Source organism: Faecalibacterium sp. (assembly GCF_052358865.1).
Lineage (GTDB): Bacteria > Bacillota > Clostridia > Oscillospirales > Ruminococcaceae > Faecalibacterium > Faecalibacterium butyricigenerans.
This window is the reverse complement of record NZ_DAWCVJ010000011.1, coordinates 1-47009: the sequence shown is the minus strand read 5'-3', so window position 1 is coordinate 47009 and position 47009 is coordinate 1. Positions and strand designations below refer to the sequence as shown.

At 58.3% G+C, this 47009-nt stretch carries 43 protein-coding genes and 3 tRNA genes; 27 read left to right on the top strand and 19 right to left on the bottom strand.

All coding sequences use genetic code 11. The annotated features are described in order from the left end of the window. Positions 1-194 precede the first annotated feature (194 nt). From ACT8X9_RS03580 to ACT8X9_RS03570, 3 genes are all read left to right on the top strand, one after another. Entirely contained in the window at positions 195-968 is a 774-nt protein-coding gene (locus ACT8X9_RS03580) for a type III pantothenate kinase (protein WP_444268150.1), read from the top strand. 67 nt (positions 969-1035) lie between these two features. Then, a tRNA-Arg gene (locus ACT8X9_RS03575) sits at positions 1036-1112 on the top strand. A gap of 179 nt (positions 1113-1291) precedes the next feature. Next, entirely contained in the window at positions 1292-1543 is a 252-nt protein-coding gene (locus ACT8X9_RS03570; RefSeq protein WP_005922694.1) for a DUF6061 family protein, read from the top strand. 310 nt (positions 1544-1853) lie between these two features. Here the strand turns inward: ACT8X9_RS03570 and ACT8X9_RS03565 are convergent, their stop codons facing one another. The 5 genes from ACT8X9_RS03565 to ACT8X9_RS03545 form a co-directional block, all read right to left on the bottom strand. Beyond that, entirely contained in the window at positions 1854-2792 is a 939-nt protein-coding gene (locus tag ACT8X9_RS03565) for a hypothetical protein (protein WP_005922692.1), read from the bottom strand. A 12-nt stretch (positions 2793-2804) separates the two neighbouring features. Beyond that, a complete protein-coding gene (locus ACT8X9_RS03560) occupies positions 2805-4355 on the bottom strand; it encodes a relaxase/mobilization nuclease domain-containing protein (protein WP_112144086.1) in 1551 nt (516 codons plus the stop codon). After that, on the bottom strand, positions 4327-4761 hold the full coding sequence (locus ACT8X9_RS03555; protein WP_005934538.1) for a plasmid mobilization protein: 435 nt from the start codon (positions 4759-4761) through the stop codon (positions 4327-4329). The genes ACT8X9_RS03560 and ACT8X9_RS03555 overlap by 29 nt, the downstream gene beginning before the upstream one ends. Before the next feature lie 684 nt (positions 4762-5445). Next, positions 5446-6714, bottom strand: a complete 1269-nt coding sequence (locus ACT8X9_RS03550; protein ID WP_097791218.1) for a GHKL domain-containing protein — start codon at positions 6712-6714, stop codon at positions 5446-5448. After that, positions 6711-7409, bottom strand: coding sequence for a LytR/AlgR family response regulator transcription factor (locus tag ACT8X9_RS03545; RefSeq protein WP_005924492.1), 699 nt, complete (start codon positions 7407-7409; stop codon positions 6711-6713). The genes ACT8X9_RS03550 and ACT8X9_RS03545 overlap by 4 nt, the downstream gene beginning before the upstream one ends. 179 nt (positions 7410-7588) lie before the next feature. Between ACT8X9_RS03545 and ACT8X9_RS03540 the strand changes: the two genes are divergently transcribed. The 8 genes from ACT8X9_RS03540 (at position 7589) to ACT8X9_RS03505 (ending at position 13813) form a co-directional block, all read left to right on the top strand. Continuing rightward, positions 7589-8176, top strand: coding sequence for an accessory gene regulator B family protein (locus ACT8X9_RS03540; protein WP_005924490.1), 588 nt, complete (start codon positions 7589-7591; stop codon positions 8174-8176). Positions 8177-8188: 12 nt separating this feature from the next. Further along, positions 8189-8359, top strand: coding sequence for a hypothetical protein (locus ACT8X9_RS03535; protein WP_005924488.1), 171 nt, complete (start codon positions 8189-8191; stop codon positions 8357-8359). Between the two features lie 61 nt (positions 8360-8420). After that, positions 8421-9185: a hypothetical protein gene (locus ACT8X9_RS03530; protein ID WP_005934532.1), complete on the top strand. Its 765-nt coding sequence runs from the start codon at positions 8421-8423 to the stop codon at positions 9183-9185. Between the two features lie 2 nt (positions 9186-9187). Then, complete coding sequence (locus tag ACT8X9_RS03525) at positions 9188-9469, top strand: hypothetical protein (protein ID WP_005943373.1); 282 nt, start codon at positions 9188-9190, stop codon at positions 9467-9469. Between the two features lie 373 nt (positions 9470-9842). Next, positions 9843-10178, top strand: coding sequence for a DUF1835 domain-containing protein (locus tag ACT8X9_RS03520; RefSeq protein ID WP_444268149.1), 336 nt, complete (start codon positions 9843-9845; stop codon positions 10176-10178). A gap of 45 nt (positions 10179-10223) precedes the next feature. Then, positions 10224-10580 carry a DUF3658 domain-containing protein gene (locus ACT8X9_RS03515; protein WP_005934530.1) on the top strand — a complete coding sequence of 119 codons (357 nt, stop codon included), beginning with the start codon at positions 10224-10226 and terminating at the stop codon, positions 10578-10580. Between the two features lie 198 nt (positions 10581-10778). Then, the gene (locus ACT8X9_RS03510; protein WP_444268148.1) at positions 10779-12389 is read left to right on the top strand and encodes a recombinase family protein; all 1611 of its coding nucleotides are present in this window, start codon (positions 10779-10781) and stop codon (positions 12387-12389) included. 59 nt (positions 12390-12448) lie between these two features. Beyond that, positions 12449-13813 (top strand): MATE family efflux transporter, encoded by a 1365-nt coding sequence (locus tag ACT8X9_RS03505; protein WP_444268147.1) that lies wholly within the window; start codon positions 12449-12451, stop codon positions 13811-13813. Between the two features lie 54 nt (positions 13814-13867). On the opposite strand, the gene ACT8X9_RS03500 is transcribed toward ACT8X9_RS03505, so the two are convergent. Further along, entirely contained in the window at positions 13868-14884 is a 1017-nt protein-coding gene (locus ACT8X9_RS03500) for an ATPase P (protein WP_444268146.1), read from the bottom strand. Between the two features lie 65 nt (positions 14885-14949). Next, entirely contained in the window at positions 14950-16308 is a 1359-nt protein-coding gene (locus ACT8X9_RS03495) for an MATE family efflux transporter (protein WP_412590703.1), read from the bottom strand. Between the two features lie 285 nt (positions 16309-16593). On the opposite strand from ACT8X9_RS03495, the gene ACT8X9_RS03490 reads away from it, so the two are divergent. The 7 genes from ACT8X9_RS03490 to ACT8X9_RS03460 all read left to right on the top strand — a co-directional run bounded on the left by ACT8X9_RS03490 (position 16594) and on the right by ACT8X9_RS03460 (position 26242). Next, on the top strand, positions 16594-18249 hold the full coding sequence (locus ACT8X9_RS03490; protein WP_444268145.1) for a putative manganese-dependent inorganic diphosphatase: 1656 nt from the start codon (positions 16594-16596) through the stop codon (positions 18247-18249). A gap of 7 nt (positions 18250-18256) precedes the next feature. Then, positions 18257-18586 (top strand): acylphosphatase, encoded by a 330-nt coding sequence (locus tag ACT8X9_RS03485; RefSeq protein WP_444268144.1) that lies wholly within the window; start codon positions 18257-18259, stop codon positions 18584-18586. A gap of 526 nt (positions 18587-19112) precedes the next feature. After that, positions 19113-20546, top strand: coding sequence for a Wadjet anti-phage system protein JetA family protein (locus ACT8X9_RS03480; protein WP_227621697.1), 1434 nt, complete (start codon positions 19113-19115; stop codon positions 20544-20546). Beyond that, the gene (locus tag ACT8X9_RS03475; RefSeq protein ID WP_227621698.1) at positions 20530-21138 is read left to right on the top strand and encodes a DUF4194 domain-containing protein; all 609 of its coding nucleotides are present in this window, start codon (positions 20530-20532) and stop codon (positions 21136-21138) included. Before ACT8X9_RS03480 ends, ACT8X9_RS03475 begins: the two co-directional genes overlap by 17 nt. Next, positions 21135-24458 carry an ATP-binding protein gene (locus ACT8X9_RS03470; RefSeq protein ID WP_444268143.1) on the top strand — a complete coding sequence of 1108 codons (3324 nt, stop codon included), beginning with the start codon at positions 21135-21137 and terminating at the stop codon, positions 24456-24458. Before ACT8X9_RS03475 ends, ACT8X9_RS03470 begins: the two co-directional genes overlap by 4 nt. Beyond that, entirely contained in the window at positions 24455-24688 is a 234-nt protein-coding gene (locus ACT8X9_RS03465; RefSeq protein WP_158389154.1) for a hypothetical protein, read from the top strand. Before ACT8X9_RS03470 ends, ACT8X9_RS03465 begins: the two co-directional genes overlap by 4 nt. Positions 24689-24892: 204 nt before the next feature. After that, on the top strand, positions 24893-26242 hold the full coding sequence (locus ACT8X9_RS03460; RefSeq protein WP_444268142.1) for an MATE family efflux transporter: 1350 nt from the start codon (positions 24893-24895) through the stop codon (positions 26240-26242). 46 nt (positions 26243-26288) lie between these two features. On the opposite strand, the gene ACT8X9_RS03455 is transcribed toward ACT8X9_RS03460, so the two are convergent. Continuing rightward, positions 26289-26828, bottom strand: a complete 540-nt coding sequence (locus tag ACT8X9_RS03455) for a histidine phosphatase family protein (RefSeq protein ID WP_227621701.1) — start codon at positions 26826-26828, stop codon at positions 26289-26291. A 9-nt stretch (positions 26829-26837) separates the two neighbouring features. Further along, on the bottom strand, positions 26838-27959 hold the full coding sequence (locus ACT8X9_RS03450) for a ketopantoate reductase family protein (protein ID WP_227621702.1): 1122 nt from the start codon (positions 27957-27959) through the stop codon (positions 26838-26840). Positions 27960-28105: 146 nt separating this feature from the next. Between ACT8X9_RS03450 and ACT8X9_RS03445 the strand changes: the two genes are divergently transcribed. The 3 genes from ACT8X9_RS03445 to ACT8X9_RS03435 all read left to right on the top strand — a co-directional run bounded on the left by ACT8X9_RS03445 (position 28106) and on the right by ACT8X9_RS03435 (position 31802). Beyond that, positions 28106-29026, top strand: a complete 921-nt coding sequence (locus ACT8X9_RS03445) for a LysR family transcriptional regulator (RefSeq protein WP_444268141.1) — start codon at positions 28106-28108, stop codon at positions 29024-29026. Positions 29027-29365: 339 nt separating this feature from the next. After that, complete coding sequence (locus ACT8X9_RS03440; RefSeq protein ID WP_444268140.1) at positions 29366-30871, top strand: carbon starvation CstA family protein; 1506 nt, start codon at positions 29366-29368, stop codon at positions 30869-30871. A gap of 271 nt (positions 30872-31142) precedes the next feature. Then, on the top strand, positions 31143-31802 hold the full coding sequence (locus ACT8X9_RS03435; RefSeq protein ID WP_444268139.1) for a phosphatase PAP2 family protein: 660 nt from the start codon (positions 31143-31145) through the stop codon (positions 31800-31802). A gap of 161 nt (positions 31803-31963) precedes the next feature. Here ACT8X9_RS03435 and gluQRS read toward each other — a convergent pair whose 3' ends face one another. Next, positions 31964-32911 (bottom strand): tRNA glutamyl-Q(34) synthetase GluQRS, encoded by a 948-nt coding sequence (gluQRS, locus tag ACT8X9_RS03430; protein WP_227621834.1) that lies wholly within the window; start codon positions 32909-32911, stop codon positions 31964-31966. After that, on the bottom strand, positions 32908-34221 hold the full coding sequence (locus ACT8X9_RS03425; RefSeq protein ID WP_227621833.1) for a M18 family aminopeptidase: 1314 nt from the start codon (positions 34219-34221) through the stop codon (positions 32908-32910). The genes gluQRS and ACT8X9_RS03425 overlap by 4 nt, the downstream gene beginning before the upstream one ends. 209 nt (positions 34222-34430) lie before the next feature. Here ACT8X9_RS03425 and ACT8X9_RS03420 point away from each other — a divergent pair, with 209 nt between their 5' ends. Then, positions 34431-35039, top strand: a complete 609-nt coding sequence (locus tag ACT8X9_RS03420) for a hypothetical protein (RefSeq protein ID WP_444268138.1) — start codon at positions 34431-34433, stop codon at positions 35037-35039. 66 nt (positions 35040-35105) lie between these two features. Here ACT8X9_RS03420 and ACT8X9_RS03415 read toward each other — a convergent pair whose 3' ends face one another. From ACT8X9_RS03415 to ACT8X9_RS03405, 3 genes are all read right to left on the bottom strand, one after another. After that, positions 35106-36230, bottom strand: a complete 1125-nt coding sequence (locus ACT8X9_RS03415) for a DUF362 domain-containing protein (RefSeq protein WP_444268137.1) — start codon at positions 36228-36230, stop codon at positions 35106-35108. Positions 36231-36384: 154 nt separating this feature from the next. Beyond that, positions 36385-37077: a hypothetical protein gene (locus tag ACT8X9_RS03410; RefSeq protein ID WP_444268136.1), complete on the bottom strand. Its 693-nt coding sequence runs from the start codon at positions 37075-37077 to the stop codon at positions 36385-36387. 225 nt (positions 37078-37302) lie between these two features. Next, complete coding sequence (locus ACT8X9_RS03405) at positions 37303-38133, bottom strand: undecaprenyl-diphosphate phosphatase (RefSeq protein ID WP_444268135.1); 831 nt, start codon at positions 38131-38133, stop codon at positions 37303-37305. 855 nt (positions 38134-38988) lie between these two features. Between ACT8X9_RS03405 and ACT8X9_RS03400 the strand changes: the two genes are divergently transcribed. The 5 genes from ACT8X9_RS03400 to ACT8X9_RS03380 are packed head-to-tail and all read left to right on the top strand — an operon-like array spanning position 38989 to position 42586. Beyond that, a complete protein-coding gene (locus ACT8X9_RS03400) occupies positions 38989-39402 on the top strand; it encodes a potassium channel family protein (protein ID WP_444268134.1) in 414 nt (137 codons plus the stop codon). A 30-nt stretch (positions 39403-39432) separates the two neighbouring features. Then, the gene (locus ACT8X9_RS03395) at positions 39433-40098 is read left to right on the top strand and encodes a potassium channel family protein (protein ID WP_227621828.1); all 666 of its coding nucleotides are present in this window, start codon (positions 39433-39435) and stop codon (positions 40096-40098) included. Further along, positions 40095-40526 carry a hypothetical protein gene (locus ACT8X9_RS03390; protein WP_444268133.1) on the top strand — a complete coding sequence of 144 codons (432 nt, stop codon included), beginning with the start codon at positions 40095-40097 and terminating at the stop codon, positions 40524-40526. Before ACT8X9_RS03395 ends, ACT8X9_RS03390 begins: the two co-directional genes overlap by 4 nt. Next, a complete protein-coding gene (locus tag ACT8X9_RS03385; RefSeq protein ID WP_444268132.1) occupies positions 40523-41902 on the top strand; it encodes a PH domain-containing protein in 1380 nt (459 codons plus the stop codon). Before ACT8X9_RS03390 ends, ACT8X9_RS03385 begins: the two co-directional genes overlap by 4 nt. Before the next feature lie 21 nt (positions 41903-41923). Then, positions 41924-42586, top strand: coding sequence for an HAD family hydrolase (locus tag ACT8X9_RS03380; RefSeq protein ID WP_444268131.1), 663 nt, complete (start codon positions 41924-41926; stop codon positions 42584-42586). Positions 42587-42944: 358 nt separating this feature from the next. On the opposite strand, the gene ACT8X9_RS03375 is transcribed toward ACT8X9_RS03380, so the two are convergent. The 5 genes from ACT8X9_RS03375 to ACT8X9_RS03355 form a co-directional block, all read right to left on the bottom strand. Beyond that, a tRNA-Glu gene (locus ACT8X9_RS03375) sits at positions 42945-43016 on the bottom strand. Positions 43017-43107: 91 nt separating this feature from the next. Then, a tRNA-Met gene (locus ACT8X9_RS03370) sits at positions 43108-43184 on the bottom strand. 184 nt (positions 43185-43368) lie between these two features. Beyond that, a complete protein-coding gene (serS, locus tag ACT8X9_RS03365) occupies positions 43369-44697 on the bottom strand; it encodes a serine--tRNA ligase (RefSeq protein WP_227621824.1) in 1329 nt (442 codons plus the stop codon). Positions 44698-44853: 156 nt separating this feature from the next. Continuing rightward, positions 44854-45720 (bottom strand): ParB/RepB/Spo0J family partition protein, encoded by an 867-nt coding sequence (locus ACT8X9_RS03360; RefSeq protein ID WP_227621823.1) that lies wholly within the window; start codon positions 45718-45720, stop codon positions 44854-44856. 18 nt (positions 45721-45738) lie between these two features. Then, complete coding sequence (locus ACT8X9_RS03355; protein ID WP_227621822.1) at positions 45739-46584, bottom strand: ParA family protein; 846 nt, start codon at positions 46582-46584, stop codon at positions 45739-45741. Positions 46585-47009: the final 425 nt, after the last annotated feature.

Below are 47009 nucleotides of genomic sequence, written 5' to 3'. Positions count from 1 at the left end.
ACCACATCACCGCCCGGATGTCAACACTTTTTTGCTTCTTTTTTCAAGTTTTTTCTTTTCTCTTCAAAAATCATCTCCCGGCAGGCCCCCAACCCCTCCGCTGCGGCCACGGCCGCAGCGTCTCCCCTTGCCAAGGGGAGTCTATGGTGCTATATATTATATATACATTATATGCAAGCAGGGAGGCCCCAACCATGATCCTTACCGTCAATCTCGGCAACACCCACATCACCATTGGCGGCTACGAGCACGACGACCTGAAATTCTGCGGACGGCTCCACACAGACCCCGCCGCCACCGTCGATGAATACGCACTGCGGCTGGTCAATCTGCTTTCGCTCCACAGGGCCGCACCTGAGCAGATCGAGGGCGGCATTCTGGGCAGCGTAGTGCCTGCGCTGACCGGACGGGTGCTGGCAGCATTGCAGATGCTCTGCCCGGTGCGCATCCTGACCGTCGGGCCGGGACTCAAGAGCGGCATCCGCCTCCGGCTGGACAATCCCGCCCAGTTGGGAGCAGAGCTGCTCTGCGGCGCAGTGGCTGCGCTGGCGGAAGGCTCCGGCCCGCTGGTGGTCATCTCAGCCGACACGGCCATCTCCCTGATGGCCGTCAACGGGAGGCAGGAGCTTGTGGGCGGCGTCATCCTGCCCGGGCCGCAACTCTCGCTGGCCGCACTGGTGCAGAACACCGCTCAGCTTCCCCAGATCGACCTCTCTGCCCCCGCGCCCGCCTCTGTGCTGGGCAAAAACACCGCCGCCTGTCTGCAAAACGGCTTTGTACTGGGCACTGCCGGGATGCTGGACGGGCTGGCCAGCCGTTTCTGTGCCGAACTCGGCCCCGAAACAAAATTCTACGCCACCGGCAATCTGCCCCGGACCATCCGGGAGGCCTGCCGCACTCCCATCCTCTACCGGGAGACTCTTATCACCGACGGCTTGTACCGCATCTGGCTGCGGAACCGCCGCTGAAGTTTTATTTGCATTTTTTGCGAGGCTGTGCTATACTATATTGTACTGGTTCACCAGTGCATATCGTGCGATCGTAGCTCAGCTGGATAGAGCGTTCGGCTCCGACCCGGAAGGCCAGAGGTTCGAATCCTCCCGGTCGCACCAAACCATGAAAATCCGAACCTTTTCTCGATAGGAGAAGGGCTCGGATTTTTTGTTTTCTTCGGAAACGAGAACAATGGCTCTTCCCTTACGGCTGTGTGTCCAAAACCTTATCAGAAGAAAGACCGTATCACGAAGGTCACAACAGTAAGAGTGCCGTAAGGCAGAAGGGACGCAAGATTATGAAGTACGATGCAAGAGCCTGTCAGTTTAACATGGGCACCGGCTGTGTGGAGCTGCTGCTCCGGGATGGGCGCAAAATTTCCATCAACTGCACCGGTGTCGAGGATGCACTGGATGTTACCATGGCGCAGAGGTCTGAACTGGACTACCTCATCTACAATGACCCGCTGGCGTATGCAGAGCTAATTTTGAACGGTGAGCCAGAGGAGTATCTGAGAAATGCGGCTGGAAGTCACGGATTAGAGGACTGAACGCAAAAACAGGGTGCGCCCTGCCGGACGCACCCTGCAAAAATCCACACACGATAAGTAAGGCAGGGAGTTCCCCGACGGGAACTTCCTGTTTTTCTTTGGTTGCGATATGAGCCTGTTCCGCCTGCCATGCAGCAAATTCCCGTTGACCTTCCTCGCTGTTCCAGCAGGCAAGGATCGCCGGATAGAATGCCCGTGCCAGTCGTTCGATGGCTTCATCGGGGTAAGGGGAAATATTTGTGGACTTTTTCTTTTTGTTCAAACGCACACTCCTTTGGATTTCTGTTGACAGCATACAATGTGCCTGTTGTTATGCTGTCTGCTCATCCTCTGCGAGCGCAGATTCCAGCGAAGCAAGGTACTCCTTGTGCTTGTGGATGATTTCGAGAATGACTTCTCGCTGTGCTGTGTCTGGCATAGTTCTCAGAAGATAGTCAAACTCTGTGCGGAAACGTGTTGTAACGTGTTCCAGTGCGACATAATCATGCCGCACTTCTTCCGGGTAAGCATCGCTGTCGTAAACCGATTCGATTTTCTGAAACGGCAATACAGGTGCCTTTCCCGGTTCCCGGATGATGCCATCGGCATCCGGTTTCGGTTCAACTTTCAGTTCCGGGTGCAGGATTTCCTGCAAGGTCTGTGCGCGGGCATCATAGTTGGCTCGTGCAAGGCGGTGCATATCAGCCTTGCTGACTTTTACCTGTTTGTTCAGAATCTTCTCCCGCATACCGGGAATCAGGGATTCAGCAATTTCAACACCTTTCATGTACTTCGATGCGCGAAGTACAGTTGCCTTGCTTACACCATTTTCCTCTGCGATTCGTTCGCAGGTTTTCATGGCTTCACCGGAGTTATCAGTTTGAGAACTCCGGTGAAATCGGCCATTTTCATCATGCGATTCTTTGCGGGCTTCGCCATGAGAGGATTTTTCCGCTTCATATTGCTTCCCGATGAGGAACAGCTTCTGCTCCGGGGTGAGGTTGCGCCGCCCCAACTGATTCTTGCAGATCCATGCGAGGACTTCTTCTCTGCTTTCAAATCGGAGCGGCATGGTGGAAAAGCAAATCTCCGGGTGCTTCTGGAGAATTGCATAACGATTGTGGCCGTCAACGAGGGTGTTGTTCCAGACGATCAAAGGAGAGAGCAGCTTGCCTTCCTTGAGGATGTTTTCTTCAAGCTGCTTGTACTCATCGTCCGTCAGCGGCGGGATCTGATTCTGGAACTCCGGGTCGATTTTCAGATTGATCATACGCACAACTCCTTATCTCTCGTGATGTTGCGTCCGTTCGTCCTCCCGGAAGAACAGGGCAACATTCTGTTTTGCATCTTTCAGCTTGAGCAGTTCGATCTTGGCTTCCTTGTACTGCTCATAGAACTGGGCCTTTTCGGAAGCAAGAGCGCAGTATTCCGCTTCCAGCTTGTTCGGACTTGGCAGTTTAGTGATGTTGTTTGCCTTGAGATAGGCTGCTGCTGTCCGGTATGCTGTCAGCTCTGCACGATGCTGTTCTTCAAAGGTTGCGGGGGATTTGGCAGCGTTCCGTTTCTGCGCGAGCGGTCGGTACTGCTTGTAGGAAGCAGCATAACGGCGCAGTGTTTGGTTGTTTGCCATGCGGGTTTCGAGGTCTTTCACTACGGCCAGCGATTCATGGAACTTGGTGTCAAGCTCTGCAATTCTCTGGTCGAGTGCGTCCTCGTTGAGCAGACCTTTCTCCTGCAAAAGAATCAAGGTCTGCGCCATGGCTTTGAGGTTGTGCTTCTTCGCCCAACGCTCATAGCCGATGCCCTTGCCCTGCTTCAGTTTTGCCTGAATGTCCACCAGCTTCTTGATTCGGTCGGGTTTTTCCTCAAGATTGCTGTGGAGGATAATGGGCTGGCTCTTGGCATTTTCTTTCAAGGTGGCAAGCACGAGTTCTTTCTCAAACTTGTCACCGAGGCTGTGCGCCCGGATAAACTTCTTTCTTCCGGCTGGCAGGTAGCTGAGCCGCCCACGGCTTTTCTTGACCGTGATGCCGTACTGCTGCAAGAGCCTGTCCGAGAAATCTTCAAAGCTCGCTGCATTGTCCAGCACATCCGAGATCTGTTTCCGCAAAGTCTCCTTTGCGGTTTCAAACTCCGTTTGTGTAGGCTGCTGTCCGGCGGCAAGCAGGGCAGCGTTTTCACGGTCGAGTTTCATTTGACTGCGCCGTTTCATCCAGTATTCACGCTCGCTCACACGCTTTTTCGAGCTGAGCAGGTCGATCTGGTACAGCTTGGCATCCTGACACATTTCCATGACTGCGACACGCAGGTGCCGCATGGTCTGGGCTGTGCTGGAATGCTTCATGCCCTCACGCCAGTCACGGGGCTTTTGCATATAGGGCTTGCGCTCCACTTCTCGTGTCCGGACGCTGCCGATCACGATGTGGACATGGATATTTCCCGAATGGTTGTGTCCGTCCGGGTGGGTGCAGACGATAGCAGGATGACCGGGAAAGTTCTCTTTGCAGAAGTTCAGGCCGAGGGCCTGTGCCTTTTCCATCGTCAGCCCATTTTCGGCTGCATCCCGTGGGTCGAAGCTGATGATATACTGGTGACTCTTGATGTCATCCGGGTGGTTGTTCTTGTCGTACTTCCGGTTTGCCAGCAGGCAGGCCATTGCAAACGAGGCTTCGCCGCATTCAAGGGTGTCCAGAATGTACGATTCCCGCAGCTTGGGTCTGCTCTGTTCATCCAGAATTTTCTTGCCGGAAAATTCATCGTGCTGGTAAACCAGATAGGTCTCAGCGGCAGAGTAGTCCGAATTTTTAGAGGCGATATGCTTCAGCGTTGCCATACAGTTTACCCAGAACTTTCTCGGCGTTGAGCCGGAAGGCAGTCAGGTCTGCAAGTTCGTCCAGAAGTTTCGCCCGGAGCTGTTCGGTGTCTGCTCCGCCGGAGTTGAAGTGTCGTGCGAGTTGGTTCAGGTTGCCGCCCACCCTGCTGCACTGGGCAAGCAGAGTGGAAACGGCAGTCAGGGTTTCTTCTCCGCCGCCGGCAACGACAACGGTGCGCTCGATCTTCGCATTGTGCAGCGCACGGCGGATGAGGGTGGACAGGGAGAGATGAAGGAGTTTTGCTGTGCATTGGAGTTCCATCTTTTCAGTTTCCGTCACACGGAACTTGATGATGTGCGTTTTGTTGTTCGGCGTGTCGTGGCGGTGGGTCGTGCTGGGTTTCGTTTTGACATTCGTTTTGTTCATTGAACCTCCTGTCGTTTCGCTAGCTCCTCGGTGGAGCTATGTAAGCACGACACGCCGTTCTTTCGCACCGCAAGGTGCGAATATGAGCAGGGTTTGGGGCAGGTACGCCCCAACAAGATCACATCAAAACTCGCAAGAGTTGCAGATGTGAAGTCCCGGTGGAGCACAACATTTTCAAGAATTGAAAATTTGTGGCCACGGGACGGTTCTTGCTCTCCACCGCTGCGCTCAAAACGCATTTCCGAAAGTTGTTTCCGAATTGTTAAGACGCAAAAATAAGTAGAGAGTTCCGCTGCTCGTGTATGTTGATCGCCGTTTGCTCCGAACGAAGTTCCTGCCCCTGTTTTGCAGCGGCGTTGGCCGAAAAGCCGGTATCACGCTCGGACGGCTCATGAAATTCTCAAGGTACGGCTTCCCCAAAAAGAAAATACCGCCCACGCAGTACAGGCGAAGGATTTTGTCGGGTGAAACAGACGGCAAAATGATCGGGTGTGTTGCGGGGCGGTAAATCTTCGCAGGAAATAAAACCGCACAGAATCGTTTCTTTACAGAAATCGCTGTGGATTTGTTGGGAATGATAACATAAGTATTGATGTGTGTCAACACTTCAGGATAATGAATACATCAGATGAATGAAACACACAAAGTACAAGCAAAAGCAAAGCAATGTTTTAGGAGAATGTTTTAATTTTCGCAGTTCAGGCGGACTTGGACGGTAAACACACCGTCTTTCTTTTTCGTATAGAAGTCACCATGGTTCTCCTGAACGATACGATTTATATTTTTTAGTCCGTAACCGTGATACTCTCCGATGCGGATTCCGCGAGAAGTATCACTGTATGGGTTTTCCAGCCGATAGAAGAGGCTTCGATACTGCTTGCGCAGCTGTAGATGAATGATTCTCTGTTCCGCTGGCAGGTCGCAACAGGCTTCGATGGCATTGTCAAATGTGTTTCCGATAATGATGCTCAAAGACAACGATGAGATCGTCAGGACTTCAGGAATCGTCACATCCAGTTTGACGTTGATGTTATTCCTTTCCGCAATTCGTAAGTAATAATTCAAAAGAGCATCAACAACAGGATTTCCGACCGCAGAAATATTTGTGGAACGCTCGAAAACATCCGTGGCAGCCTGCGCAATCTTGTGAAGTTCTTCGGTATCACCGTGTTCTGCAACTGCCTGCATCGCCAGGATGTATTTCTTCACATCATGCCGCAGAGAACGGACTTCTTCCTGGCGTTCTTTGAGCTGCTGGTAGTATTCCATTTGAAGATTGTACTGCTGTTCGTTGAACTTAACTTTGAATTTTTCCAGTTCATTTTCCCGGAGAGCTTCCACATAGAACACGATCAGGATGTTTATAAGGAGAAGCACCGCCATAAGACCGACCATATAATCCGGGAAATACTCATCCGCAGCATGATACTGTGCCACATAACAGACAGCAATACTTGCGATTTGAATCGCAATGATCGGCAGCAGCCATAGGATACGCAGAGCATTTCCTTTTCGGCTGAAAAAATGTGAGATCAGGACTACGAGTGGAATTTGAATCAGGTTTGAAAAAACAACATAGACCAACCGTGCTGCCCCAGCCTGCATTAGAATGTCGGTATCCGGGATACGCAGCCCAATCAGAAGCATTGCAAGCACTTCCACCAAAGCAATCAGTGTGAAGAAAGCTCCGCTTGCAAAAACCGCCTGCCACGGTCGAACCTCATAGAACAGCAATGCAAGGAAAAATCCGCCAACTAAAAGATAGATCGTGCGCTGCGTCACCCAATCCGGGAATAAACTCAAAGCACACTGCCCAGCAATCAAGAGTGCAACATAGGCATAGAACCACCTTGAGACGGGCTCCTTTTTGGGAAACAGCCGACCGATAAAAAGCAGCAACAGGGCAATGTTGGCAAAGCTCCCTGCAAACTCAACGAAATAATAAAGCATCATCTTCCCAAATAAGCGTTGAAGATCTGATTGAACTCCTGACGCTTCCTCCTGCTGATCGGCAGCTGATGTCCGCTGGAAAGAAAAACAGCGGTTCCCGTAGCGTAAACAATGTGTTCCATGTTGACGAGATAACTTTTGTGTGGTGACACAAAGCACCGTTTGGGAAGCTGCTCCAAGGCTTCAGGAATGCTCATTCGCAATGTAAGGTCTTGCTCCTTGCAGTGAATCAGAACTTTATGTCCGTGGCTTTCCAGAAAGTAAATGTCCGATGTTTCCAAGGACATGGTAACACCATCGTATTCGATCGTGAAATGTTTGGAGTTCAGTTCCTGAAGGACGGCATCCATTGCCGCAGCGAACAGCGTCTGATCCAAAGGTTTGACAAGGTAGCGGAATGCAATGCCATATCCCTGCACAGCGTACTCATGCCGCTTCGTGACAAATACCACCAAAGGATGCTTCTCCATCTGAATCAAAGACTGCGCCAGCTGAAAACCGTTGGATGGCATCTCGATATCGAGAAGAAGCAGATCAAAGGATTTCTTCTGCATTTGCAATTCGCTCAGAAGTTCGTTTCCATCCATGTAAGTTTCAATGTCAAAGCAGCCTTGCACATCGTACTGCTGGACGCTTTGAACAATGCCATCAAGGTCTGATTTCTCATCATCGCAGACTGCAACGTGGTACTTCAGCATTTCGACAACCTCCACAAAATAATGTCCTGCTACTATTATAGACTGTGCAAAGGCTCCTTACAAGTAGCCTGACCTACCACTTTTGTCACCAGAACGACCAGTTTTGCCAAACCTCTTGATTTTGCTGAAATTTATGATACAGTGAAGCAAAAATCAGAAGATAAGGTGGCGCAACTGCAATGTGGGAACGCACGCTGTCTCAAAAATCAGTCCGTCTTTTCTGCGAGCAAAAAGTGATAGATGAAGCAAAGGCGGATGCGTATGTCTATGGGTACGAGTTGCTCATATCATCTGTTGTGAGCGTTCTGCTTGTTGTTTTAATCGCTGTTGTGTGTGGTGATGTGCGGTACGCACTTTCATTTTTGATTGGGTTTATCCCACAGCGAATCTACATTGGCGGATACCATGCAACATCGCACACCAGATGCTATTTGGCATTCTCCGGACTGGCACTTATCTGCATTTTGCTAAGTAAGGCAATCGCAGCAAATCACCTTTTCCGTATCCTGACAACAGTAGCTCTTTTGGGCATCTCTATCTTTCTCTCACCTATCGAAGCAAAGAATAAGCCTTTAAGTGAAAAGAAGCGGTCAAGTTACAAGATGGTCGCATCTGTTCTTTCGTCAATAGATTTCCTGCTTGCCATTTTTAATGTGCTTCCGTATACACGTCATGTAGTTTGCTACTATCTCTCCAAATGGGTATTGATTGTATTCTCAACAATTCCTTTGGTTCAACAAAAATTTAATGCCAACTTTTGTAGATAGGGAGGTGATAACATGAAAAAAAACAAATGGGTGCTGCTTCTTATCGCTTTTGTTGCATTTTTGGTATTGGTTTATTTTATTGGTGCTTGCCTTAATGCAACGGCAGAGGCATTGACAATTATTTCGCTCTGCATCGGCATACTGGTCATTTATTTAGTCGTAAAAGCAATCAAATCAAAATAAGGAAAGGAAAATGTGATCATGAGTACAAGAAAATTCATCAAAAAACTTACGGCGATAGAATATGAAAGATGTATCTCGAAGAGAATTCTTGAAAACTTTATGTTTAGGCATAACAGTAGCCGCTTTACAAAATTTGCCAATGACAACGGCTTTTGCAGACAGTGCAATCAGTAAAACAAAAATTATTTCTAAAAGCGACCGTGAAAATTTGGTGGCTACTGTTGCAAGAACTGTGCAAGTGTCCTACAAAATAGATAAAAATACGATCATTGAAGTAACTCGCTTTACTGATATTGATGGACAAAATGTTACCTTGAACCGGAGCGTTAAAGAAGATGGTACAGGTGAACTTGTCTATACGAAAGCCCAAAAAACGAAAAAAAGCAAATTGACCAATCAAAGCTATGATGTCTTTTTGAAATTAGCAACTTCAAAATCTATGCCTCAAACAAGGGGAGCCACTGTTGGAAGTGATGTTACAGGATCACAGTATAAGCATATATTTGTATCAAATCTCAGCTATACAATTGACAATACGGCGATTGCGCAAATTGAGATTGGTGGAGTTGAAACTGCAGCAAGCCTTTTAATTACTGGGTTGCACTTGCCGGGAAGCACTGCTGTTACGGTTGGATCCTTTTTGGTTAGTGTGGTTCTAGCTACTTCTCCATCGAAAGTTGTTATAAATCAATCGCTGTATGAAGTCCATTTCGCATATGATAATAGCTACTATACCCATTGCTATCATGATATTTTGTATTCGTATGATTCCGGTGGACACCTTATGGATACTACAAAATCGTACCATCAAGCTGTGGGAGGCTAAGAATGAAAAAAGGCAAAAGCAACTTTTTTCTTATTGCTCCTTTTGCCCTTTGGGGCTGCATTTCAGTATGGACTAGTAATCTTGTCCGATTGACAGATAAAAGCGCAGTACCTTATGCTTGGGCTTCTTTGTTTTTCTCATATGGAATCGTAGCAGTGCATTATATCCAAGTGGCAGTATCCTCCAAAGGCTGTAACAATGCCGAAAACGAAAAAATTGCATGGGTTCAGCTTGGGCTTTCAACTTTGTTCTTGATAGTAGCTGTTGTTCTAGCTATTCAATGAAGGAAAGCAAAGTAATCACCCAAAGCAGTGTAAGGTAACATGGAGAGTTCTTTATACAAAGGCCAATGGATTGGGCTTTTATATGAGTGGAACTACCGTCGGTATTGGCCCGGATTTAATAAAAAATGTTTCAGGAACGGATTACTACACGAGCTATTCCGATAACATCGAACGAAGCTGCCCATTTTCAACGACAGCACTAGTTCCAGAACAAAGTATATATAATACAACCTATACATATGACTTCTATGATGTTGGAACTTATCTTGATTGCAGCGTTGGGTGTTATTTTGGAGTGGTTGGCTCAAGCAAACCAATCTATTGGAGTGCAACTACACAAGTTACCATCCCGAAATTATGATTTTGACCAGCTATGGATGAAATTGTTTTTGAACCCAGTGATGTCAATATGTTAGCAGCTTTAGGCATCGTCGAAAGTGTAAAGTTGTTTCCGTTTATGTTATCAATGGGAGAACTTCAATATGCTTGCGATTCAGAATATCGTTGCAAACAATTCGTGAATTGCCTTTCAGAATATTATCCTGACAGCCAAATTGAAGCTAGACAACTGTGGTCGAAATATCATGGTACAGCGAATGCGGTTCAATGTGATATGATAAATCATAAGCCACTGCGTGTTTGGGTCAGGAGTTCTGCCGATTGTTGGTGCGGCATTTATTATATTTGTTACTATGCATCAAAATATTGAACAAATAGAATTTTGCTTGCATCCAGAGAAGGTCTGAAAGAATTTATGGAAGGGAAAACCGATAAGATCTCACAAAAGTATTTGACGGAAGAAACTATTACTGAGTATGCCAAAAGATGGGGAAAGCTATTAAACGAAAACACCTCCATGCGTATTTGGCATGCGAACGATGTTAAAAGCGTTAACATAGATTATTTCGACCAGAGAATTATTAGTTTAGTATCGAGAATTCCTATTTCGGTTGGTGAACTTACCGCAGACGTATTAAAAGCGATTTCTGCTCCGGTAAGTGACTGGTATGTCATGAAACGCATAGAAGCACTTTTGAAAAAAGGTGTTCTTCAAGTCGTTATTCCAAACAAAATCTTTTATAATACCATCGTCCAGCTAAACGAAGAATAAAGGAATCCGAGCAAGTCGGCCCAACAGTCACCTCATTTCAACGAGAGGGGTGGCTGTTGGGTCAATTGTTCAAAAAGAAAAACTGAAGATAATAAAAAGTCTTGATTTCTCCATCAAAACATGGTATATACATTATACGAAACAGTGCTTTGAAAGAACGCTCCACCGTTCAATGACGTGTAAAGAGAGGTGCTTGCCATGACCGCTGTGATCTACGCCCGCTATTCTAGTGATAACCAGCGCGAAGAATCCATCGAAGGCCAGATTCGTGAATGCACGGCCTATGCCGAAAAGAATGACATCACTATCGTCAAGCACTACATTGACCGCGCCATCTCTGCCAAGACGGATAATCGCCCTCAATTCCAACAGATGATAAAGGACAGCGACAAGAAGCTGTTTGATATTGTTCTGGTCTGGAAACTTGACCGCTTTGCCCGGAATCGCTACGACAGTGCCCGGTATAAGACCCAGCTGAAGAAGAACGGTGTCAAGCTCATGTCGGCTACGGAGATCATCTCCGAGGGGCCAGAGGGTATCATTCTGGAATCGGTTCTGGAGGGCTATGCAGAATACTACTCTGCCGACCTTGCCGAAAAGGTTGTCCGTGGACAGACAGAGAACATCCTGAAAGGCCGCTGCAACGGTGGTCGTGGAACGTTTGGATATACGCTGGATTCCGAGCGGAAATTTCACATCGACCCGCTTGCCTCCCCTTTCGTGCTGGAATCGTTCACGAAGTATCGGGATGGCCTCACGATGAAAGAGATTCGGGACTGGCTGAATGAAAACGGCATCAAGAACCCGGTCGGAGGCGAATTTACTTACAACAGCGTGGAGCACATGCTCAAAAACCGGCGTTATATCGGAGAACTGAAATTCCGGGATGTGGTCGTGCCGGATGCGATTCCGCCCATCGTGCCGCTGGAACTGTTCGATGATGTGCAGGAAAAGATTGCCAAAAACAAGAAAGCCCCTGCCCGAAGAAAGGCAGAGGACGATTACCTGCTGACAACCAAGCTGCACTGTGGTTGCTGCGGTGCGCTGATGTTTGGCGAAAGCGGCACAAGCCGGACGGGAGAAGTCCACCGCTACTATAAATGTGCCACGGCCAAAAAGAAGAAGGGCTGCAAGAAGAAAACTGTCCGCAAACAGTGGCTGGAAGATCTGGTGGTGAACCAGACCATGCAGCTTGTCCGGGACGATGCCGCCATGGAATCCATTATCGCCAAGGTCATGGAGCTGCAAGACCGAGAGAACACCAACCTTCCTCTCTATGAGAAACAGCTCCGGGATGCAGAATCGGGTATCCAGAATATGCTCAACGCAATTCAAGCCGGAATCCTCACCAGTTCCACCAAGGAACGGTTGGAACAGCTCGAAGAAACCAAGCGTGAGCTTGAAGCCCGCATTGCGGAAGAAAAGCTGGCAAAGCCAAAAATCAAAGAGGAATTTATCCGTTTCTGGCTGATGCGCTTCCGTAAACTGGACATGAGCCTGAAAGACCAGAGGCAAGCGTTGGTGGATACGTTCATCAATTCGATTTATCTGTACGATGATAAGGTTTTGATAACCTTTAACTATAAAGAAGGTACACAGACCATCACGTTTGAGGAAGCGGCCCAAGCCGCATCAAAGGAAAATGGTTCGGATTTGGATTGCTTTACTGCACCAAGAAAGGCCCGTACACATTGTGTACGGGTCTTTCTTTATTGCAGATACAATTTCCAGCCTGTCGGAGCGTCTGCCGGGAGAACTCATTTTCAGAAGTCAAGAATCATATTGCAAAAAAGTAAAACTCCTTTATAATAGAGCTTGTGCCCCGGTGTGCGCGGGCACCGCTTCGGGATAAGAAAAAGGAAAAAAACATGAGTTCATCCACAAAGTCACTGACCGAAGGCCCTCTGGCCAAGCAGATCCTTCTGGTCAGCCTGCCGCTGGTCCTGTCCAACCTGCTGCAGGTCCTCTTCAACATGTCGGACGTGGCCGTGGTGGGCCGCTTCGCAGGCTCTACCGCCCTCGGTTCGGTGGGTTCCACCAGCATCTTCGTCACCCTGTTCACTGGCTTTCTCATCGGCCTGAGCAACGGCATCAACGTGCTGGTGGCCCGGTTCTACGGCGCACGCCATGCCAGCGATGTGGAAAAGACCGTCCACTCGGCCCTGCTGGTCAGTCTTGCGGCGGGCATCCTGCTCCTGCTCGTCGGCCTGCTGGGTTCACCGGCCTTGCTCCACCTGCTCAACACCAAAGAGGACCTCTACCCCGGTGCAGTGCTCTACCTGCGGGTCTACTTCCTCGGTATGCCGGCGCTGGCCCTCTATAATTTCGGCAACGCCATCTTCAGCGCCATCGGTGAGACGAAGAAACCCCTCTATTACCTCTGCATCGCGGGCGTGCTGAACATCCTGCTCAATCTCTTCTTCGTCATCGTCTGCCGTCTGGACGTGGCAGGCGTGGCGCTGGCCAGCGCTATCTCCCAGTGCGTCTCGGCCTTCCTCGTCCTGCGGGCGCTGACCCGCGTGAAGGACTGCTACGCCCTCGACTTCCACAAAGCTGCTCTCGACCCTGCCACTACCCAGCGCATCCTTGCGCTGGGCATCCCGGCCGGGCTTCAGAACGCCATTTTTGCCATCGCCAACCTCTTCATTCAGGCCGGTGTCAACTCCTTCGACTCCCTTATGGTCAAGGGCAACTCTGCCGCCGCCAATGCCGACAACCTGATCTACGACGCCATGGCCGCCTTCTACATGGCCTGTGCCAGCTTCATGAGCCAGAACTACGGCGCAGGCAAGCCCGACCGGGTGAAGAAGAGCTACTTCATCAGCCTCGTCTACTCCTTCGGCGTCGGCCTCGTGCTGGGTGGTGCCCTCTTCCTCTTCGGGCAGGAATTCCTTGCCCTCTTCACCACCGAGAGCGCCGTTATTGACGCCGGTATGAAGCGTGTGGGCGTCATGGGCTTTGCCTATTGCATCTCGGCCTTTATGGACTGCACCATCGCCGCCTCCCGCGGCCTTGGCAAGACGGTGGTCCCTACCGTTATCGTCGTCCTCGGCTCCTGCGTGTTCCGGGTCATCTGGGTCTACACCATCTTCGCCCACTTCCACACCATCCCCTCGCTCTACCTGCTCTACCCCTGCTCCTGGGCGCTGACGGCCATCGCTGAGATCTTCTACTTCGCCCACTCCTACAAGGAGAGCATGAAGATCTTCTCCCAGCCCGCCGCTGAGCTTTAACAGACAACAAAAATGCCATCGCCTCAGGGCGATGGCATTTTTCATTTCCTGATCTTACTGATAATCGTGGTTGAGGAACATGGCCTTGATCTGGACGATCTCGTCGTACTCCTCCTGCTCCACCTGAACGTCAGCGTTGACCTCCTTGAGGCGGTTCTTTACCGCCGCGAGGGCCTCGGGCAGGGTCACGGCCCGGCCCTCCTGAATGGCGTCGGTCATCTGCTTGAGCACCACAGGGTGGGCGTAGATGTCCGGCACCGGGAAGCTGCCGCCGGGGTAAGCCCGGATGTACTCGGCCATGGCGGCTTCGGCCTTGTCGGCCCGGGCCATGATGGACTTGTGGTTGTTGTGGGCCGTGGGCATCATGTTGTAGCTGGAAAAGAGGAAGATGGCCGCAAAGCCGAACAGGGCAAAGTAGATGCCATAGTTCCCGGTGTGGTTGAGGATGCTCTGGATGCCATAGGCCGCAGACGCCACACCGAGAAGGCTGATGATGAGGGCTACATACTTATACACCGGCTTGCTCTGCAGCTGAGCACGCTTGCGGCGCTCGGCGGCGCTCAGTTCCTTGGCCAGCTCCGGCTTCTTGGCGAGGTAGTCCGCCGCACGCCTGAGCTGGCCCACGCTCTGCTCGGCCTCTTTCGAGAGCTGGGGCAGCCTGCGGGCAGCTTTCTCCGCCTTCTGACGGGCAAGCTCGGCCTCACCGGCAGCGCTCAGACGGGGGATGTTCGGCTGTTCCTTCGCCAGAACTTCCAGCAGGGCGTCCACGTCCCGCTCATCCTTGAAGTTGCACTGCTTCTGCTTGCCGCCGTCGTACTCCACCACGAGGTAAGCCATCGAGGCGAACATCCCCTTGCCGGAGAAACCGCCCTCACTCATGGCGACCCGCTTGAACACCCGGCTGATGCTGCCGTAGGGCAGATAATACCGGCGGTCGATGTAGAAGCTATTGAGATAGAGGGCTTTTTTGCCCACGCCGCAGGGGCCGATCTTTTTGCAGGCTTTCTTATCGGCTTCCAGCGTTGCCTTGTCCAGATGGGCAAGGCCCAGTTGTGCAGGATGAAACAGCATAGGAGATTCCCTTCTTTCTTTTTCCTCATTCTGCCACTCTGAGCAGAAAAAAGCAAGAGGCAGTTTCAGATGACCGTTTTTTCAAGCCATCTTCCCCGGACAAAGCGCACCGCAAAGCAGAGGGAGCGGAACACCCAGTCGAGATACATTCCCATCCAGATGCTGAGCAGCCCGCCGCCCATCCGCAGCACCCACAGGTAGCAGAAGCCCACCCGGAAGACCCACATGGACACGATGCTCACCGCCATGGTAAAGCTGGCGTCGCCGGCGGAGCGGAGGATGTTGGGCAGGGTGAAGCTGGAGGGCCAGAAGAAGAGGGAGACGATGTTGAACCACATCATGACCTCAAGGGCCATGGCCGAAGCCTCCGGCGAGAGGTTGAACCACGACAGCGCCCAGCGGTCAGCAAAGAAGAAGCCCGACAGGTTCATGACCCACGCGCCGCAGTAGGCCACCAGAAGCAGGCGGCGGGCATACCAGACCGCCTGCTCCTTCTCGCCCGCGCCGAGGCACTGGCCCACCACCGTGAGCACCGCCATGCTGACGGCGTTGGCCGGGATATTCAGGAAGGTGCTGGTGGTGTTGGCCACGGCGTTGGCGGCGATGGCGGCGGTGCCGAGGGTGCTGGTGAGGCTGGCCACCGACAGCTTGCCGATCTGGAACATCCCATTCTCGATGCCCGCCGGGATGCCCACCCGCAGGATGCGCCGGATCAGCCCGCCGTCCGGCCGGAGGGCCGACAGACCGGTGATGCGGAGCATACAATCCGGCTTCTGGAGCAGGAAGAGGACGGCGCAGCAGGCCACCGCGCGGGAAATGAGGCTGGCCAGTGCTGCGCCCATGACCCCCATCCCAAAGCCGAAGATGAGGATGGCGTTGCCGCCGATGTTGACCACATTCATCACGAGGCTGGACATCATGCTGATCTTGCTGTTGCCCTGCGCCCGGAAGAGGGCCGCGCCCGCATTGTACAGACCGATGAAGGGGTAGCTCAGGGCCGACAGCAGGAAATACGTCTCGGCGTACCGCATGACGTCGGCGTCGATGGCGCCGAAGATGCCCCGCAGGATGGCGTGGCGGCCCACCACGACCACCGCCGCCACCAGAACACTGAAGCTGGACATGATGAACAGGATCTGTGCGGCCGCGGCCCGGGCGTTCTTCTCCTCCCGGTGGCCGATGTACTGGCTGGCGACCACCGCGCCGCCGGTGGCCAGCGCCGTCATGATCTGGATCATCAGGGTGTTGAAGGTGTCCACAAGGCTCACGCCCGACACCGCCGCCTCGCCTACCGACGACACCATGAGGGTATCGGCCAGACCGATGGTGACGCTCAGGGCCTGCTCCGCGATAAGCGGCAGCAGCAGCGCCGTCAGCTGCTGGCGGGTAAACAAAGGCTTCGACTCGAATTTTGTGCTGGTCATTCGTTCCTCCGCGCTGCCCCCGAGGGGGCTTTTCTTAAAAGTAGACAGACATATTCCTATGATACAGCGTCCTCTCCGAAAAGGCAAGGAGATGTATACAAGAATCTCTCAAAATTTTAAGATTTCCGCTCTTCTGCACCACTTTACCCCCCTTCTATCTTGTGTTACAATGAAAGCTGCCAGAGTGCCGCCCTTTTCTGCGCCGTGCAGGGGCGCAGAGAAATCGGGCCGACGCTCCGGCACGACAGATAAGAAGGACAAGACCCATAAAGGGGGAAGGAATCCATGCCAAAGACAGCCCATAAGGTCGTGGTCATCGGGCATCGCAACCCGGACACCGACTCCATCTGCTCTGCCATCGCTTACGCAGAGCTGAAAAATAAGACAAGCTCCCTCGTCTGTGAGGCCCGCCGGGCCGGACGGATGAATCAGGAGACCGAATTTGTGCTCAAACGGTTCGGCGTCCAGCCGCCCCGGATGTGCACCGACGTCAACCCCAAGATCCGTGACGTAGACTACCGCGAGATGCCCGGCATCCCCGGCTCCACCAGCCTGCGCAAGGCGTGGCAGATCATGCGCGACCAGCAGATCGACACCCTGCCCATCACCAGCGCCGACAACGAGCTGGAGGGCGTCATCACCGTGAAAGACATCGCCACGGCCAACATGGACATCTTCGATACCGGTGTCCTCGCCAAGAGCAAGACCACCTATAAGAACATCCTCGACACCCTTGGCGGAACCATGGTGGTGGGCGACGAGAGCGCCGTCTGCACCACCGGACACATCAAGATCGGCACCGCCACCCCCGAGATGCTGGAAAACAGCGTCGAAAAGGGCGACATCGTCATCCTGACCAACCGCTACGAGAGCCAGCTCTGCGCCATCGAGAAGGAGGCCTCCCTTCTCATCATCTGCAACGGGGCCAAGGTGGGCCGCACCATCCAGCGCATCGCCGAGGAGACGGGCGTGGCCATCATGACCGCCCCCTGCGACACCTACGCCGCCGGCAAGCTCGTGAGCCAGTGCGCCCCCATCTCCTACTATATGACCCGCAACGACATCGTAAAGTTCACCCTCGTCACGCCGGTGGCCGACGTCACCCGCGTGATGGCCAAGGTGCGCCACCGCTACTTCCCCATCCTCGACGAGGAAGGCAAGTACTGCGGCATGGTCAGCCGCCGCAACATCATCGCGCTGCGCAAGCGCCGCATCATCCTCGTGGACCACAACGAGGCCACGCAGGCCGTCGAGGGCTTCGATCAGGCCGAGATCCTCGAAATCATCGACCATCACCGCATCGGCAGCCTCGAGACCAGCGGCCCGGTCTACTTCCGCAACCAGCCCGTGGGCTGCACCGCCACCATCATCACCCAGATGTACGACGAAAACGGCGTCGAGATCCGGCCCCAGATCGCCGGTCTGCTGCTGGCGGCCATCCTCTCCGATACGCTGGTCTTCCGCAGCCCCACCTGCACCCCCGTCGACGTCTCCGCCGCCAACCGCCTCGCCAAGATCGCAGGCGTCGAGATCGACGCCTTTGCCTCTGAGATGTTCGAGGCCGGCGAGAAACTGGACGGCAAGACCGCCGAGGAGGTCTTCCTGCAGGACTTCAAGGTGTTCATGTGCGGCGACGTCCGCTTCGGCGTGGCGCAGGGCAGCTATATGACCCGCAAGAACCTCAAAGCTGCCCAGCAGCTGCTCACCCCCTATCTGCCCGAGGCCTGCGGCAAGCAGAACGTGGAAGACCTCTATATGCTGCTGACCGACGTGCCCAAGGAGGAGAGCGTCGTCATCTGCACCGGCCGTCATGCCGACGAGATGCTGCGCAGCGGCTTCGAGAAGGAGCCGGAAGAGGACGGCAGCTGGACGCTGCCCGGCGTCGTCAGCCGCAAAAAGCAGTTCATCCCCGCTCTGATGAGCGCATATCAGGAGCTGTAAACCGCTTATGTTCGATTTTCTGAATGAAAAGGACCGCAAGCCCCCCGCCCTGCCCGAGAGCACCGTCCGGCGGCGGTACTCCATCGAAGGGCAGGTGCAGGGCGTGGGCTTCCGCTACCGCGCCCGGTACGCCGCCCAGAGCCTTGGCCTCACCGGCTGGGTGGAGAACGAGGACGACGGCTCGGTCACGCTGGAGGTGCAGGGCGACCCGGCCCTCTTCCTCAAGCTGTTCGCCCTCATCCAGCGCAGCGACTATATCCAGATCACCTCGCTCCGCCAGCGCGACCTCGCCCCCGACCCATGGGAGCGGGATTTCCGGGTGCGCGGCTGCTGGTAAACGCCTCTTATAAACACGAAGCCCCCCGGAGTCCTGCATTCCGGGGGGCTGTTGTGCATCTATCAGGAGTAGTTCCGCCTTGTATTACGAACGAGTACATTGTCGGGGAGTTCTTCTAAAAATAAGGCTATCACAAATTCGTGGAAAATGTGTGTAATTTCAGGAAAAGATTGGAGAAATCCTTCCGCACATCTTACTTTTTTTCACGTTCCGGTTGACAGAGCACCAAGGTTGTGCTATCATCGAGTCAATCATTGTCAAGCCTTTCCGCGGCTCTGCCGCTCGGCTTGGGAATAAGGGAGCGCCGCACGGGCCGGCAAAGGGGTTTTATACCGCTTTGCCGGCCTGTGTTTTTATTTGCCGCCGGGGTGCAAATCCCTGTCAACTGTGGTACAATATAGCAAACCAATTTTTTAATGCAACGGCAACAACATTGGTTTGCATATCGCAGATATGCTGTTACGGTTGCGCTAATTTCTAGCCTTGCGATAGAAGTCGAACTTTACAGAGCGAAAGGGGCATACGGATGCAGTTGTTTGAACTGGTCAGCCCGCGGCTGTTCCGCCCGCTGGCGGGGCCGAACCGGGCATTTTATGCGGAGCTGCTGCTCCTGCTGTGGGAGGAGTGCCGCCACACGGCAGATTACAGCATCCTGCGGGCCGAGGCCGTGTCCCGGGCCGAGGACTATTTCGCCGCGCTGGCAAAGCCTCTGGCGCTGGACGCGGATGACGCGGGCGATGAGGCCGAGCAGCCTACCCGCGACCCCCACACGCTGGCGCTGGGCTTTCTGCTCCGGCTGCGGCGCACCGGCTGGCTGACCGAACAGCCCGGCAGCTACGAGGAAGAGCCTGCGCTGGCCTTCGTGCCCGAGGTGACGCCCCTTCTCGAGGCGCTGGAAGAGATCCTCAACCCCCGGGTCGTCACCTATACCGGCAAGCTCTACAAGGCGTGGCAGCTGCTGCAGAATGTGGGCGAAGAGAAAAGCCCCTACGAAAACGTGCTGCGGGAGGTGGCAGGCGACCTTGAGGCGCTGAACCGCTCTCTCCGCGCCCTCAACGCCTCCATCGGCCACTACATCGACCGCCTCACCCGCAACCGCACCCCGCAGGAGGTGCTGGAGCTGTTCGACCAGTACGAGGAGAAGGTGGTGGCTGCGGCCTACCACCGCTTTAAGACCAGCGACAACCTCTTCAACTACCGCGCCTTCCTCGAAGAAGGGCTGGACAACTGCGAGGCCAACTACCTGCCCCAGCTGGCGCTGGACTACGCCCGGGTAGAGCGCTGCGCCCCCGGCGAGGCAGCCCCCGCCGTCCGCGCCCTCATCCAGAAGCAGCGGGATGCACTGGAAGAGATGAGCACCCTCATCCGGGAGATCGACGCCAGCCATGTCCGCTACCGCAAGCGGGCCGTCCAGCGGGCGCAGTTCCTGCTGCTGAGCGACCGTTCGGCGCAGGGCAGCGTCACCGCCCTGCTGCGTCGGTACGCCGAGGAGATCAAAACGCCGGACCAGCTCTTCGAGCCGGACGACGGCCCGCTGGCCGGGCGGCTCCATCTCTGGCCGGTGCAGGTCTTCGGCGAAAAGCCCCTCTACCCGCCCGCTGCGCCCCGCACCGACACGCCGCTGGCCCCGGTGCAGGCCGGGCAGCTGGACGAAGCGCAGCTGCGCCGGGAGCAGAAGCTTCTTCTCGACTACGCCCGGATGGCCGTCACCGAGGAGAATGTGGACATCCTCGCCCGACAGGCGCTGGCCGCGCGGCCCCGGGTCGCAGCCTCCACCCTCGCCGACGAGTACCCCGGCGACTTTGCACGCATCATCGGGCTGCACACCTACTCCCAGTCGCCCCGGCGCTGCTATGACATCCGGCTCACCGGCGAGTGGACCCAGCGGGGCGGCTTCCGGTTCGAAGAATTTATCCTGACACCCCGCAAGGAGGAGGCCGAAGATGACCGAAACGAATAAAATGCTGGAAGAATGCGCAAATTATCTGCTCAACCACTGCTTTGTGCTGGGCGGCGTGGAAGACCAGCGCGCAAAATATCTCTACGTCCAAGACCACCTCAGCGAGGTGCGGGCCGTGTTCGCGCCGCTGGGCTATGCCGTGGTGCTCTACCCCGCCCCGCTGCAGGCGGCCGCCCTCGTCAACGAGCACGAGGGCAGTCAGGCCCGGCTCCTGAAATACGAGAGCATCCTGCTGCTGGTGCTGCGCCTGCTCTATCTCCAGAAGCGGGAGAGCCTTTCCGCCAGCGCCGATCAGGTGCTTGTGACCGTCGAGGAGGTGCAGGCCGAGCTTCAGAAGATGAACCTCCCCCGCCGCCTCGACCAGCCCACCCTCGAGCGGCTGCTGCGCACCCTGCGCCGGTACAATCTGGCCCGGCCCGTGGGGCGGCTCTCCGGTCTGGACAGCCGCATCGAAGTATTTCCCACTGTATTGCTTGCTCTGCCGGACGCCGACCTCGCAGACGCTGCCGCTGAGGCAGGCCGCACCCGCAGCGAGCTTTCGCTTTATGAGCGGCCGGAGGACGGCGCAGCTGCCGTGGAGGTGGAAGAATGATCGAATTAAAGCGCCTGAAGCTCATCAACTGGCACAACTTCGAGAACGTGACCTTCGACTGCGCCCGCCTGACCTATATGATCGGCGTCAATGCCGTGGGCAAGACCACTATCCTCGACGCCATCCGCTACTGCCTGACCACCAACCGCAGCTTCAATGCGCTGGGCAATAAAAAGAGCGGACGCACCCTCCAAGGCTCGGTCCACGCCAAACAGCGCGGCGAGAACGCCTACCGCCGCCCGGGCCGCACCGTTGCCTACATCGGCGCGGAGTTCTGGGACAGTGCCAAGCGCACCCCCTTCGTCATCGCCGTCCGGGTGGAGTCGGAAGGCCCCATGCAGGAGCTGCACCCCGGCGACCAGACATGGTATCTCTCTGAGGACGGCTGCACCCTCGAGCAGCTCCCCTTCATCGACCCCCGCACCGGTGCGCCCAGCTCCAAGGAGAACTTCAAGCCTGCCGTAGGGCGGCTCTCCTACACCCGCAGCCCCGGCGAGGCCCGGGACCGCATCTGTCGGGCGCTGGGCATCGGCCGGGCCGCAAGCCCGCTGGGCAAGAAGTTCAACGAAGTGTTCCAGATGGGCACCAGCATGGACGAGATCCCGAACTTCCGGGAATTTCTGTATCAATACATCCTGCCCCAGCCCGAGCTGGACCTAGAGGCCCTGCAGGGCGACCGCGTGGAGCTGGAGAACCTCCACGCCGTGCTGGCCGAGGCCCAGACCCGCGCCGCCGCGCTGGAGCAGATCGTGACCTATGGCCGCGAGGCCGCCCAGAAGGAGACGGAGGCCCTCGTCAACCGGGGCACCGCCCTGCTGGCCCGGGCCGAAGAAGCTGCCGCCGGGACGAGCCGCTGGCAGGAGCATCTTGCCGCCGGAAAGCGCCAGCATGAGGAGCTGACGGCCCGCTATGCCGCCGCCAAGGACGCCGAAGCCGAAGCCCGCCGGGCCTATCTCACGGCCCACAGTGCCGCCGCCAGCGGCGAGGGCCGGGCGCTGGACGCCCTGAGCGAAGAGCTTTCCCGCAAGAAGACCGCAGTGGACAAGGCCAGCCGCGCCGCCGCCAAGAGCGAAGCCGCCGCCGGAAAGGTGCAGACCCTCTTGCAGAGCCTCCACCGGAGCGGCTTCCCCGTGGAAAAAACGCTCTGGCCCGCCTCCCTGACCGCCGAGACCCTGCCCCAGCTCCAAGCCGCCCTTGCCGGACTGGAAAAGCCGCTGGAAGAGCAGTATTTCGCCGCGCGGCAGACTGCCGACGCCCTCACCGCCGAGGTGCAGGCGAAGCAGGCTGAGCTGGCCTCCGTCTCGGGCGGCCGGTGGGTCTACCCCCACGGCGACGCCGCCACCAAGGTGCGGGACGCCGTGAACGCCGAGCTCCAGAGCCGGGGCATGACGCCGGACGCAAAGATCTTCTGCGAGCTGTTGAGCGTCGAGGACGAGAGCTGGCAGGACTGCGTGGAAGCCTGCCTCGGCGACCGCCGGTTCGACATCCTCGTGCCGCCGGCCCACTATGCCGCCGCCAAGAGCGCCTTCGTGGCCCTGCGGGACAAGGTCGGCCCCATCAGCCTGCTGGACACCCCCAGCATCCGCACCGCCAACCGGAAAGCCGACTCTGCCCCCGCCGACAGCCTTGCTGCGCAGGTCCGGAGCGAAAACCCGCTGGCGGCGCAGTATGCCGACACCATCCTGCGGCGCATCGTCTGCTGCGACACCCCCGACACGCTGGAAAACTATCCCGACAGCGCCACCCGCGACCTGCTGCGCCATCATCCGTTCCGTCTCGAGCGTCTCCGCACACCCCAGCGGTACATCGGCCTCGATGCACGCCGCGCCCGGGCCGAGGCGCTGGCCAAGGCGCTGGATGCGCTGTCTGCCCGCAGCAAGGAAGCGGCCCAGTCCACCGCCGCCCTCAAAGCCGCCCGGGACAGCTATCAGGATGTGCTGCACAGCAGCGTCATGGACGAGCTGGCCGCACTGTGGGACGCCCGTGCCGCGCAGGAAGCGGCCCGGGCCGACTGCGCCGCACAGGAGCAGAAGCTGGTCGAGTGCCGGGAGAACCCGATGCTGCAGCAGCTCTACCGGGAGGACGAGGCCCGGGAAGCCGCATGGGACGCCGCCCGCGCCGCCGTGGAGACGGCAGGCGGCGACATCCGGGTCTGCGAAAAGCAGCTGGCCTCCTGCGAGGCCGAACAGGCCAAAGCCGGGGAGACCGCCCGGCTGGCGAAGGAGGCTGCGGACCGGTTCTTCGGCCAGTACCCGCTCCTCGAGCCGCTGGCCCGGGAGCGCTTCGCCGCCCTCAGCAAAGAGAAGGGGGCCCACGCTGCGGCCCAGTCCGCCGAAAAGGCGCAGGCCCGGCTGGACGATGCGCTGGCCGTCTACCTCACCGGCACGCTGGAGCCTGCCCAGAAAGAATACAACACCCGCTATGTCTGCGACTATCCGCTGGGCCTTGCGGGCATCGAGCAGTACCGCGCCCAGCACGAGAGCCTCGTGCGCATCGACCTTGAGCGGTACGCCGCCCGCCTCGAGCAGGCCCAGCGGGACTGCAAGGACCGCTTCCGCAAGGACATCCTCTTCCGGATGAAGGACGACATCTTCAACGCGCGGCGGCAGTTCCGGGAGCTGAACAAGGTGATGGAACAGCTGACCTACGGCGAAGAGGTCTACCGCTTCGAGCTTGGCCCCAGCCGTGACCCCCAGCTGGCCGCGTTCTATCAGGTCATCGTGGACAAGGGCAACCAGCAGATGACCGACGGCGACTCGCTGGACAACCTCGCCGCCACCGCCGACCCCGTCTATGAGCGTCAGGTGGACGAGCTGATGGAAAAGATCATGGCCGATGTGGACGAGAACACCCGCGCCCGTCAGGAGGGACGCCGCCCCGAGGGCGTGGCCCTCTCCGATTATGTGGACTACCGCACCTATCTCGACTACGACATCAAAGTGACCAACACCGTCTCGGGCCAGCAGGCCTCCCTTTCCCGGGTCAGCCGGGATTCCTCCGGCGGCGAGAATCAGGCCCCCTTCTATGTGGCCATCTGCGCGTCGCTGCTCCAGATCTATCAGAAGAGCGAGAACAGCATCCGTCTGGTACTGCTGGACGAGGCCTTCAGCAAGATGACCAGCGACCGCATCCGCCCCATGATGGAGCTGTTCCGCCGGATGCAGCTGCAGGTGCTGCTCATCTCCACCGTCGAGAAGAGCACCGCCATCCAGCCCTACTGCGACATCACCTATTCCATCGTGCGCCACGGCGACGTGAACGCCATCGCGCCCTTTTACCGTCTGAACCCATCTGACAGCCGACAGGAGGCCGAACCTTGAACGAACATCTTGTAAAATTCTGGCTCTTTGCCACCCACTGGACGGAGCTGGACACCTTTGACAACGAAGAAGAGCTGCGGGACGAGATGGAGCTGCTCCACCGCCAGAACCTGCCCACCAAGGTGCGTCAGCGCACCCGAAAGGACGGCGGCGAGGAGCTTGTGCTCTACGTCAAGCAGGCCGACCGGGATTATGCCCGCTACTGCACCGGCTGGCGGCCCGGAATGTGACGCTTGACAGCAAAAACAAACTTTGATATACTGTTTTTCGCTCATCGGAGGGCTGTTTCAACGTAATTGAAAGGCCGGATAAGATGCCGCAGCGAGTGTTCGCCCGGAGGCTGTGCAGCCGTAGCCGCACAGCAGAAGAGGGTCTGCATCGTGCTGTGTGTCTCTTATCCGGCCTTTTTTGCATCTTGAGTCAAAGGAGTATCCATGTTAAAGCAGAAAATACAGTTATCCGACCATTTCAACTACAGCCGCCTTTTACGGTTCGTGCTGCCCTGTGTCGGCACCATGCTGTTCACCTCCATCTACGGCATCGTGGATGGCCTGTGCGTCTCGAACTTTGTGGGCAAGACGGCTTTTGCCGCCGTCAACCTCATCATGCCCGTGCCGATGCTGGTCGGCTCGGTGGGCTTCATGCTGGGCACCGGCGGCAGCGCCATCGTGGGCATCACGCTGGGCGAGGGCGACCGGGAAAAGGCCGACCGCTATTTCAGCCTCTTCGTCTGGACGGCCCTCCTCGCGGGCATCGTCCTCGCCGCTGTCGGTGTTCTCATCGTCCGCCCGGCGGCGGCGGCGCTGGGCGCAGAGGGCGAGATGCTGGACTACGCCGTCCGGTATGGCCGCCTCCTGATGGCCAGCCTGCCCACCTTTATTTTGCAGAATCTGTTCCAGAGCTTCTTCGTCACCGCCGAAAAGCCCCATCTGGGCTTCGCGTTCACGGTGGCGGCGGGCGGCACCAACATGGTGCTGGATGTCCTGCTGGTGGGTATGCTCCACGGCGGCGTGGAGGGCGCAGCCATCGCCACCTTCATCAGTCAGGCCGTGGGCGGCGTGCTGCCCCTGCTCTACTTCCTCAGCAGGCGCTCCACCTCCTCCATCCATCTGGGCCGCACCCAGTGGAACGGCGGCGTCATCCGCAGCGCCTGCATCAACGGCTCCTCGGAGCTGATGACCAACCTGTCCATGTCTCTGGTCAACATCCTCTACAACTACCAGCTCCTCCGCTTCGCGGGCGAAAACGGCGTGGCGGCCTATGGCGTCATCATGTACGCGGCCTTCCTCTTCGTGGCCGTCTTCGTGGGCTATGCCGTCGGCAGCGCCCCCATCGTCAGCTACCACTACGGCGCACGCAACCATGCCGAGCTGAACAACCTCTACTCCAAGAGCCTTCGCCTCATCGGCGTGGTGGCCGTCCTCATGACGGCCCTCTCCATGGTCCTCATCCCCTATGTGGCCCGCATCTTCGTGGGCTACGACGCCGAGCTGCTGGCGCTGACCAGCCACGCCTTCCGCGTCTACGCCCTGAACTTCTTCCTCATGGGCTTCAACGTCTACGGCTCCTCCTTCTTCACGGCGCTGGGTGACGGCGTGACCAGTGCGCTCATCTCCTTCCTGCGCACCCTGCTGTTCCAGCTGCTGGCCCTCATCCTCCTGCCCCTCGTGCTGGGCATCGAGGGCGTCTGGCTGGCCGTTACGGTGGCCGAGGCCGGTGCACTCTGCGTCACCGTGCTGATGTTCGTCCGGAAAGACAAAGTTTTCCACTACCGCAAGGCATAATGTTGAAAAGAAAGGCCGCCGGGAGCTTCCCGACGGCCTTTTGCTGTTATTCGAACCGATATTCCACCATCTCGCAGTTTTTGATGCCTGCGGCGGCGTAATCCTCGTTGGTCATGTCGTGGAAATAGGATTCCACCACCCGGGCGATGCCGTTATGGGCCACGAGAAGATAGGTCTTGTCCTCGTCCTGCCGCAGCTCGTCCAGCAGATTGTAGATGCGCTGGGCCAGCTGCATCATGCTCTCGCCGTCGCCGTAGCGGTCGGCGAAGTGGGTCTTGGAGATGCGGAACTCCGCGCCGTCCCGGGGTGTGCCCTCGTAGCGGCCGAAGCACTGTTCCCGCAGACGCGGCTCACAGCGGGCGGGCAGGCCGGTGGCCTCGGCCACGGCCTTTGCGGTGTCGGCGGCGCGGCTCAGGGGCGAGTAGAGGATCTCGTCGATACGGACGCCGCTCTCCCGGACCTTCCGGCCCAGCTCCCGGGCCTGCTGACGGCCCTTCTCGGTGAGGGGACTGTCGGTCATGCCGCAGATCTTATTCTCGACGTTCCAGACCGTCTCGCCGTGACGGGCGAAATAAATGTTGTGCATAGCATCTCCTTATTCCTTGTGGTATCCGGCCTCGATCTCCCGGATCTTCTCGTAGAAGAAATCATTGGCCGGGGTGGGCATCCCGTGCTTTTTCGCCAGACGGCGGACGACGCCCGCAAACTCCTCCACCTCGGTGGGACGCTGGGCGAGGACATCCTGCCGCATACTGGGCATCCCGTCGGGCTTGAAGGTGGGGGCCATAGACTCGAGGAAGGCCTTGTGGTTGTCGGCAGGCAGGTTGACTCCCTCCAGCACCGACAGGTCGATGACCTCCTGCATGGCCTCGAGCATCTTGTCGTAGGCCGGGCCGGGCTTGGTCAGGCCGCCGTAGGGCAGGTCGAAGGCTGCGGCGGCCTGATTCAGGCCGTCGTTGACCATCAGCTTGCTCCACTGTTTGAAAAGGATGTCGCTGCACGGCTCGCTGGCGATGCCGCAGGCGGTGAGGTACTCATCCACGGCCCTGACGCGGTCGGTCATCTCGCCGTTCTTCTCGCCGAACTGGATGCGGCCCGGCGCGCCAAAGGTCAGGCTGCGGCCCACACGGGTGGCGTCCATGCCGATGGCGACGCTCCACAGACAGTGTCCCGGGTAGACGGCCTCAATGTCCTCTTCGCTGGTGATGCCGTTGAGGACGCTGAGGATGATGGTATCCGGGCCGATGAACTTTTTCATGTCCCGGATGGCCTGTTCCAGCACAGTGGCCTTGACGGCCACCAGAAGGAGGTCCACCGGCTGGCCCTGCTCGGGGGTGACGTAGTCAAAATGGCACTCCTCGCCGTTGCAGACCACCGGCTGGGCCGAGTAGCGGGCGATGCGCCCGGCGTCCGCAATGACCTTCACGCCGGGCATCTTCCGGCCAAAAAGAATGCCCAGTGCACCCAGACCGATGAGGGCTGAAGTCTCGATCTTTTTCATGCTGTTCCTCTCCTTTTTCAGTTCCATGCCGTCCCAGAGCACCCGGTCTCCCTCGCCGATGCCCTGCCGTATCAGCGCGGCGTCGGGGCAGGACAGGGTCTTCCGGGTGCCGTCCGCCGCCTCCACCGTCACATCACAGCAGACCTCGGCCCCTTCGGGCAGCTCCTCGCAGCCATACATCTGTTCTTCGATGCGCAGAACGCGGCAGCGCTCCATCTGCTCCACCTCCTGCCCCGCTCCTGCGCGGGGCGTTTTCCTTTATTATAAGCCGGGCGGTCCGGCCCGTCAACCACAGCTTGACACGTCTGCCGCCGGGCTGATAAAATAGAGGGGAATCTGCGTTGACAGGGGGAGGAAGGGCTTTGAACATCACGGAACTGCGTTATCTCGTTGCGATCAAGAAATGGGGGTCGGTGAGCGCTGCGGCAAAGCAGCTCTACGCCGCCCAGCCCAACGTCAGCAAGGCGCTGAAGAATCTGGAAGAGGAGTACGGCCTGCGCATCTTCGAGCGCTCCTCCACCGGCATGATCCCCACTGAGCAGGGACGTCGGTTCATCGAGCAGGCCGCGCGGGTGCTGGAAGAGGTGGACCGCCTCACCGAGGACGCCCACCACGCCCGGGAGCGCTGCGCCGAGCTGCGGGTGATGATCCCCCACGCCACCTACGCCTCCTATGCGGCGGTGGATTTCCTGAAGGAGGCCGCCGGGGCCGACCAGCTCCGCATCCACATCCGGGAAGGCGGCTCGATGGAGGCGCTGGACTTCGTGCTGCGCCGGGGCTATCATCTGGCGCTGCTGCGGTATGCCGCCGAGGACGACGACCACTACACCCACTACTGTGCCCGCCGAGGCCTCAAGATGGAGCCGGTGATGGAGTTCGAGTACCGCCTGCTCACCAACCGGGACGGCCCGCTGGCCAGACACGAGGTGAAAGACCTCGCCGAGCTGAACCATTATATGGAGATCATGCACGACGACTTCCAGCTGCCCGGCGAGGACGGCGGCGACGGCGTGCGCTGGCACGTCAACGACATCCGCCGCATCCATGTCTACGAGCGGTGCAGCCAGTTCTCCATCCTGCAGCAGCTGCCCTCGGCCTATATGTGGGCCTCTCCCATGCCCCAGCGGGCGCTGGACCAGTTCCATCTGGTGCTGCGGAAGTGCCCCGCCCAGCGTCAGGTCATGCGGGACGTGCTGGTCTACCCCGACCACGGCGCACTCCGCCCCGAAGAGCAGACTTTTATCGACCTGCTCCACCGGGAAGCCGCCCTCACGGTAAAATAAGCCCGCCGCTTTCGGCAGAAAAGCCACGAAAAGAGGCAAGAAAGCGGGTTTCCCTGTCACTCTGCACAAAAAAGAGCCGAAATTTTCGGCGATATGCCTCCCGCATCTTCCCGGGAGCGTTTCAAAGAGAAGCGCCCTTCATTTTTTCTCTTATCTGCGTTAAAATATGGCACATTGCCTCACAAACAAGGTGATGTGCCATATATTTTTTGATATACAGCCCATACCAGAAGCATATTATCCATTTTATGAAGAATGTGTTAACATAAAGCCAAGGATGATTTTGGCAGCTGGCAGAATGGGGCCAGCTTGCAGAAAATCAAAAAGGAGGTTTCTGGTATGATTAGTTTCTTACTCTGTTTAGCGATCCTGATCGGCGGCTACTTCGTCTACGGCAAGATCGTTGACAACACGTTCGGACCCGATGACCGTGAAACTCCTGCTGTCCGCATCAACGACGGCGTTGACTACGTCGTGATGCCTCAGTGGAAGCTGTTTCTGGTCCAGCTGCTGAACATCGCGGGCCTCGGCCCCATCTTCGGCGCACTGCAGGGTGCTCTGTGGGGTCCTGTGGTGTTCCTGTGGATCACCTTTGGTACCATCTTTGCCGGTGGTGTGCACGACTACTTCTCCGGCATGATGAGCGAGCGCAATGACGGCGGCTCTATCGCAGAGATCACCGGCAAGTACCTCGGCCCTGTGATGCAGAACATCATGCGTGTGTTCTCCGTCGTGCTGCTGATCATGGTCGGTACCGTGTTCGCAGTCGGCCCTGCCGGCCTGATCGTGACCCTGTGCAAGAACAGCGGTATGTCCGGCGTTCTGACCACCACCCTGTTCTGGCTGGTCATCATTCTGGTCTACTACTTCATTGCGACCTTCATCTCCATCGACGCCATCATCGGTAAGATCTACCCCGTCTTCGGCATCTGCCTGATCATCATGGCTGTCGGCGTTATCTTCGGCATCTTCACCAACCCCGCTTACACCATCCCCGAGATCTGGGAGCACTTCGGCAGCATGCATCCCTCCGGAACTCCGATCTGGAGCTTCATGTTCATTACCGTTGCCTGCGGCGCTATCTCCGGTTTCCACTCCACCCAGTCGCCTCTGATGGCTCGCTGCATGAAGAGTGAGAAGCAGGGCCACTTCGTCTTCTACGGCGCAATGGTCTGCGAGGGCATCATCGCTCTGATCTGGGCCGCAGCTGGCTGCTCTCTGTACGAGATCACCGGCGGCCTGAACACCGGTCTGGCAGCTGCTCTGGCTGAGGGCCAGTCCGCCGCCATCTACGACGTCTGCTCCAAGACCATGGGCGGCGTGGGCATCGCGCTGGCTATGATCGGCGTCGTCATCTGCCCCGTCACCTCTGGCGATACTGCATTCCGTTCCGCTCGTCTGACTCTGGCCGACTGGTTCAAGATCGATCAGGACAGCTACGCAAACCGCCTGAAGCTCTGCGTGCCCGTTCTGGGCGTCGGCGCTTTCCTCGGCATCGGCAATGCACTGGGCTTCATCAACTACACCGTTATCTGGCGCTACTTCAGCTGGACCAACCAGACTCTGGCTATGATCGTCCTGTGGGCTGCTTCCATGTACCTCTTCCAGGAGAAGAAGAACTACTGGATCACCGCTGTTCCCGCTACCTTCATGAGCGCAGTCTCCTCTACTTACTTCGTTCTGGCTCCTGAGTGCCTCGGCAGCATCCTCAACAGCAAGACCGCTGAGGGCGCTACCATCTACAACACCGCTGTTGCGTATCCCTTCGGCGTCATCTTCGCCGTCGCAATGCTGGCCATCTTCCTGCACGCGACCAAGAAGAATACCCAGAAGAAGGCTGCATAACAGCCCGGCGTACTCGTCTGAGTTTCGCCGCCGTCTGAGTGTACCCATTCCGGACGGCACTGCTTGAATTTCAAGCGGCAAGCCGCTGCCAGCTGGCAGCGGCTTGTTTTTTGTTTGTGGGCCAGAAACAGCCGACCATATGCACAATTTTTCGCAGCGTGTTTTAGTAAGATTGTCAGATTTTTGTCTTGTTTTCTTCCTGCTCAGGGCGTATAATGCTATGCTGCCGGGGTAAGTCCGAAACGTGTGCCCCAAAAAGGAAGTGTTATCGATGCGCAGCTGGTTTGCACGCCATCCTGTCTCTTTCATGGCTCTTTATACGGTATTTTATCTGACCGCATTCCACTGGCTTGAGGTAAACATCACCGTCCCCGCCATCTGGGTGCACTGTCAGCTGGACGATGTCATCCCCTTCTGCAAATACGCCATCGTCCCTTATTTTGCTTGGTTTGCGTGGATTCCCTTCACCCTGTTCTATCTGCTGCTGCGGGGCGACCGCAGCGACTTCTGGCGGGTCTGCCTGTGCCTGTTCGCCGGCATGACCATCGCCCTGAGCTGCTACGTCCTGCTGCCCACGGGGCTTGCCCTGCGGCCCTACCGGGTGTATGGCAGCGACATCTTCGCTCGTCTGGTGCGGATGCTCTACGCCGTTGACAGCTCCAAGAACGTCTGTCCCTCCATCCACGTCTTCAACTCGGTGACTCTGATGATCGGCTACCGCCGCAGCCGCTGCTTCGACGAGCCGCGCCGCCGCTGGATGCGGCCTGCCGCCAATGTGCTGGGCGTCGCCATCATCCTGTCCACCATGCTGCTCAAGCAGCACAGCTGCATCGACGTGGCGCTGGGCGCAGCGCTGGCCTTTGCGCTGGACGCCGCCGCCACGACCCTCGAGCGTTCGGGAGAGATGCACCGCATTCCGCAGCGGCTCTGAGCCGTTGTTGACCCTCAGGTTTCTTTGGGAGAGACCTGAGGGTCTTTTTGTATCCTCAAGTTTTCTGCGCGCTGGTGGCGCGCGAAGCCGTTCATAAGAAAACTCACGTATACAAAAATACCCCCAATACTGGGTGTCCCAGTATCAGGGGTACCTATCAATTATTCAAACAGCCCCTCTGGCAGGCAGATGTCCGCCTTCGGCACTTTCTCCCACGAGAAGTCCTTGATGAGGCTTTCCGGCGTCCGGGGTGCAGGCTCTTCCTGCAAGCCGTAGGCATAGGCCAGACGGCCCACGATGTCCTCGGCTGTATAGCGGGCGCGGAGGTTCTCAAGGCTCTGGTCGCCGTCCCGCTTCGACAGCCGCCGCCCGTCCGAAGCCAGCAGCAGCGGACAATGGGCAAAATGCGGCGCAGGCAGGCCCAGCAACCGGTAAAGATAGAGTTGCCGCGCCGTGGAGGAGAGCAGGTCAGCTCCCCGCACCACCTCGGTGACACCCATCCGGGCGTCGTCCACCACGACGGCCAGCTGGTAAGCAAACACGCCGTCGGCACGACGGAGGTAGAAGTCGCCGCAGTCGTGCAGGAGATTCTCGGTGTGAACGCCCATACAGCCGTCGGTGAAGGTGACATCCTCGTCCGGAACCATGAGACGGTAGGCCGGAGCCTTCTTTTTCCGCTTCTCAGCGATTTCCGCCGCTGTCAGCCCCCGGCAGGTGCCGGGGTAGATGACATTGCCGTCCGAGGTGTGGGGCGCGCTGGCTGCATGGAGCTGGCTGCGGGAGCAGAAGCAGGGGTAGACGAGGCCCATGGCCTCGAGCTTCCGGTAGCTCTCGGCGTAGATGCCGCTGCACTCGCTCTGGTAATAGGGCGGGTGCGGCCCGCCCCGGCTGCCGCCCTCGTCCCAGACAAGGCCCAGCCATGCGAGGTCCTCTTCCAGCTGGTCGGCGTACCTGCGGGGGCAGCGCTCTGCGTCCAAGTCCTCGATGCGGAGGACGATACGCCCGCCCTGACGCTTCGCGCTCAGCCATGCAAGGAGGCTGCACGCCAGATTCCCCAGATGCAGCCGCCCGCTGGGGCTGGGAGCGAACCGCCCTACTGCTGCGCTCACAGGCCCAGCTTCCACTCCCCGTCCTTCGGCTGGAAGATGGGGGTGTTATAATACTCTGCCACGGCCTTTGCCATGTACTCGGCGTCGGCGCAGCTGGCCGTCTCCATGGCGGAGTGCATGGCCAGCTGGCCCAGACCGATGTCCACCATCGGCATCAGGATCTGGTGGCCCAGCAGATTGCCCAGCGTGGAGCCGCCCGGCACGTCGGCGCGGTTGGCGAACACCTGCACCGGAACCCCAGCCTTCTTGCAGATGGCCGTGAAGGCTGCACCGGTGAAGCCGCTGGTGGTGTAGGTCTGGCGGGCGTTATACTTCAGCAGGACGCCGCCGCCCATGACGACGGGGTTGGCGGGGTCGCTCTTTTCGGGGTGGTTGGGATGGGTGGCGTGGCCGTTGTCGGCGCTGAGCACCAGAGCGTTGGTGCGGGCACGGATGCTCTGCTCCCGGCTGACGCCCATGCTCTCCTCGATGCGGGCCAGCACATCGGCCATGAGGGTGCCCTGAGCGCCCTGACGGCTGGACGAGCCGACCTCCTCGTTGTCGAACATCACCCAGATGTCGCCGCGGCCCTCTTCCTCGCCACGGCCCTGCAAAAAGCCCCACAGGGTGGTGTAAGCGCACTCGAGGTCATCGATGCGGCCGGACATGAAATACTCGCCGTTCAGGCCCATGCGGACGGCTTTTTCGCGGGTGGCGAGGACGAGGTCGGCGTCGAGGATGTCCTCGGCCTTCACGCCGGCTTCCTCCGCCAGAACGTCCTTCAGGCTGCCGCCCTTGCCGCCGAAGATGGGCTGCAGATCCACCTGCGGGTTGTACTTCATGCCGTTGTTGAGGTCGCGGCTGAAGTGGATGCAGAGGTTGGGGATGCAGGCCAGCGCGCGGTCGGGGCAGACCAGACGGCTCTCGATGCCGCTCCCGGTGCGCACCAGCAGGCGGCCCGCCACCGTCAGGGGACGGTCAAACCAGGAAGGCATGATCATGCCGCCGTAGCCCTCGACCTCTGCCTTGGCAAAGACTCCGTCCTCGGTATGGAACTGCTTGATGCGCCAAGTAGGCGAGTCACTGTGGCTGGCAGCGGCGTGCCAGCCGGTCAGCTCCCCCTTCGGCATCCGCCACGCCAGCACGGCAGAGCCGTTGCGGGTGGTGTAATACTTGCCGCCGGGGGCCAGCTCCCATGCGGCGCTCTCAGGGCAGTTCACATAGCCCTCAGCCTCCAGAATGGCCGCAGCGGCCGCCGTGGAGTGGAAGGCGCTGACGCCTGCGTCCAGAAAACGGAAAAGCTCTTCCATCGAAAAAGCTGCATTCTTCATAGTTATTTCTCCTTGATATTTTGACGATTCATGTATCCTTTATTATAGCCCTCCGGGCAGGAAAGGTCAATCCGGCCCCGCCGCGCCGGGGCAATAAATTTGTTCGTCCCAAGGCCGATTGACAACCGCGCGGCAGAACAGTATACTAGTCTCAGAGAGATATTTTCCCCGGCCCCGCGCCGGGCGCAGATAGAAGGAGGTCCTCCCTTATGACTCAAAAGCGTATCCTTTCGCTCCTTGTGAGCGCAGCTTTGCTCTGCGGCCTGCTGGCAGGCTGCTCCGACACCAGCGATGACGCCTCCCACGCAAGCTCCTCGGCGTCCAGCCCGTCGTCGTCCAGCGCCAGCAGCGAGAGCGCACCCAGCAGCACCGTGCAGGCCGACACCTCCGGGCTGTTCAACAAGGACTTCGACGAAAACTCCCTGTTCAGCGTGGACGGCACCGCAGCCGCCTTTGCGCCTAGCCTCGGCTGGGGGCCGGGCGTGTCCGGCTGCTCCCTCAAGAGCGTGCAGGCCGCAGCCACCCTGCTGGTCTGGGCCGACGAGGCCAACCTCTCCGCCCGCACCGACGCGGCCATTGAGGACGCCTACACCCAGTGGTACGACAACCTCTCCGGCATCGAGCAGGAGGGCTTTGCCGAGGCATGGCCCATGATAAAAGAGGATGCCGCCGCCCTGCTGGAAGATAAGGACGCCATGGCAGGCCGTCTCGACGATGTGGGCCTCGAGGCCGATAAGTTGACTTTCTCTGAGAAGGACTGGAACGCCCTCGAAGAGGTCGTAGACCCCCTCGTACCGGAGGCAAAGGGCGAGTATTAAGACGAACAAAAAGGCCGGACGCCTTTCCGCTTTTGTGCGGGAGGCGTCCGGCCTTTGGTTTAAGGCTCAGACCTTCTTGAGGGTGTAGGCACGGGTGCCCATGCCGACTTTCTCAGCCTGCTCGAGGGTGGCTTTCCACTCGATGTTGGGGTTGGAATCCTTGAAGTTGTCGTGGTGGCAGTTCCAGCCCGGGGTGGCGAGGTTCTGGCCCAGCTGGCTGTTGGGCAGCGGAGCGGCATTCAGGCAGGCATCGGCACAGGCCTGATCGAGGGCCACCGGGTCGAAGGACGCGAACATCCCGATGTCCGGCAGGATGGGAGCGTCGTTCTCGACGTGGCAGTCACAGTTGGGGCTGATGTCCTGCACGAGGCTGATGTGGAAGGTGGGGCGGCCATCGCAGACGGCAGCGGCATACTCGGCCATCTTGCGGTCGAGCATCTCGTTGGCACTGTCGCACAGAGCGTAGATGGCGTCGAAGTTGCAGGCGCCGATGCAGCGGCCGCAGCCCTTGCACTTGTCCTGATCGATGACGGCCTTGTTCTTCTCGTTGTAGCGGATGGCGTCCGAGCCGCACTCCTTGGCGCAGCGGTGGCAGCCGCGGCAGAGGTCTTCCTGTACGGCCGGGTGGCCGGAGGCGTGCTGCTCCATCTTACCCGCGCGGGAGCCGCAGCCCATGCCGATGTTCTTGATGGCACCGCCGAAGCCGGTGGACTCGTGGCCCTTGAAGTGGCTCAGGCTGATGAAGATGTCGGCATCCATGATGGCGCGGCCGATCTTTGCGGTCTTGCAGTATTCGCCGTTGGGCACAGGCACTTCGACCTCATCGGTGCCCCGCAGGCCGTCGGCGATGAGGACCTGACAGCCGGTGGTCATGGGCCAGAAGCCGTTGAGCTGGGCGCAGGTGAGGTGCTCGAGGGCGTTCTTGCGGCTGCCCGGATACAGGGTGTTGCAGTCGGTCAAAAAGGGCATACCGCCCTGCTCCTTGCACAGGTCGGCGACTACCTTAGCATAGTTGGGGCGCAGATAGGCCAGATTGCCCAGCTCGCCGAAATGCATCTTGATGGCAACGAACTTGCCCTCCATATCGATGTTCTTGATGCCTGCCGCGATGCACAGCCGGCGCAGCTTTTCGGTGAGGCTGGTGCCCACAGGGCAGCGGAAATCGGTATAGTAGACGGTCGATGCTTCCATCGGTTTTTCCTCCCATTCTCTTTTGACATTCTCAGGTGCGCGACGCACCTTCGCCGCGCTTATACTCTCTGAAAATATTATAGCACGCCGGGAGAGTGGGCGCAAGAAAAGCCCCTCGCCGGGGCGAGGGGCTTTGAGGGCATTATTCTGTCAATCACTTAAGGGTGTTTGAATCAACCGCATCGTCCGGAAGTTTAAACAAGCTGTCCGGCACATCGGTATTGCGGAAATTTTTGATAAGAATTACCTGAGGCTGCTTGCCCTTTTCAGTCTCCACCATTGCAACGATTTTCATTCCGTCAAAGCAATATGTCGTTGTATCGCCATCTTCGTCGGTAATGCTCTCTGCATAGTAGTTCTTGCCCGCAACCGGATAAGTGCCGACCTCGACCTCAGTATTCTCATCATAGTCATCCATGAATCCATTATTGCCGCCCTCGTCCGGAGCCAGCAGATACATCTTGTAAACGGGAACCGTCAGCTTCTTACCATCTTCATCCACATAATTATAATAGGGATAGTCGGGATATTCAATGTCATATTTTTTGTTATCTTTCTGAATCATGCCCATCCAATGAGAGTTGCCCACATACATATTCAGGCTCATTGCATTATTTTTGACTGCCATTTTCACAGTTCTCGTAATACCGGACGCGCTCTGCTCCATTTCCAAATATAACTGCTTCGTGCTCGCTACCTGAGTCTCCATCTGAGCCATTCGGCTATCTTTATACGCAATTTTCTTCACGGTGACGCCACCGCCACCGCCGCCGCCAGAGCACGCCGTGAGCATTGCCAGAGCCATCACAGCCGCTGCTGCGGCTGCCACGATTTTCTTGAGTTTCATTTTTTGTTCCTCCCATCTTGATTTGGCGGCATCTTTTTCCGGACGTCCGCCTTGTGGCTCTACTATATCCCCCCCTGTAATAGATTGTCAACCCTGTTTTTTATTTTTGGCATAATCACAAAAAGTCAGCCTTTTTTCTTATTTATTATTTCGCCCAAAAGGCCGTAGAATGGCGCAAGAAAAGCCCCTCGCCGGGGCGAGGGGCTTTGAGAGGATCATAAGCTGTTACATCATAGCAGACACCGCAGCCACGGCCAGCACCACGAGGCCGAGAACGATGCGATAGATGCCGAAGAAGGTGAAGTTATGGCGCTTGACGTAGCCCATCAGGAAGCGGATGGCCGCAAGGCTGACCACGAAGGCCACCACGCAGCCCACCGCCAGAACGGCGATCTCGGTGCCGGTGATGGCGACACCGGAGAGGGCGAACTTGAGCACCTTGAGCAGGGAGGCTCCCGCCATGACCGGGATGGCAAGGTAGAAGGTGAACTCTGCCACACAGGCGCGGGAGAGGCCCAGCAGCAGGCCGCCCACGATGGTCGCACCCGAGCGGGAGGTGCCGGGGATGATGGCCAGCATCTGCCAGATGCCGACGATGAGGGCGTCGCGGTATGTGATCTGCTCCAGACGGGTCACACGGGGCTGGATGCAGCGGCTCTCCACCAGAAGGAAGAGGACACCATAGAGAATCAGCATCGCGGCCACGGTGATGTAATTGTAGAAGCGGACTTCCATCCAGTCGTCCAGCGGGCTGATGACCAGCACCGGCAGGGTGGCGACGACCACCTTGAACCAGAGCTGCCAGACGCTGGGCTTCGAGATGACGCGGCCATGCCGCAGGCCGAAGGGCCACAGCTTGCCCCAGAACAGCACCACCACCGCAAGGATGGCACCCAGCTGGATGACCACCCGGAACATGGACATGAACTCCTCGCTGGCGTTGAACTTCACCACCTGCTCCAGCAGGATCATATGGCCCGTGGACGAGATGGGCAGCCACTCGGTGATGCCCTCCACGATGCCCATCAAAATCGCTTTGATGATCTCAAGAAACATATACGCACTCCTCCTGCCGCACGCCGGGCGCACGGGCTTTTGTGATTCTTTTCGTCATACGGCTTCAGTATACCATATTCCGGCCCGCTCTGCACTAGAAAGCTGAATTTTTGCCTTCGGTTCCCCTACCGCTTTTCTATTTATCTGCGGGGGAAAATATGCTATACTGAGATATAGATTTCAGGGGGATGGTTCTCGCGCTGGTAGCGCGGGACAGAGCGCTCTTGCAGTAGGGCTGGCTTTTTCTTTAAGTGAGCGTACGCGCCTGTGCGCGGGGCAGAGCGCTTTTTCATTAAGGCTAAGTTCTCTTTTGCATGCCAAAAGAGAACCAGAAAAGCACCCGCTACTTTCGAGGCGCGGGAGGCACGAGAAAGGGGCTGCTCGCCCCTTTCAGACCCCGAAGGAGTTGTCGAAACGGAAAAAAGCTAGCCGCTTCGCTAAACGCTTTTTTCTCGTTTCTCCGATTTGCTGCTTCGCAGCTGGTGTTACGCCCTCGCAGGGCGTGAAGTTCAGCAGAGACGTGAAATCTTCGGCGGAGCCGTAAATGGGAGAAGCACAAAAAATGCGTTTAGCGAAGCGGCTAGCATTTTTGTGCTTCGACTTCTTCTTTGGAATTGTTAAGGGCGAGCAGCCCTTAACTCGTTGCGGGGAGAGTGGAGTCCAGAGGTAGGGAGGGGGGAGTCGAAACACCCCTCCCTGCCTCTGGCCCGCGCGGAGCGCAAGCCATTTGACCGAAAGAAAAAACATCCCCCGCGCTACCAGCGCGAGAACCATTTCTGGTTCTCTTTTGGCGCGCGAACCCGTCCCCCATTTTTCTCTTTTACCGTATGCAATTCTATAGAGTGAGGTAATCCTATGAACATTCTAGTGATCGGCTGCGACCAGGTGGGCGCAGCACTGGTGCGGGACTTGGAGCGCATCGGCCATGACATCTCCATCATCGAAAAGGACTCCGAGCAGCTCAAGCGGCTGGACGGCTTCGATGACTATACGTTCAGCGGCAATGCCCTTGTGGGCGACCCCACCGACCCCGACGTGCTACGTCAGGGCGGCATCGAGAACTGCGACGCGGTGGCCGCTGTCAGCGAGGACGATTCTCTCAACCTCATGGCCTCGCAGATTGCCAAGAGCCTCTTCCAGCGGGAAAAGGTCATCTGCCGCGTCTCTGACCCTCATCTTCAGGTGCTCTACCACAAGGCCTATGAGCTGGACACCATCTGCCCCACCGTCCTCACCGAGCAGGCTGTGTTCCGTTCTCTGTCCAAATAACTGATACTTTCCGTATAATGAGGTAATATTATGAAAGTTTGTATTGCAGGTGGCGGGCGTGTGGGCCGTTATCTGGCCCAAAGCCTGCTGGCCAACCGCCACAGCGTCGTCATCATTGAGCCGGTGGAGAGCCAGTGCCGGATGCTGGCCGATATGCTGGACATCCCGGTCATCTGCGGCGACTCCATCAGCGTGGACACTCTGCGCACCGCCGACACGGCCAGCTGCGACGCCTTTGTGGCCGTGACCGGCTCCGACGAGGACAATCTCGTGGCCTGCCAGATCGCCAAGCGGGAGTTCGGCGTGAACCGCACCGTGGCCCGTGCCTCCAACCCCAAGAACCGCGAGCTGCTCCACACCCTCGGCGTGGACACCGTGGTCTGCGGCACCGACAACCTGAGCCATATCCTCGAACGGGAGATCGAGACGGACACCATCCGCCAGCTCCTCTCGCTGGGCGGCGGCACCGCCAGCCTGAACGAGATCTTGCTGCCGGAGAGCTTTATCTACGCGGGCAAGGCCATCATGGACATCCCCATCCCGGGCGACACCATTCTGGTCAGCATCACCCGCGACACCGAGTTCATCATCCCCCACGGCAGCACCGTCCTGCTGCCGTGGGACCACATTCTCTGCCTGACCCGGGACGACAGCCTCCATCAGCTCACCGAGGCATGGGGCCTCAGCGGCAAGTGACCGAGCAGGAGCTGCGGCGCACCGCCGTCATCATCCCGCCCTCCGGCCGGGCCGTCCTCTGCGTCTGGGCGGCGGTGCCGGGGCTGTTTGCTGCGCCCTTCGTGTTCTGGCAGAGCCTCGCCGCCGGGGCGGGCTTCTGCCTGCTCTGGGCCGCCCTCCTCTACTGCCTCTGGGCGCGGGCCTGCAGCTTTGCCGCCGTGCTGGGGGCGCGGACGGTGACGGTCTATTCCGGCGCAGCGATCCCCCTGCGGCAGGTCCTGCCCCGCCGGGCCGTTACCAGCGTCCGGCTCCTCCGCACGCCCCTGATGCGGCTGGGCGGCGTCTCGCTGCTCATCGTGGCCGCCCCGGGCGCAAAGCTCATCCTGCCCGCCATCCCGGCCCAGCAGGCCGGACTTCTGGCCCACATTCTGGCGGAGGAGGCACCATGACCCGAAAGCGGCATTATCACCCTCTCGCAGCCCTCCGCTTCCTGCGCAAGACGGTCCTCCTCTGTCTGCTGCCACTGGCAAACGCCCTGCTGGAATTCAGCCTGAGCGCTCTGCTGACCGCTCTGCGGCAGGACGCCGCGCTGTTGCTCTTCCTCTGCGGGGCAAGCTGGGTGCTGCTGGAGGCAAGCAGCTGGGCGCTGGACGACGCGGGGGTGCTCCGGCTGCGGTGGGCCTTCGCCGCCAAGCAGGAGCGCATCCTGCGGGGCGAGGCGCTGGCCGCGCTGACCATCGAGCGGCCCCTGCTGTTCCGGCTGATGGGGGCCAGCCGGGTGGTTCTCTACCCGGTGGGCCAGCCTGCCAAGCGGGCCGTCACCCTTTACCTGTACAAGGAGGACGCACAAGAGCTGGCTGACCGCCTCATGCCCATCTGTGACCCGGTCTGTCACCGGCCCGCAGGCGGCGAGCGGGCGGCGATGGTGCTTCTGGGGGCCAACGTCCTGTCTACGCTGGCCCTCCTCTATCTGGCTATCCGGCAGAGCCGCCCCTTTCCCCTCACGGCGGAAGCTTTGGCCCTCTCCCGGCTGAACGTCCTTGTCCGGTTCGCGGCTCACTGGCTGCCCGCCGGTGCGGCGTGGATGCTGGTGCTGGCCGGGACGCTCTTCGGGGCCAGCCTCGGGCGCAGCTTCGCCCAGACCATCCATTACACGGTCTGGCACACCGCCGACCAGCTGGGGAGCCGAGGCGGCTGGCTGTCCCGGTTCGAGTTCCGGGTGCGGAGCCGCGAGGTGAGCTATGCGGACGTCCGATTCTCCCCCACCGCCCGGCTGATGAAGCGGTGGCCGGTGTTTGTGGTGGCGGGCAGCTGCCGCCCGGAACTTCCTCTTTTTGTCTACCGCTCCGGGCAGGAAGCACTGTTCCGGGAGCTTCTGCCCGAGTTCCGGATGCCGCCGGACATCCGGCCCAGTCTCGCTCACCGCAGCGCCGTCTTCTTCGCGCCTGCCGGCATCCCCTTCGGGCTGTGTCTGCTGCTGGTGCTGGTCTCCCGCACCGTCCTGCCCGCCCTCACGGTGACGCTGCTCATCCCGACGGCAGTGTCTGCAATCTTTCTGGCCGGCGGGCTGATGGGCTGGCTGCGGGAGGGCATCTGGCTGCGGGAGGGCCGCTTCACTCTGCGGCGGCAGAAGGGCGTTTATCTCCACTGCATCTGTGTGCTCCACCCGGATGTCTGCCTGCGCACCCTCCAATCACCGTGGGCGGCCCGTTACCAGCGGCTTACCCTGACGCTGGCTCTGCCCGGGCAGGTGCGGCTCAAGGTGCGCAGCATCCCCGTGCAGGACGCCGAACCCTGTCTTGCCGCAGTGGAGCAGGAAACATAAAGCAAAGGAAGTCTGATTCTCATGATAAAAACCATCCTTTTCGACCTCGATGGCACCCTTCTGAACACCATCGACGACCTCGCCGACGCCGCCAACTGGGTCTGTACCCAGCACGGCTGGCCCACCTTTCCGGTGGAGACCTACAAGCATTTTGTCGGCAACGGCATCCCCAAGCTGGTGGAGCGCTTTTCCCCCGCGGAGGCCCGGACGCCGGAGCGGCTGGCCGCGACGCTGGCCGAGTTCTCGGCCCGGTACGACGCCCACAAGGCGGATAAGACCGCCCCTTACCCCGGCATCCCCGAGCTTCTGGCCGCGCTGAAGGCCGAGGGAATCCAGACCGCCGTCTTTTCCAACAAAGCGGACGCTTTTTGTGGAAAGATCATCGAGCACTACTTCGGCCCGGGCAGCTTTTCGCTGGTGCGGGGCAGCCGTCCCGGTGTGCCCACCAAGCCCGACCCGGCCGGTGTCTACTCCCTGATGGCAGACCTCGGCGCAGCGCCGGAGAGCACCCTCTTCGTGGGCGACAGCGATGTGGACATCCTCACCGGGCACAATGCCGGTCTGCCCGCTCTGGGCGTTCTCTGGGGCTTCCGAGGCGAGGCGGAGCTTACCGCTGCCGGTGCGGACGCGCTGGCCGCGAAGCCGGAGGATATTCTGGCCTATCTGCGCTGCGAAAAACACTGAAAAATCGGATTGCTTACGGCGCTGCGCGCCGCCGCCCTGTACCGGGTTGTGGCTCCCAGCATCCGCTTCGTGTCTTGGACGGCACTCGCGTCTTGCTGGCCACGGCCCCAACAATGACTCCCTGTTTCTGCCGCTGGCAGCGGTCGTCATTGTTGCGATTCCCGTACGGGTCTAACAAAAAACGCCCTTGCGCCCAGACAGCAGCAACCACGGTAGACATTCCTGACTCGTGGGACCCGCGGGCTAAGCAACAGCCCACTGGGCTGATTGCTTACGGCGCTGCGCGCCGCCGCCCTGTTCGATTCCCGTACGGGTCTAACAAAAAACGCCTTTGCGCAGATGCGCAAAGGCGTTTTTATGACCCGTACGGGAATCGAACCCATGTTACAGCCGTGAAAGGGCCGTGTCTTAACCGCTTGACCAACGGGCCTTATAAATACAGAGCTTCGCTAAAACCTCCGACTTCCATCATCCACTATTGCGGACGACCGTCCCCCTTATCTTAGCGAAACTCTGTAATGTGGTAGCGGTAACTGGATTTGAACCGGTGACACTTCGGGTATGAACCGAATGCTCTAGCCAACTGAGCTATACCGCCATATTTATTTGTTGCACTTGAACAGTGCTTTATTATTATATCCAACATCCCCCGTTTTGTCAACAGCTTTTTCGAAAAAATCCGAAAATTTTTCTTCTCCCCCGCCTGCACGCAAAAACTCCCGCCATCCGGCGGGGATGGCGGGAGTTTTCAACGCTTTATGCAAGTCCTGTGGAAAACAGGCTTACTTCTTATGGACGGGAACCATGACCTCGAGACCGCCCATGTAGGGCTGCAGCACCTTGGGGATGGTGACGCTGCCGTCGGCCTGCAGATGGTTCTCGAGGAATGCGATGAGCATACGCGGAGGAGCCACGCAGGTGTTGTTCAGGGTGTGGGCCAGATAGGTCTTGCCGTCCTTGCCCTTGACGCGGATGTGCAGGCGGCGTGCCTGTGCATCGCCCAGATTGGAGCAGGAGCAGACCTCGAAATACTTCTGCTGACGGGGACTCCAAGCCTCGATGTCGCAGCTCTTGACCTTCAGGTCGGCGAGGTCGCCGGAGCAGCAGTTCAGCTGACGGACGGGGATCTCCATATTGCGGAACAGCTCGACGGAGTTCTTCCAGAGCTTCTCATACCAGTCGGCGCTCTCCTCGGGGCGGCAGACGACGATCATCTCCTGCTTCTCGAACTGGTGGATGCGGTAGATGCCGCGCTCCTCAATGCCGTGTGCGCCCTTCTCCTTGCGGAAGCAGGGGCTGTAGGAGGTCAGGGTCAGGGGCAGAGTGGCCTCGTCCAGAGTCTCATCGATGAAGCGGCCGATCATGGTGTGCTCGCTGGTGCCGATGAGGTAGAGGTCTTCGCCCTCGATTTTATACATCATAGCGTCCATTTCCGGGAAAGACATGACGCCCTGCACCACGTTGCCGTGCATCATGAAGGGAGGGATGACATAGGTGAAGCCCTTGTCGATCATGAAGTCACGGGCATAGGCCAGAACAGCCTCGTGCAGGCGGGCGATGTTGCCCAGCAGGTAGTAGAAGCCATTGCCGGCCACGCGGCCTGCGGCGTCCATATCGATGCCGTCGAAGCTCTCCATGATCTCGGTGTGGTACGGGATGGGGAAATCGGGCACGACAGGCTCACCGAAGCGCTGTGCCTCGACGTTGTAGGTGTCGTCCGGGCCGATGGGCACGCTGGGGTCGATCATCTGGGGGATGGTGTACATGATCTCCTGAATGCGTGCGGAGAGCTTGGCCTCCTCGGCTTCCAGCTCTGCCATCTTGTCGGCGTCTGCCTTGACGGCGGCGTTGTTGGCGTCGATCTGGGCCTGCAGCTCCGCCTTCTTGGCCTCGTCGTCGCACTTCTTCAGCTGGCCGAACAGGGGGCCGTTGGCCTTGCTCAGCTTGTTGCGGGCGGCCTTGAGGGCTTCCACTTCCTTCAGGCACTCGCGGTACTTGGCGTCCTTCTCGATGACCTCGTCAACGAGGGGGAGCTTTGCATCCTGAAACTTCTTCTTGATGTTTTCCTTGACCGCATCCGGGTTGTCGCGGACAAATTTGATGTCAAGCATGATAACTCTCCTTATACTCTATTGCTTGCACAGGGAGCGTTCTCCGCTGTGCCGTTCAAAGGCGGTGTTCCCCGCCTTGGTACGCTAAATTCACTATCTTGAGCGGCTGCTGCGCTCAACCTCTCCGGCACGGCTTCGCCGAAGGCTCTGAGAGACTTACTCCACGCTGTACTGCCCCAGCAGATTGGCGAACGCCTTCAGCTGGTCGTCTGAATAGAAATGGACGGTGAGCTTGCCCTTGCCGTCGTGGTAGGCCACACGGACTTCGCTGCCAAGTGCCTGCTTGAGGCTTTCTTCCACTTCCACCGGCAGGGCGCTGGGCAGCGGCGGGGCCGCAGGCTCTTTCGCGGGCTTGGCCAGCTTTTTGCAGAGGGCCTCAGCCTGACGGACATTCAGCTGGTTGTCTGCGATCATCTGGGCCGCTTCCGCCTGAAGCTCCGGCGTCGGCAGACCCAAGACCACCTTTGCGTGGCCGATGGTGATGAAGCCGCTTTTCAGCAGTTCGAGCACCGAGTCCGGCAGAGTCAGCAGACGCAGGATGTTGGCCAACGCACTGCGGCTCTTGCCCAGCTTGCGGGCGGCCTGCTCCTGCGTCAGGCCGCAGCGGTCCATCAGCTCGCGGATGCCCGCCGCCTCTTCCACCGGGTCGAGGTCTTCGCGCTGGAGGTTCTCCACCAGCGCCAGCTCCATCGCCTGCTCGTCGGTCACATCCTTGACGATGACCGGCACCTCAGTGAGTCCCGCCATCCGGCTGGCACGCCAGCGGCGCTCACCGGCTACGATGAGGTAGCCGCCGGAGGCCCGGGGCCGCACCGCGATGGGCTGCAGCAAACCATGCTCCGCGATGCTGGCCGAAAGCTCTGCCAGCGTCTCGTCGTCGAAGGTCTTGCGGGGCTGGCCGGGGTCCGGCTCGATCTCCCGCAGGGGTAACGTCTCGATCCTGGTATCGGACTCAAAGCTGGGGGCCGCGTCCTCAAACAGACTTTCCAGCCCCCGGCCCAGTCCTCCTCTTCCTTTTGCCATTGGTCTCCTCTCTCCCCCTTAGCCTTCCGTCTTTCCGTCGGTCAGCCCCATCGTCTCGACGGGGGCAGCGGCTTTCCGGCGGCGCTTGGGCGCGGCCTCGGCGGGACGGTTTCGCTTCACGAACTCGATGGCGAGATCCATATAGGCCTCGCTGCCCTTGCCCTTCGGCTCATAGAAGTTGATGGGCTGGCCGTAGCTGGGGGCCTCCGAGACGCGGATGCTGCGGGGAATGGTGGTCTGATAGACCTTGTTTCCAAAATACTTCTTGACCTGCTCCACCACCTGAAGGGTCAGGTTGTAGCGGACTGCGAACATGGTGAACACCACGCCCTCGATGTCCAGATAGGCGTTGTACTTTTTGCGGACCGTCTTGAGGGTGCTGACCAGCTCCGACAGGCCCTCCAGCGCGTAATACTCGCACTGCACCGGGATGAGGATGCTGTCGCAGGCGCACAGGCCGTTCAGCGTCAGCAGGTCGAGGCTCGGCGGGCAGTCGATAAAGATGAAGTCGTAGTCCTGCTGGATGGAGGCCAGCGCCTTCCGCAGGCGGCTTTCGCGGCCCGGCAGATCGATCATCTCAAGGCTTGCACCCGCGAGGCGGGTGTTGGAGCCGATGACATCGGTGCGGAACTCCGTCTTGCGGACAGCCTGCCGCGCGTCGGCCTCGCCGATGAGGATCTCATAAGTACCAATGTCCACGCTGCGCTTGGAGATACCATAGCCGGTGGTGGTGTTGCCCTGCGGGTCGAGGTCCACGATGAGCACCTTTTTGCCCAGCGCCGCCACGCAGGACGAGAGGTTGACGGCCGTGGTGGTCTTGCCCACGCCGCCCTTCTGGTTTGCAACAGCAACGATTTTTGCCACGTTACTTGCTTCCTTCCGGGAAAAAGATTTGTTCCACATGGAACATTTCGAGGACGAAGCCCTCCGTTTTCCCCTCCGTGGGCCTCTCATACAGCCTAGTATAGCACATCAGCGCGGCTTTTTGAACTGGTTCTTTATAATTTTACCGTAGGAAATGCAGATTCAGCATTTATTTTTTGCATTCTTTGAGGTTGAAAATTGATTTTCAGCAATAAAGCTGCGGCGTAGGGGCAGAGCGTTGTTGCAGTAGAGCTTGTTTTTCTTTAAGCAGGTTCTCGCGATGGTGGCGCGGATTAAATTGCTCTTGCAGTAAGGCTTGGTTTCCTTATGAACGGCTTTGCGCGCCTGTGCGTGGGGTAGAGGGCTTTTGCATTAAGGCTAATGTTCTCTTTTGCGTGCCAAAAGAGAACCAGAAAAGCACCCGC

Excerpts from the sequence above, each read along its gene's own strand:
- ACT8X9_RS03580 (WP_444268150.1), top strand. The coding sequence starts at position 195 with ATGATCCTTACCGTCAATCTCGGCAACACCCACATCACCATTGGCGGC.
- ACT8X9_RS03570 (WP_005922694.1), top strand. The coding sequence starts at position 1,292 with ATGAAGTACGATGCAAGAGCCTGTCAGTTTAACATGGGCACCGGCTGT.
- ACT8X9_RS03565 (WP_005922692.1), bottom strand. The coding sequence starts at position 2,792 with ATGATCAATCTGAAAATCGACCCGGAGTTCCAGAATCAGATCCCGCCG.
- ACT8X9_RS03560 (WP_112144086.1), bottom strand. The coding sequence starts at position 4,355 with ATGGCAACGCTGAAGCATATCGCCTCTAAAAATTCGGACTACTCTGCC.
- ACT8X9_RS03555 (WP_005934538.1), bottom strand. The coding sequence starts at position 4,761 with ATGAACAAAACGAATGTCAAAACGAAACCCAGCACGACCCACCGCCAC.
- ACT8X9_RS03550 (WP_097791218.1), bottom strand. The coding sequence starts at position 6,714 with ATGATGCTTTATTATTTCGTTGAGTTTGCAGGGAGCTTTGCCAACATT.
- ACT8X9_RS03545 (WP_005924492.1), bottom strand. The coding sequence starts at position 7,409 with ATGCTGAAGTACCACGTTGCAGTCTGCGATGATGAGAAATCAGACCTT.
- ACT8X9_RS03540 (WP_005924490.1), top strand. The coding sequence starts at position 7,589 with ATGTGGGAACGCACGCTGTCTCAAAAATCAGTCCGTCTTTTCTGCGAG.
- ACT8X9_RS03535 (WP_005924488.1), top strand. The coding sequence starts at position 8,189 with ATGAAAAAAAACAAATGGGTGCTGCTTCTTATCGCTTTTGTTGCATTT.
- ACT8X9_RS03530 (WP_005934532.1), top strand. The coding sequence starts at position 8,421 with ATGAAAGATGTATCTCGAAGAGAATTCTTGAAAACTTTATGTTTAGGC.
- ACT8X9_RS03525 (WP_005943373.1), top strand. The coding sequence starts at position 9,188 with ATGAAAAAAGGCAAAAGCAACTTTTTTCTTATTGCTCCTTTTGCCCTT.
- ACT8X9_RS03520 (WP_444268149.1), top strand. The coding sequence starts at position 9,843 with ATGGATGAAATTGTTTTTGAACCCAGTGATGTCAATATGTTAGCAGCT.
- ACT8X9_RS03515 (WP_005934530.1), top strand. The coding sequence starts at position 10,224 with ATGGAAGGGAAAACCGATAAGATCTCACAAAAGTATTTGACGGAAGAA.
- ACT8X9_RS03510 (WP_444268148.1), top strand. The coding sequence starts at position 10,779 with ATGACCGCTGTGATCTACGCCCGCTATTCTAGTGATAACCAGCGCGAA.
- ACT8X9_RS03505 (WP_444268147.1), top strand. The coding sequence starts at position 12,449 with ATGAGTTCATCCACAAAGTCACTGACCGAAGGCCCTCTGGCCAAGCAG.
- ACT8X9_RS03500 (WP_444268146.1), bottom strand. The coding sequence starts at position 14,884 with ATGCTGTTTCATCCTGCACAACTGGGCCTTGCCCATCTGGACAAGGCA.
- ACT8X9_RS03495 (WP_412590703.1), bottom strand. The coding sequence starts at position 16,308 with ATGACCAGCACAAAATTCGAGTCGAAGCCTTTGTTTACCCGCCAGCAG.
- ACT8X9_RS03490 (WP_444268145.1), top strand. The coding sequence starts at position 16,594 with ATGCCAAAGACAGCCCATAAGGTCGTGGTCATCGGGCATCGCAACCCG.
- ACT8X9_RS03485 (WP_444268144.1), top strand. The coding sequence starts at position 18,257 with ATGTTCGATTTTCTGAATGAAAAGGACCGCAAGCCCCCCGCCCTGCCC.
- ACT8X9_RS03480 (WP_227621697.1), top strand. The coding sequence starts at position 19,113 with ATGCAGTTGTTTGAACTGGTCAGCCCGCGGCTGTTCCGCCCGCTGGCG.
- ACT8X9_RS03475 (WP_227621698.1), top strand. The coding sequence starts at position 20,530 with ATGACCGAAACGAATAAAATGCTGGAAGAATGCGCAAATTATCTGCTC.
- ACT8X9_RS03470 (WP_444268143.1), top strand. The coding sequence starts at position 21,135 with ATGATCGAATTAAAGCGCCTGAAGCTCATCAACTGGCACAACTTCGAG.
- ACT8X9_RS03460 (WP_444268142.1), top strand. The coding sequence starts at position 24,893 with ATGTTAAAGCAGAAAATACAGTTATCCGACCATTTCAACTACAGCCGC.
- ACT8X9_RS03455 (WP_227621701.1), bottom strand. The coding sequence starts at position 26,828 with ATGCACAACATTTATTTCGCCCGTCACGGCGAGACGGTCTGGAACGTC.
- ACT8X9_RS03450 (WP_227621702.1), bottom strand. The coding sequence starts at position 27,959 with ATGGAGCGCTGCCGCGTTCTGCGCATCGAAGAACAGATGTATGGCTGC.
- ACT8X9_RS03440 (WP_444268140.1), top strand. The coding sequence starts at position 29,366 with ATGATTAGTTTCTTACTCTGTTTAGCGATCCTGATCGGCGGCTACTTC.
- ACT8X9_RS03435 (WP_444268139.1), top strand. The coding sequence starts at position 31,143 with ATGCGCAGCTGGTTTGCACGCCATCCTGTCTCTTTCATGGCTCTTTAT.
- ACT8X9_RS03425 (WP_227621833.1), bottom strand. The coding sequence starts at position 34,221 with ATGAAGAATGCAGCTTTTTCGATGGAAGAGCTTTTCCGTTTTCTGGAC.
- ACT8X9_RS03420 (WP_444268138.1), top strand. The coding sequence starts at position 34,431 with ATGACTCAAAAGCGTATCCTTTCGCTCCTTGTGAGCGCAGCTTTGCTC.
- ACT8X9_RS03415 (WP_444268137.1), bottom strand. The coding sequence starts at position 36,230 with ATGGAAGCATCGACCGTCTACTATACCGATTTCCGCTGCCCTGTGGGC.
- ACT8X9_RS03410 (WP_444268136.1), bottom strand. The coding sequence starts at position 37,077 with ATGAAACTCAAGAAAATCGTGGCAGCCGCAGCAGCGGCTGTGATGGCT.
- ACT8X9_RS03405 (WP_444268135.1), bottom strand. The coding sequence starts at position 38,133 with ATGTTTCTTGAGATCATCAAAGCGATTTTGATGGGCATCGTGGAGGGC.
- ACT8X9_RS03400 (WP_444268134.1), top strand. The coding sequence starts at position 38,989 with ATGAACATTCTAGTGATCGGCTGCGACCAGGTGGGCGCAGCACTGGTG.
- ACT8X9_RS03395 (WP_227621828.1), top strand. The coding sequence starts at position 39,433 with ATGAAAGTTTGTATTGCAGGTGGCGGGCGTGTGGGCCGTTATCTGGCC.
- ACT8X9_RS03385 (WP_444268132.1), top strand. The coding sequence starts at position 40,523 with ATGACCCGAAAGCGGCATTATCACCCTCTCGCAGCCCTCCGCTTCCTG.
- ACT8X9_RS03380 (WP_444268131.1), top strand. The coding sequence starts at position 41,924 with ATGATAAAAACCATCCTTTTCGACCTCGATGGCACCCTTCTGAACACC.
- serS (WP_227621824.1), bottom strand. The coding sequence starts at position 44,697 with ATGCTTGACATCAAATTTGTCCGCGACAACCCGGATGCGGTCAAGGAA.
- ACT8X9_RS03360 (WP_227621823.1), bottom strand. The coding sequence starts at position 45,720 with ATGGCAAAAGGAAGAGGAGGACTGGGCCGGGGGCTGGAAAGTCTGTTT.